At 63.9% G+C, this 57,671-nt stretch carries 50 protein-coding genes (1 of these 50 running past the window's edge); 33 read left to right on the top strand and 17 right to left on the bottom strand.

Annotated elements, in window-relative coordinates:
* On the bottom strand, window positions 1-500 hold the 5' portion of the coding sequence (locus VNK82_10275) for a Maf family protein (GenBank protein HXE91336.1). The gene continues 61 nt to the left of window position 1, outside the view; the window shows 500 of its 561 coding nt (coding positions 1-500); it begins with the start codon at window positions 498-500; the stop codon falls past the left edge of the window.
* Between the two features lie 271 nt (window positions 501-771).
* Between VNK82_10275 and VNK82_10270 the strand changes: the two genes are divergently transcribed.
* The gene (locus VNK82_10270) at window positions 772-3,981 is read left to right on the top strand and encodes a TonB-dependent receptor (protein ID HXE91335.1); all 3,210 of its coding nucleotides are present in this window, start codon (window positions 772-774) and stop codon (window positions 3,979-3,981) included.
* Between the two features lie 159 nt (window positions 3,982-4,140).
* Window positions 4,141-5,949, top strand: a complete 1,809-nt coding sequence (lepA, locus tag VNK82_10265; protein HXE91334.1) for a translation elongation factor 4 — start codon at window positions 4,141-4,143, stop codon at window positions 5,947-5,949.
* Between the two features lie 210 nt (window positions 5,950-6,159).
* Here lepA and VNK82_10260 read toward each other — a convergent pair whose 3' ends face one another.
* From VNK82_10260 to VNK82_10210, 11 genes are all read right to left on the bottom strand, one after another.
* On the bottom strand, window positions 6,160-6,891 hold the full coding sequence (locus VNK82_10260) for an energy transducer TonB (GenBank protein ID HXE91333.1): 732 nt from the start codon (window positions 6,889-6,891) through the stop codon (window positions 6,160-6,162).
* Between the two features lie 124 nt (window positions 6,892-7,015).
* Window positions 7,016-7,792, bottom strand: coding sequence for an OmpH family outer membrane protein (locus VNK82_10255; GenBank protein ID HXE91332.1), 777 nt, complete (start codon window positions 7,790-7,792; stop codon window positions 7,016-7,018).
* A gap of 219 nt (window positions 7,793-8,011) precedes the next feature.
* Window positions 8,012-10,816: an outer membrane protein assembly factor BamA gene (bamA, locus tag VNK82_10250; GenBank protein HXE91331.1), complete on the bottom strand. Its 2,805-nt coding sequence runs from the start codon at window positions 10,814-10,816 to the stop codon at window positions 8,012-8,014.
* Window positions 10,817-11,017: 201 nt separating this feature from the next.
* Window positions 11,018-11,608 carry a ribosome recycling factor gene (gene frr / locus VNK82_10245; GenBank protein ID HXE91330.1) on the bottom strand — a complete coding sequence of 197 codons (591 nt, stop codon included), beginning with the start codon at window positions 11,606-11,608 and terminating at the stop codon, window positions 11,018-11,020.
* Window positions 11,609-11,703: 95 nt separating this feature from the next.
* A complete protein-coding gene (pyrH, locus tag VNK82_10240) occupies window positions 11,704-12,417 on the bottom strand; it encodes a UMP kinase (protein ID HXE91329.1) in 714 nt (237 codons plus the stop codon).
* 64 nt (window positions 12,418-12,481) lie between these two features.
* Entirely contained in the window at window positions 12,482-13,450 is a 969-nt protein-coding gene (locus VNK82_10235) for a cytochrome P460 family protein (GenBank protein ID HXE91328.1), read from the bottom strand.
* An 84-nt stretch (window positions 13,451-13,534) separates the two neighbouring features.
* Window positions 13,535-14,194 (bottom strand): translation elongation factor Ts, encoded by a 660-nt coding sequence (tsf, locus tag VNK82_10230; GenBank protein HXE91327.1) that lies wholly within the window; start codon window positions 14,192-14,194, stop codon window positions 13,535-13,537.
* Window positions 14,195-14,288: 94 nt separating this feature from the next.
* Window positions 14,289-15,173: a 30S ribosomal protein S2 gene (gene rpsB, locus VNK82_10225; GenBank protein HXE91326.1), complete on the bottom strand. Its 885-nt coding sequence runs from the start codon at window positions 15,171-15,173 to the stop codon at window positions 14,289-14,291.
* Between the two features lie 171 nt (window positions 15,174-15,344).
* Window positions 15,345-15,740: a 30S ribosomal protein S9 gene (rpsI, locus tag VNK82_10220; GenBank protein HXE91325.1), complete on the bottom strand. Its 396-nt coding sequence runs from the start codon at window positions 15,738-15,740 to the stop codon at window positions 15,345-15,347.
* Between the two features lie 83 nt (window positions 15,741-15,823).
* Window positions 15,824-16,264, bottom strand: a complete 441-nt coding sequence (rplM, locus tag VNK82_10215; protein HXE91324.1) for a 50S ribosomal protein L13 — start codon at window positions 16,262-16,264, stop codon at window positions 15,824-15,826.
* Between the two features lie 201 nt (window positions 16,265-16,465).
* Window positions 16,466-17,575 (bottom strand): ABC transporter permease, encoded by a 1,110-nt coding sequence (locus VNK82_10210; protein HXE91323.1) that lies wholly within the window; start codon window positions 17,573-17,575, stop codon window positions 16,466-16,468.
* Between the two features lie 217 nt (window positions 17,576-17,792).
* Here VNK82_10210 and VNK82_10205 point away from each other — a divergent pair, with 217 nt between their 5' ends.
* From VNK82_10205 to VNK82_10180, 6 genes are all read left to right on the top strand, one after another.
* The gene (locus VNK82_10205; GenBank protein HXE91322.1) at window positions 17,793-18,416 is read left to right on the top strand and encodes a hypothetical protein; all 624 of its coding nucleotides are present in this window, start codon (window positions 17,793-17,795) and stop codon (window positions 18,414-18,416) included.
* Window positions 18,413-19,690: a hypothetical protein gene (locus tag VNK82_10200; GenBank protein HXE91321.1), complete on the top strand. Its 1,278-nt coding sequence runs from the start codon at window positions 18,413-18,415 to the stop codon at window positions 19,688-19,690. The genes VNK82_10205 and VNK82_10200 overlap by 4 nt, the downstream gene beginning before the upstream one ends.
* Window positions 19,687-21,072, top strand: coding sequence for an Ig domain-containing protein (locus tag VNK82_10195; GenBank protein HXE91320.1), 1,386 nt, complete (start codon window positions 19,687-19,689; stop codon window positions 21,070-21,072). Before VNK82_10200 ends, VNK82_10195 begins: the two co-directional genes overlap by 4 nt.
* Window positions 21,073-21,267: 195 nt before the next feature.
* Window positions 21,268-21,888, top strand: a complete 621-nt coding sequence (locus VNK82_10190) for a hypothetical protein (protein ID HXE91319.1) — start codon at window positions 21,268-21,270, stop codon at window positions 21,886-21,888.
* Between the two features lie 219 nt (window positions 21,889-22,107).
* Window positions 22,108-23,229 (top strand): hypothetical protein, encoded by a 1,122-nt coding sequence (locus tag VNK82_10185; protein ID HXE91318.1) that lies wholly within the window; start codon window positions 22,108-22,110, stop codon window positions 23,227-23,229.
* A 15-nt stretch (window positions 23,230-23,244) separates the two neighbouring features.
* Window positions 23,245-23,811 carry a hypothetical protein gene (locus tag VNK82_10180; protein ID HXE91317.1) on the top strand — a complete coding sequence of 189 codons (567 nt, stop codon included), beginning with the start codon at window positions 23,245-23,247 and terminating at the stop codon, window positions 23,809-23,811.
* Between the two features lie 81 nt (window positions 23,812-23,892).
* On the opposite strand, the gene VNK82_10175 is transcribed toward VNK82_10180, so the two are convergent.
* From VNK82_10175 to ruvX, 3 genes are all read right to left on the bottom strand, one after another.
* Window positions 23,893-24,786 (bottom strand): hypothetical protein, encoded by an 894-nt coding sequence (locus VNK82_10175; protein ID HXE91316.1) that lies wholly within the window; start codon window positions 24,784-24,786, stop codon window positions 23,893-23,895.
* 195 nt (window positions 24,787-24,981) lie between these two features.
* Window positions 24,982-25,962: an endolytic transglycosylase MltG gene (mltG, locus tag VNK82_10170; GenBank protein HXE91315.1), complete on the bottom strand. Its 981-nt coding sequence runs from the start codon at window positions 25,960-25,962 to the stop codon at window positions 24,982-24,984.
* Window positions 25,963-25,972: 10 nt separating this feature from the next.
* Window positions 25,973-26,428, bottom strand: coding sequence for a Holliday junction resolvase RuvX (gene ruvX / locus VNK82_10165; GenBank protein HXE91314.1), 456 nt, complete (start codon window positions 26,426-26,428; stop codon window positions 25,973-25,975).
* 51 nt (window positions 26,429-26,479) lie between these two features.
* On the opposite strand from ruvX, the gene VNK82_10160 reads away from it, so the two are divergent.
* Window positions 26,480-27,592: an AI-2E family transporter gene (locus tag VNK82_10160; GenBank protein HXE91313.1), complete on the top strand. Its 1,113-nt coding sequence runs from the start codon at window positions 26,480-26,482 to the stop codon at window positions 27,590-27,592.
* A 20-nt stretch (window positions 27,593-27,612) separates the two neighbouring features.
* Here VNK82_10160 and VNK82_10155 read toward each other — a convergent pair whose 3' ends face one another.
* On the bottom strand, window positions 27,613-28,140 hold the full coding sequence (locus VNK82_10155) for a CarD family transcriptional regulator (protein HXE91312.1): 528 nt from the start codon (window positions 28,138-28,140) through the stop codon (window positions 27,613-27,615).
* 259 nt (window positions 28,141-28,399) lie between these two features.
* Between VNK82_10155 and greA the strand changes: the two genes are divergently transcribed.
* The 7 genes from greA to VNK82_10120 all read left to right on the top strand — a co-directional run bounded on the left by greA (window position 28,400) and on the right by VNK82_10120 (window position 38,670).
* Window positions 28,400-28,873, top strand: a complete 474-nt coding sequence (gene greA / locus VNK82_10150) for a transcription elongation factor GreA (GenBank protein ID HXE91311.1) — start codon at window positions 28,400-28,402, stop codon at window positions 28,871-28,873.
* A complete protein-coding gene (locus VNK82_10145; GenBank protein HXE91310.1) occupies window positions 28,870-29,502 on the top strand; it encodes a CDP-alcohol phosphatidyltransferase family protein in 633 nt (210 codons plus the stop codon). Before greA ends, VNK82_10145 begins: the two co-directional genes overlap by 4 nt.
* Complete coding sequence (locus VNK82_10140) at window positions 29,499-31,220, top strand: DUF885 family protein (GenBank protein ID HXE91309.1); 1,722 nt, start codon at window positions 29,499-29,501, stop codon at window positions 31,218-31,220. Before VNK82_10145 ends, VNK82_10140 begins: the two co-directional genes overlap by 4 nt.
* Window positions 31,213-32,130 (top strand): isoaspartyl peptidase/L-asparaginase, encoded by a 918-nt coding sequence (locus VNK82_10135; protein ID HXE91308.1) that lies wholly within the window; start codon window positions 31,213-31,215, stop codon window positions 32,128-32,130. Before VNK82_10140 ends, VNK82_10135 begins: the two co-directional genes overlap by 8 nt.
* A gap of 149 nt (window positions 32,131-32,279) precedes the next feature.
* The gene (locus VNK82_10130; protein HXE91307.1) at window positions 32,280-36,047 is read left to right on the top strand and encodes a TonB-dependent receptor; all 3,768 of its coding nucleotides are present in this window, start codon (window positions 32,280-32,282) and stop codon (window positions 36,045-36,047) included.
* A gap of 444 nt (window positions 36,048-36,491) precedes the next feature.
* Window positions 36,492-38,186, top strand: coding sequence for a LysM peptidoglycan-binding domain-containing protein (locus VNK82_10125; protein ID HXE91306.1), 1,695 nt, complete (start codon window positions 36,492-36,494; stop codon window positions 38,184-38,186).
* 136 nt (window positions 38,187-38,322) lie between these two features.
* The gene (locus VNK82_10120) at window positions 38,323-38,670 is read left to right on the top strand and encodes a hypothetical protein (protein HXE91305.1); all 348 of its coding nucleotides are present in this window, start codon (window positions 38,323-38,325) and stop codon (window positions 38,668-38,670) included.
* Window positions 38,671-38,758: 88 nt separating this feature from the next.
* Here the strand turns inward: VNK82_10120 and VNK82_10115 are convergent, their stop codons facing one another.
* Entirely contained in the window at window positions 38,759-39,475 is a 717-nt protein-coding gene (locus VNK82_10115; protein HXE91304.1) for an XRE family transcriptional regulator, read from the bottom strand.
* A 135-nt stretch (window positions 39,476-39,610) separates the two neighbouring features.
* On the opposite strand from VNK82_10115, the gene VNK82_10110 reads away from it, so the two are divergent.
* The 17 genes from VNK82_10110 (at window position 39,611) to VNK82_10030 (ending at window position 57,621) form a co-directional block, all read left to right on the top strand.
* The gene (locus tag VNK82_10110; GenBank protein HXE91303.1) at window positions 39,611-39,832 is read left to right on the top strand and encodes a hypothetical protein; all 222 of its coding nucleotides are present in this window, start codon (window positions 39,611-39,613) and stop codon (window positions 39,830-39,832) included.
* Between the two features lie 193 nt (window positions 39,833-40,025).
* Window positions 40,026-40,202, top strand: a complete 177-nt coding sequence (locus VNK82_10105) for a hypothetical protein (protein ID HXE91302.1) — start codon at window positions 40,026-40,028, stop codon at window positions 40,200-40,202.
* A complete protein-coding gene (locus VNK82_10100) occupies window positions 40,199-40,723 on the top strand; it encodes a hypothetical protein (GenBank protein HXE91301.1) in 525 nt (174 codons plus the stop codon). Before VNK82_10105 ends, VNK82_10100 begins: the two co-directional genes overlap by 4 nt.
* A 231-nt stretch (window positions 40,724-40,954) precedes the next feature.
* Complete coding sequence (locus VNK82_10095) at window positions 40,955-41,266, top strand: hypothetical protein (GenBank protein ID HXE91300.1); 312 nt, start codon at window positions 40,955-40,957, stop codon at window positions 41,264-41,266.
* Window positions 41,267-41,323: 57 nt separating this feature from the next.
* The gene (locus tag VNK82_10090) at window positions 41,324-41,776 is read left to right on the top strand and encodes a dual specificity protein phosphatase (GenBank protein HXE91299.1); all 453 of its coding nucleotides are present in this window, start codon (window positions 41,324-41,326) and stop codon (window positions 41,774-41,776) included.
* 180 nt (window positions 41,777-41,956) lie between these two features.
* Complete coding sequence (locus VNK82_10085) at window positions 41,957-45,235, top strand: right-handed parallel beta-helix repeat-containing protein (GenBank protein HXE91298.1); 3,279 nt, start codon at window positions 41,957-41,959, stop codon at window positions 45,233-45,235.
* Window positions 45,232-46,305: a hypothetical protein gene (locus VNK82_10080; GenBank protein HXE91297.1), complete on the top strand. Its 1,074-nt coding sequence runs from the start codon at window positions 45,232-45,234 to the stop codon at window positions 46,303-46,305. Before VNK82_10085 ends, VNK82_10080 begins: the two co-directional genes overlap by 4 nt.
* Entirely contained in the window at window positions 46,302-47,537 is a 1,236-nt protein-coding gene (locus VNK82_10075) for a hypothetical protein (protein HXE91296.1), read from the top strand. The genes VNK82_10080 and VNK82_10075 overlap by 4 nt, the downstream gene beginning before the upstream one ends.
* Window positions 47,538-47,752: 215 nt before the next feature.
* Window positions 47,753-49,282 carry a hypothetical protein gene (locus VNK82_10070; protein ID HXE91295.1) on the top strand — a complete coding sequence of 510 codons (1,530 nt, stop codon included), beginning with the start codon at window positions 47,753-47,755 and terminating at the stop codon, window positions 49,280-49,282.
* A 141-nt stretch (window positions 49,283-49,423) separates the two neighbouring features.
* On the top strand, window positions 49,424-50,224 hold the full coding sequence (locus tag VNK82_10065; GenBank protein ID HXE91294.1) for a HipA family kinase: 801 nt from the start codon (window positions 49,424-49,426) through the stop codon (window positions 50,222-50,224).
* Window positions 50,225-50,413: 189 nt separating this feature from the next.
* The gene (locus tag VNK82_10060; GenBank protein HXE91293.1) at window positions 50,414-51,223 is read left to right on the top strand and encodes a DUF3037 domain-containing protein; all 810 of its coding nucleotides are present in this window, start codon (window positions 50,414-50,416) and stop codon (window positions 51,221-51,223) included.
* Entirely contained in the window at window positions 51,220-51,648 is a 429-nt protein-coding gene (locus VNK82_10055; GenBank protein HXE91292.1) for a hypothetical protein, read from the top strand. The genes VNK82_10060 and VNK82_10055 overlap by 4 nt, the downstream gene beginning before the upstream one ends.
* A 91-nt stretch (window positions 51,649-51,739) precedes the next feature.
* On the top strand, window positions 51,740-53,020 hold the full coding sequence (locus VNK82_10050) for a phage portal protein (protein HXE91291.1): 1,281 nt from the start codon (window positions 51,740-51,742) through the stop codon (window positions 53,018-53,020).
* Between the two features lie 266 nt (window positions 53,021-53,286).
* Window positions 53,287-54,033 (top strand): hypothetical protein, encoded by a 747-nt coding sequence (locus VNK82_10045; protein ID HXE91290.1) that lies wholly within the window; start codon window positions 53,287-53,289, stop codon window positions 54,031-54,033.
* Between the two features lie 451 nt (window positions 54,034-54,484).
* Window positions 54,485-55,597 carry a hypothetical protein gene (locus VNK82_10040; GenBank protein HXE91289.1) on the top strand — a complete coding sequence of 371 codons (1,113 nt, stop codon included), beginning with the start codon at window positions 54,485-54,487 and terminating at the stop codon, window positions 55,595-55,597.
* 200 nt (window positions 55,598-55,797) lie between these two features.
* Window positions 55,798-56,769: a hypothetical protein gene (locus VNK82_10035; protein HXE91288.1), complete on the top strand. Its 972-nt coding sequence runs from the start codon at window positions 55,798-55,800 to the stop codon at window positions 56,767-56,769.
* A gap of 225 nt (window positions 56,770-56,994) precedes the next feature.
* Entirely contained in the window at window positions 56,995-57,621 is a 627-nt protein-coding gene (locus VNK82_10030; protein HXE91287.1) for a hypothetical protein, read from the top strand.
* Window positions 57,622-57,671 lie beyond the last annotated feature (50 nt).

Genomic DNA, 57,671 nt, shown 5'->3' with positions numbered 1-57,671 from the left:
TTGAAGTAGCAGCCCTCGATGCGGGTGGCCCAGCGGGAGGCGAGGCCCTGGATGGCGTAGGCGCCGGCCTTGTCGAGGGGCTCGCCGGTGGCTACGTAGTCGCGGATCTCGGCCGCCGACAGCCGGGCGAAGGTGACGCGCGTGGTCCGGGCGCGGACGTCTTCCACGTCGGGTCCAAGCAGGCACACCGCGGTGATGACGCGATGGCTGCGGCCGGAGAGGCGGCGCAGCATGCGGCGGGCGTCGGCAGCGTTGCGCGGCTTTTCCAGGATTTCACCACCCACGACCACAATGGTGTCGGCGCCGAGCACGAAATCCTGCGGGTGGCGGGCAAAGACCGCGGCAGCCTTCTCGCGCGCCAGGCGCCTGGCGAAGGCGAGCGGCGACTCGCGCGCCCGGCGGCGCTCCGGGACATCAGCGCTCTTCACCGTGAAGCCAATGCCGGCGTTGCGCAGGAGTTCCTGACGGCGCGGCGAAGCGGAAGCCAGAATCAGAGGCATGCAGAAACGATTCTACCCAAGGCCTAAGCGCTGTCTGGCGCGCTGTGCGCCCTTCTGCCAACTAAGGGCGGCCACTCCATGCGACGCTTGTTGACTTAGGGGCCCAGTCCAGGTGTAACGTTTCCCGGCAAGCGGCATCTGGCAGGGGCACGGGGGTGCAGACCTGCTCCGGGGGGGGGCTGGAGGGTATCGTCTACTTCCCACAAAGGTCCGCCGAAACTCGAAGTCCACGAGAACGGAGAGGGAGATTCTCAACCCAAAGGAGATTCTCATGCGTGTCGCACTGAAATGGATGCTGGTAGTGATGGCAGTGTGCGCGGTGGGCTGGGCGCAGTTGCCGACTTCCACCTTGAACGGAACGGTGACGGATCCGCAAGGCGCGGTAGTCAGCGGAGCCAAGGTCACCCTGACGCAGACCGGGACAGGAACCACCCGGGTGCTCACCACCGGGACGGATGGCAACTACACCTTCGCCAATCTGACACCTGGCGATTACAGCATGCGGATCGAGGCCCAAGGCTTCGCCACGCAGGAGACCAAGGACCTGCACCTGGACGTGGGTATCGCCCGGACGTTCAACGTTTCCCTGAAGGTAGCGCAGGCCGGAGAAGTCATCACGGTCAGCAGCCAGGAAGCGGGCTTGGAACTCACGCAGTCGCAGGTACAGGGTCTGATCGGGTCCAACACCGTGGAGAGCATCCCGCTCAACGGGCGCAATTTTTTGGAGTTGGCGTATCTGCTGCCCGGGAACCGGCCGGCGACGAACTACGATCCCACCAAGACCAACACGCTGGAAGTTTCTTCGGCGGGGGCGTTCGGGCGCGGCGGCAATATCACGGTAGACGGAGGGGATAACAACGACGAGGTAGTGGGGGGCACGCTGGCCAACTTCCCGCAGGACGGCGTACAGGAGTTTCAGATCGCCACTAACCGATTCACGGCCGAGGTAGGCCGGTCGGGCTCGAGCATCATCAACATCATTACGAAGTCGGGAACCAACGTCTGGCACGGCTCGGGATTCTTCTTCTTCCGCCACAAGGCGCTGCAGGGGAGGGATGCGCTTTTGAGAGATCAGCCGAAGCCGCCCTTCGATCGTGAACAGTTCGGGGGATCGCTGGGTGGCCCGATCAAGCGGGACAAGGCCTTCTGGTTCGTCTCTGTGGAGGACCGGAACCAGGATGCAGCCGTGCCGGTAGGGGAGCGTGACCTTGCCAATTACGCCACCTGCAGCGTTACCCAGTCGTCCGAGTGCATCATCCGCACGGCCGCAGCTGCGCCGCTGGACGATGTGCTGCTGAACTCGAGGGCGGACTTCAAGCTGACGGACGACGACAACCTGTTCATCCGGTACGCTTTCAACCGCTCGCTGGAAGTAGCCAACGGCAGCCTGTCGTTGGGGGTCGGGTCGGCCGCCAACCGCCAGAGTTCGCTGAACCGCTTCAACTCCATCGTGACCGACTGGACGAGACAGATTGGGAACAACAAGATCAATGATCTGATGTTCCATGTGGATCTGTTCATCAACGAGATTCCATCCTTCGACGAAAACACGCCGCTCACCGACCCTGCGGGGATAGCCGCCGGGCACGAGATCCGCTTCCTGTCGGGCGGCCTGCAGGACGGGGCCAACTTCCGCATTCCGCAGCGGACGCGGATGAATCGCTATCAGATCAAGGACAATTTCTCCTGGACGGCAGGCAAGCACACGATCCGCTTCGGTGGAGAGTGGCAGAACGCGGGGTCGGATGTTGTGTTCGACCTGTTCGGCAGCGGCAGTATCTTCACGGTCGAGGACTTCGGCAGCCAAGACCGCAACAATGACGGCGTCATCAACGACCTGGACATTCCGGTCCTGCTGACCGTTCTAGGCACGGCGCCCAACCGTCCGCCGACGGCTCCCTACTATCGCAACAACTACTTCGGTTTGTACTTCCAGGATGACTGGAAGGTGGCCTCGAACCTGACATTGAATCTGGGCCTACGCTGGGATTTCGATGACGATGTACTGGGCGAAGGCCCGCTCAGCCAACCGTGCGCGGACCCGACGGTTCTGACCACCACCGCGGGCTGTGTATGGTTGAGGAGCGTGCTGGGCCCGCATAATGCTCCGAAGTTCCACAACTTCGGCCCCCGCTTCGGGTTTGCCTGGGATCCCTTCAAGAAGGGAACCACCGTGGTGCGTGGCGGCTACGGGATTTACTACGACCGCGTGGTGATCGAGGTGCCCATCCTGGAAGTGCTGGTGGACGGTCGGGTGCTGCAGATCGGCGCCTTGGGTGGATCCACCTGCAATGGCGGTGGGGACTGTTTCCAGGCCAACGCACTCTTCGACCCGGGCACGCCGACACTGGACAACCCGTTCGTGGGAACGCCGGGTTCGATCCCGCTCGGCGGTTTCAACTTTGTAGACAATAACGTGCGGCAACCGCTGGTGCACCAGTTCAGCTTCGGTGTGCAGCATCAGATCGGCCGGAACTGGGTGATCTCTGCGGATGGAGTCCATAACTTCGGGCAGCGGTTGTTGACTGGGCGCTTCCTGCGGGCCGGGACCAGCCTGATTCCCTCCATCCCGCTGATCGTCGATCCCAGTTCGGGCTTCCCCGGTCCGTGCCCGGCCTCCGGCGGAGTCGATCCGTGCGCGGTCACCGATCCGGCGACGGGCATTCAGGACAGGATCCAACTGATCGCGTCGGCGGCCAAGTCCTGGTACAGCGGTTTGCTGGCGAGCCTGCAGAAACGACCCACGGGCAGCGGGGCGTGGAAGTGGGGCTTCAACGTCAACTACACATTGTCGAAGAGCTACAACTTCGCCAACGACGATCAGATCCCCTTCAACGCCGCGGAAGACGCGGTCAACCTGAACTTCGGCACAAACAACCCGCGGATCGAGAAAGGCTATTCGCCCACGGACGAGCGTCATCGGTTCGTCTTCTACGGCATTTTCGAGATGCCCTGGCAGATCAGCTTTTCGCCGATCCTGACCATCAGCTCGAGTGTGCCCATGGATCCGTTCGTACCGGAGCTGAACTCGCGCCTGCCCATTTTGCAGCGCAACTCGCTGGGCAGGGATATCAGGACGGGGGCGGAATTGAAAGCAGCCGTTGCAAGATGGAACGCGCTAACGCCTTGCCTCGATCCAACAACTACGGCTCCCTCAGCGCGCATCTTTCCCTGCCGTGCGGGAGGATTGTTAACGGTCAACATCCCGGACAACGAAGAGTTTGGAGACGGCTTCAACTCGCTCGATTTCCGTGTGACGAAGACGTGGACCTTCGCCGAGCGCCACAACTTCCAGTTCATCACGGAGGTGTTCAACGTCTTCAACAGCACAAACATTCGGGGTTTCAACAACCGGAACTTCTCGGGCTTCAACAACGCCATCACCTCGTCCGGTTTCAACACTCCCCTGCAAACTGCCGGGCGGTTTTTCGGGTCGGGCGGGGCGCGGGCGCTGCAGTTCGCGGTGCGGTACAGCTTTTAACTGCAGTTGCCAGTGGTCAGTGGCTAGTTGTCAGTGTTCGCGGGGCCGAAGGGCCCCGCGATTCTTTCTCACTTCCTTTTTCCCGCTGCGGCTGATTGCGCGGCCGGGCGGCCGCGCCACGAGCCCCGGCTGCTACAATGGAAGCTCCCACCTGCAGCGATGGACCGCCATTACATCCGCAACTTTGCCATCATCGCCCACATCGACCACGGCAAGAGCACGCTGGCCGACCGGCTGCTGGAACTGACCGGGGCGCTTTCCGCACGGGAGATGCAGGAGCAGGTGCTGGACGCGATGGACCTGGAGCGGGAGCGCGGCATCACCATCAAGGCGCATGCCGTACGCATGATGTACACGGCGCAGGATGGGCAGACCTACCAGCTCAATCTGATCGATACGCCCGGCCACGTGGACTTCTCCTACGAAGTTTCGCGCTCGCTGGCGTCGTGTGAGGGCGCCCTGCTGGTGGTGGACGCGTCGCAGGGCGTGGAGGCCCAGACGCTGGCCAACTCCTACCTGGCCATCAATCACGGCCTGGAGATCATTCCGGTGATCAACAAGATCGACCTGGCCAGCGCCGACATCGCGCGGTGCAAGCAGCAGATCGAGCAGGCGGTGGGATTGGACACGGCCGATGCGCTGCTGGTGAGCGCCAAGACCGGGCAGGGCGTGCCGGAAGTGCTGGAGGCGATTGTGAAGCGGGTGCCTCCGCCCAAGGGCTCGCCGGCGACGCCGCTGCAGGCGCTGGTGTTCGATTCCTGGTTCGATCCGTACCGCGGGGTGTGCGTGCTGGCGCGCGTGGTACACGGCACGCTGCGGCGCGGGCAGAAGATCCGCCTGTGGTCGAACGGCAAGGTGTTCGAGGTGGAGACGCTGGGCGTGCTGACGCCGAAACCGGTGGAAGTGGAACAGCTCACGGCGGGCGAAGTGGGCTTCTTGTTCGCCAACATCAAGAACGTGGCCGACAGCAAGATCGGCGACACCATCACCGACGAGGCGCGGCCGGCGATCGAGCCGCTGCCCGGCTTCGAAGAGATCAAGCCCATGGTGTTCGCCGGGATGTACACGGTGGACGCCCATGAGCACACGCAGTTGCGCGACGCGCTGGAGAAGCTGCGGCTGAACGATTCTTCGTTCTTCTTCGAGCCGGAGAGCTCGGCGGCGCTGGGCTTCGGCTTCCGCTGCGGCTTCCTGGGGTTGTTGCACATGGAGATCATCCAGGAGCGGCTGGAGCGGGAGTTCAGTCTCGATTTGATCACCACCGCGCCCAGCGTCCGCTACAAGATCACCCGGACCGACGGCCAGGTGGTGGAGGTGGACAATCCGGCGAAGTGGCCGCCGCAGAGCGAGATCAAGAAGATCGAAGAGCCGGTGATCCTGGCCACCATCCTGACGTCGGAAGAGTACGTGGGCGGCATCCTGAAGCTGGTGGAGGAGAAACGCGGGCGGCAGAAGGCGTTCGAGTACGTGAGCGCGTCGCGCGTGATGCTGAACTACGAGCTGCCGCTGAATGAGATCGTGCTGGACTTTTACGACCGGCTGAAGTCGGTGTCGCGGGGCTACGCCTCGCTCGATTACCACCTTTCCGGAACCTGGGAGTCGCCCATGGTGAAACTGGACATTCTGGTGGCGGGCGAGCCGGTGGATGCGCTTTCCCTGATCGTTCATCGGGACTTCGCTTACGAGCGCGGACGGGCCCTGGCTTCCAAGATGCGCGAGCTGATCCCGCGGCAGATGTTCGAGGTCGCCATCCAGGCGGCGGTGGGAGGCAAGGTAATAGCCCGCGAAACCGTTCCCGCCATCCGCAAGAACGTTCTCGCCAAGTGCTACGGCGGCGACATCACCCGCAAACGCAAGCTGCTGGAGAAGCAGAAAGAAGGCAAGAAACGGATGAAGCGCATCGGGCGGGTGGACATTCCGCAGGAGGCGTTTCTGGCCGTGCTGCGGGTGGGGGAAGGCGAAAAGTAGCCTGTGGAAAATTTTGTGGATTTCGCTCGAGTCCGGCTTCTGGGGCGCGAGTCAACGCTGGCTCCAACCCGTCACGTCGCCCCTATGGCGTCGCTAAGTTATTATGCAAGAAGCAGTTAGTTAAGGAGTCAGGCGTTCCTGGCCGGTCCATCCCCTTAGACTGACGCCGCCTTCAGCACGAATCGTTTTGCACAAAGCCTGGTGCTGTCGCTAGCGATTCCGGGCCAGGATGAAGTTGACCGTGATTTGTGTTTCCACCTCCACCGGGACGCTACCCAGGAAGAACGGCCGGTAACGCCACTGCTGGACGGCGTCCACCGCCGCCTGCTGCAGCATCGGGTGGCCGCTCACGACGCGCAGGCTTTCGATGGTGCCGGTCTTGCTGATAATGGCGTGCAAGACGACCGTTCCTTCGATGCCGGCGAGCAGGGCGATCTTCGGATAAACAGGTTGCACACGATGAATGAGCTGTCCGGCAGTCACGCCTGCGGAGACGACCATGCGCTGCGGCGGCGGAGGCGGCACGGGCGGGGGAGTGGTGCGCATAAAGTCGCCGACCGATCGGGGAACTCCATCCGGCGAACACAGCAAGCATCCTCCGCCGGGCTGGGTTCCGGCGTGAGGCGGTCCCGGCGGGTCGTCCATGATGTCTTCGGCAATCGTGGGCGGTATGGGTGGAGGGGCTACGAGAGAATCCGGCGATAGGAAAGCTCGTGAGGTCCGGCCTGACTTGGGACCCGGAGGGATGCGGCTCGGCGTTCCGAGTGGCACTGGTACCGGGGCAACGACGGTGCGCAGTGCGGGCAGAGCCTCGGTGTGCAACAGGGGAATCAGGACGAAAAGCCCGAGCGCCAGCGACTGCAAGGCGACCGATGCCGCCGTGGTCCAGCCGGGGCGGGAACGCAGGCGTCCCGAGGATTCGAGCAGGCTGCTTTCAAACATGGCGCGCCTCCTGCCAGCTTGGACACCAGGCGGAGCCAGCGGCGGTGCGAGGAGGCGGCAAAACCTGGGACGAACGGAGAAGCGCGCAAACGAAAGGGCCGCTCGCAGGCGGCCCTGAACCCCTTTACTGTGGATTGCGGGTCGTGGCGCCGGTGCCGGTGCGCGGCTGCTGCGGGGCGGCCGCCGTGGTGCCGGTTCCGCCAGCGGGCCGCGCCGCAGACGGAGCCGCCGGCGGCGGAGCGGGGACGCCGGAAACGGCGTTGTAGGCGGCGATGACGTCCTGGGTGATATCCACCGTGGGCTGCCACCAGAGCAGGGGATTCTGGGCATCGCTCTCGTCGTACTTCAGGACCAGCGAGAAGTTGTTGTTGCGGGCGTAGGTCACCAGCACCTCGCCCAGCTTGCGGTAGATGCGCTCGGCGATCTCATTCTGCTGGGTCTGGAACTCGGTGCGGGCGTCCTCCAGGGAGCGCTGCAGGGTCTTCTGCTTCTGCTCGACGGTGCGGCTGAGATTGGCGCGCGCCTCGTCGTTCATCTTGTCGCTCTGGGTGGTGAGCTGCTTCTTCAGGTCCTCGAGTTCCTTGCTGAGGTTCTGCAGCTCGGCCTGCTTGGGCTCGAATTTTTTCTGCAGTGCGCCGAAGTCGCGTTGTCCCTCGTTGCAGAGGGCGATGGCGGCGTTGAAGTTAATGACGCCGACCTTGGCGGCGGCGGGCGCAGCCGACGTGGGCGTGGCGGGCGCTGGAGTGGCCTGGGTTCCCGGGGCGGGAGCCGGCCGCGCGGGCGTGGTTGCTTGCGGATTCGCGGCGCCGGCCGGACGGTTCTGCGTGGCCCCGGTCTGGGCCAGCGCGGAAATGGACAACAGGGCAACCACCAGGACAAGTGTTACAGACTGACGTGTCATCGGTTCGCTTGGACTCCTCGGAAGATGGCGCGATTCCTCAAGAACGTTGCAGGCGGCGCTGGACTCGGGTCCAGCCTTCATTCCCTACTTCCCGCGGCCAGGCGTGAACAGTCCGCTGGTGAGGATGCAAGCCATTATAGGGGCTGGTTTGGCTGGCGTCAAACGCCGGGTTCCGCCGCCTGCAGCGCGGCCGCACACGCAGGGTACAGGCGGAACCGCTCAGAAGGTCGTGCTGACGGTGAAGCGGAAGGTAGTCTTGGGCTCGGCGAACCGGAATCCCGGGGCAAAGAGGCGCAGGGTTTCCTGGTAGGTGAAGTCGCCCGCGCCGCCGGGCGGGAACATGTCGCGGCTGATGCAGTTGATGGAAGCGCCGGAGCTGGTAGTGCATGAGTCGGGTGACACCGTCGAGGCGGTCAGGCGAAGCGGATTGTAGGCGTAGTAGATGCGCATCGGGGCATTCACGACCGGCAGGACCACCTGGAATTCCACCCCGGTGGACATGCGGGGGGTGAAATTGGTTCCGTCGACGATATCCACGTGGGAGTCGAACGCCAGCGTGGAGCCGCCGGCGCACTGGAAGCTGCCCGTGAGTGAGGGGCAGCCGAAGGGGTTGGTGTTGAGATCGGTAACGGTAGAGGGATTGATCTGCAGCTGGGAGGGGCGCGCGACGAAGTTCATTCCGAAGTCGTTGAACAGCGCCACGGTCACCGGGCCGACGATGGGGATGCGGTACTCGACGTTGCTGACAAAAGTCGTGTCACCGCCGGTGAACACGATGCGGTGAATGGGAATGGGAACGATGTAGTTGCCGCGGCGCGGGTTGGTCGGGTCCAACGGAACCGGCGTGCGGTCGGGGTTCAGTAAAGGGATGTTCTCACGGCCGACCAGGAAGCCGATGGGCGTGACGGAGCGGATGTCGAAGCCGCGCAGGTCGGTGTCGCCGCCGACATAGAAGCGCTCGTAGGGTGGGGCCACCTGCCCGCCGTACCCGGTAAGAAACGAGCCCTGCAGCCGCATCCCGATCACGTTCCGCTTGTGGGGACGGAAGTACTTGTATTCGGCGATCGGGCGAATGAGCTTGACGTTGCCGCCCAGCCCCGCCACTTGTCCTCCCAGAAACAGGCTGTAGCCGCGCGAGGGACGGTAGGGGTTGTCGATGCGGTTGACGGAGAAGCTGGGGATGACCTTGCTGGTGACGATGCCCTCCAGCGCCTGGGGACCGGAAAGCCCGCGGAAGGCGATCTGCTCAAACAGGTTGCGCGAGGCATCGCTGAACACCGAAACGGAGGAGGTGTCGAAGGCGTAGGTCAGGCCGAGGCGCTTGAAAGAGCGGCGCAGCGGGTAGCTGCCGGAGACGGTGAACCCTTTGGTGTTCTGGTTGTAGTTCAGCAGGAACTGCTGGGCGCTTTCCGGGATCTCCTGGCCGGTGGCCAGGGTGAACTGGTCGGCCTGGTTGAAGCGGAACTCGCGGGCGAACACGGTAAAGCCGAACTGCAGCGGGCGGTCGAACAGGTAGGGCTCGGTGAAGCCGAACAGGATGTTGTAGCCGCGGTTGCCGGTGGAGCCTTCGACGCGCAGCGTCTCGCCCAGGCCGAGGAAATTGTTGGTCTCGTAGCTGAGCCCGATGAAGCCGCCTTCCAGGCCGCTGACGCCGCCCTGCAGGCCGATGGAGTTCTTGCCGCGCTCCTTGACCTTCAGCGTGATGTCCACGGTGCCTTCCTGCACGTTCTGGTGGACGGAGGCGTCCTGCTCGGGATCGAGCTGCTCGAAGTAGCCGAGCTGATTCAGGCGCAGCAGGCTGAGCTTCCACAGGCGGCTGTTGTAGACGTTGCCTTCCTCCAGGGCCAGTTCGCGGCGGATGACTTTGTCGCGGGTGGTGGTGTTGCCCTGGAACTCGATGCGGCGCACGTAGAAGGGCTTGCCCTCGTCGATGTCGATTTCCAGGGTGATGAGGCGCTTTTCGTCGTCGAACTTGGTGTCGGGCACGGCGGTGAAATTGACGTAGCCGAGCTCGCCGTGGAGCTCGCGCAGGGCGTCCAGGCCCTTGCGGACCAGCTCGGCGTTGAAGATGTCGCCGTCCTTCATGGCGAACGCGGCCCGCAGAACGCGCGTGTCCTGAATCGCCTTGTTGTTCTTGAAGGTGATGCCGGCCAGGTGGTAGCGCTGGCCCTCTTCAATGGGGATGGTGATGTCCACGGCCTTGCCGCCCCCTTTCATGAACAGGGGAATGCGGAAGCCGCCGGAATCGCGGGTCTCGGTCCTGGGATCGGAGACGATGGCCTTGAAGTAGCCGCGCTGCTGGTAGGCGTAACGGACGCGTTCGGCGTCCTCGGCCAGCTTGGAGGCGTCGAAGGTCTTGGAAAAGAGGTTTTCCAGGAAGATAGAGCGCGGGATGCCGATGGGCTTGAGGTTGACCATGGCGCGCTGCAGCACGCGGCTGCTGACGTTCTTGTTGCCTTCGAAGCGGATCTTGCCGACCTTGACCTTGGGTCCCTCCTTGAGGATGAAGCTGACGCCGACCGAATTGGGCGGGATGGGGCGCACCTCGGTGCGGACGGTGGCGAACTGGCGGCCATGCTCCGCCAGAAGTTCCTTCAGCGTGACCTCCGCCTTTTTCACCTTGGTGGGGTCGTACTGGCTTTCCAGCGTGAGCCCGACCTTGTTCTTGCGGAAGCGCTCCAGCACGTCGCTCTGCTGCACCGAGGAAAGTCCGACGTAGTTGATCTCGCGGATGTTGGGCTTCTCCTGGACGTAGACGTGAATGCGGTAGCCTCGGGGGCTTTCCTCGCGCTCAATGCGCAGGTCGGCAAAGAAGCCCGTGTTCCAGAGGGAGCGGAAGTCGCGCTGCAGGGCACCTTCGTCGTAGACATCGCCGGCGCGGGAGAAGATACGGGCGCGGATGGTCTCGGCCGGGATACGCCGGTTGCCGTGAATCAGGATCTCTTCAATGACCGGGCCCTGGGCCAGGGTCATGCCGGTCAGCAGCAGCACCGCTACGGCCCATCGCAGGGCCGTTCCTGCCAAAGAGCGATTACCGGCGCCTGCAGGGATCGCTCTGTTGTCAGGAATGGGAGAAATAGGTCAACCCCTGCATGGAGTTCCGAAGCCGCTCATTATACGGAATCTTGGATGCTCAGGCCAGAACCACGGGTTACGGGATGCACCGCGTTGTGAGGGACGAAACGCTTGGTCAAGGAGATCGCTCGCAGCTCGTGGTTCCCGATGCTAGCCCACCTGAAGGATCTCCTTCTCCTTGGTCTTGCTCATCTCCTCCATCTTCTTGATCTCTTCGTCGGTGAGCTTCTGGATCTCGTCGTGGGCGCGGCGCTCTTCGTCCTCGCTGATCTTCTTGTCCTTGAGCGCCTTCTTGACGAGTTCGTTGCCGTCGCGGCGGATGTTGCGCACCGCGGTGCGGTGGTCCTCCAGCACCTTGTGCAGGTGCTTCACCAGGTCCTTGCGGCGCTCCTCGGTGAGCGGCGGCACGGGAACCCGGATGAGCTTGCCGTCGCTCATGGGGTTCAGGCCGAGGTCAGCAGTGCGGATGGCCTTCTCGATGACCGCCAGCGAGGTGGGATCGAAGGGCTGTACGGTGAGAAGCTGGGCCTCCGGCGCGTGGATCTGGGCGACCTGATTCAGGGCCATCTGCGAGCCATACAACTCGACCCGCACCGGGTCGAGCATGTGCACGTTGGCGCGGCCGGTGCGAGTGGCGGCCAGTTCCCGGCGGAAGTCTTCGACGGCCTTGTCCATGCGGGTGCGCACTTGCACGAAGACGTCCTTGAGCGCCGGAACGGAGGCCATTGTGGATTGAGCCATGTTGTGCTCCGAAAGCCGCTGATTATAAATGAAAGACCAGCCACGGATTAACAACGATCCTGCGGAACCGACAAGGAAACGCTGCGCCGTACGCTCTACTGGCTGACCAGGGAGCCTACCTTTTCCCCGGAGAGAACGCGGCGGATGTTCCCGGGTCGGTTGAGGTTAAAGACGATGATAGGCAGGTTGTTGTCGCGGCACAGGGTGATGGCGGTGGAGTCCATCACTTTGAGGCCTTTCTTCAGCACGTCCAGGTACGAGATGGTGTCGAACATGCGGGCGTCCTTCACCAGGACGGGGTCGGCGTCGTAGATGCCGTCCACCTTGGTGGCCTTGAGGATGACGTCGGCCTTGATCTCCATGGCGCGCAGGGAGGCGGCGGTATCGGTGGAAAAATACGGGTTGCCGGTGCCGGCGGCGAAGATGACCAGGCGGCCTTTTTCCAGGTGGCGGATGGCGCGGCGGCGGATGAAGGGCTCGGCCACCTGGTTCATTTCGATGGCGGACATCACGCGGGTATAGACGCCGCGCTTCTCCAGAGCGTCCTGCAAAGCGAGAGCGTTGATGACGGTGGCCAGCATGCCCATGTGGTCGGCGGCCACGCGGTCCATGTCGCGGGCCTGTTCCGCCACGCCGCGGAAGAAGTTGCCGCCGCCCACCACGACGGCCAGCTCGACGTCCATGGTCTTGGCGTCCTGGAGCTCGCTGGCGATCTGTTCCACGCGCGCCGGCTCGACGCCAAACGCCTGGTTGCCGGCGAGGGCTTCACCGGAGAGCTTGAGCAGAACACGACGGAAGACGGCGGGCATCCCCAGCAGTATATCAATCCGCGCGTGACCGGAGGTCGCGAGGAAGCCGGGCTTCTTCGCGAGCTTATTTCGTCTTGTTGAGGCGGGCGATGCGCTCCTGCGCGGCGCGCACGATCTGTGCCTGCAGGTTCGCGTCCATGTCCCTGGCAGCCAGCGCCAGCGCCAGCGACTTCTGCGCGGCGGTGAGTGCCTGCTCGCGGTTGCCGCTCTGCTCGTAGGCGTCTGCCAGGCTATCAAAGGCATTGGCGGATTGCGGGAACTCGCGGGTGGCAAGAGAAAAGACGGCGATCGCATCCTGGTTGCGCCGGGCGTTCAGCAGCCGGTAACCCAGGCCGTTCAGCCCATCCTCCCGGAACACGGCCGCCTCCGGATGGCGGCGGCGATGCTCGAGGAACTGCGCCTCCGCTTTCGTCCAGCCTTGCTCGGAGATGAGATTGAACATCAGGCCGGCGGTGGGCGGGAAGTCCGCGTCGGGCTTCACCGTCCCCTTGCGAACGGCGACCTCCAGGAGCTGCGGATAGAACTGGACGAAGGTGTTCTCCACCGCGCCGTGCTCGTTGTGGCAGCGCCAGCAAGCGGCGCGGGGAAAGGGCTCGGCGGAGGGACGGTCGAGGCCGAGGTTGTAGTAGGCCCAGACGTCGGGATTGCGCGCTTCGTCCTTCACCGCTGCTTCGAGCGAGACGAAGTCGCCCTGGTAATAACCGCTCTTGTTGATGGAGCCGGTGGCGGGATGATAGATCTCGAGCGCGAACATGGTCTTGTCCGGCCACTTTCCGGTGGACAGGAACGCGCGATAGGCCGCCGGCGTGACGAAGACGTTGGTGAACATGGGATGATCGCCGTCGGCCGCCGGCCCGTAGTTCATGCCCAGCCCGGTGGAAAGGTAGACCCACTCCCGGTAGTTCGAGGGACGCACTAACTTGCCCTCGGCGGTGTACTGGGGTGCCTCGGATGCGGGGTCAGCAGCGCCTGCGTAGAGGGCGTAGGCAGAAAGACATGAAAGGACCGCCAGGAGCAGCGTCTTCGGTTTCATTGCACTCTCCCCGAGCCATTAAGACAGCGGACGATTCAAAAGGCAAGCGGTGAGGGACAAACTGCCGCACTCGGGCGGCTGGAGCTACTTCGCTCCGCTCTCAGCCGGCGGCTTGGAGACGGCGAAGGTCTGAGTGCCTTCGCCGACCTTGAAGCGGGCGAAGCGACGCACGGCGATATTCTCCCCCAGCTTGCCGATCTTCGACGCGATGAGCTGGTAGACGGTGATGCCCTGGTCCTTGATGAAGGGCTGCTCGTAGAGGCAGACCTCCTCGTAGAACTTCGCCATCTTGCCCTCGACGATCTTCTCGATGACCGGGGCGGGCTTGCCGGTGGCCTTGGCCTGTTCGCGGTAGATATCCTTCTCGCGCTCGTAGGCCTCGGGCGTCACGTCCTCCTTGCGGATGAACTTGGGATCGCTGGCGGCGATGTGCATGGCGATATCGTGCACCAGCTCCTTGAAGTCGGCGGTGGCGGCGACGAAGTCGCTCTCGCAGTTCACCTCGACCAGCACGCCGATCTTGCCGCCGGCATGGATGTAGCTCGCCACCGAGCCTTCGGTGGCGGCGCGCGTCGCTTTCTTGGCGGCGGTGGCGATGCCCTTCTTGCGCAACAGGATGACGGCCTGTTCCAGGTCGCCCTTGGCCTCGGCGAGGGCCTGCTTGCAGTCCATCATGGGAGCGCCGGTCTTCTCCCGGAGCTCCTTCACTTGTGCGGCGGAAATGTTCACGGCAGTGGAACCCATGGTAAGCACAAATCCTTTCGCTGCTTAGATGCGTGGTAGAGACGAATCGACCCGCGCCCGCGCGCGGGTCGTGTGAACTTGTCGAACCCGTCCCTCAGTGGGACTCGGCGGCGTCGGCATCGCCGGCAGTGGCAGCGGACGCCGGAGCTTTGCGCGCTCCCAGGACGTCCTCCATGCTCGGCTCTTCCTCGACCGCGGCTTCGAATACCTCGGCCCCGGCTTCGCCGTCGTAGCCTTCCGCGGCCGCTTCCCCCGCGGCCACGGCGGCGGCGTACTCGGCGGTCTGCTTGTCGGCGGCCACCTGCGCGCCCTCGATGTAGGAATCGGCAATTTTGGAAGCGAACAGCCGGATGGCACGCAGCGCGTCGTCGTTGCCGGGAATGACGTAATCCACTTCACTGGGGTCGCAATTGGTGTCCACCACGGCGACCACCGGGATGCCCAGCTTGCGCGCCTCGCGCACCGCAATCTGCTCCTTGTTGGAGTCGATGACGAAGACCATGTCGGGCAGGCGGTCCATGTTCTTGATGCCGGCCAGGTTCTGCTGCAGGTGCTTGCGCTCGCGTTCCAGCTTGATGACTTCCTTCTTGGGCAGCAGCTCGTAGCGGCCGTCGGTGGCCATCTCGTCGAGTTCCTTCAAGCGCTTGACCGACTTCTGCACCGTGACCCAGTTAGTGAGCAGTCCGCCCAGCCAGCGCTGGTTCACGTAGAACTGGCCGCAGCGAGTGGCTTCTTCGGCGATGGCGTCCTGCGCCTGGCGCTTGGTGCCGACGAAGAGCAGGGTTTTGCCGCCGGCGGCCATCTCCTGCACGAAGCGGGACGCGTCCTTGAACATCTTGAGCGTCTTCTGCAGGTCGATGATGTAGATACCGTTGCGCTCCCCGAAGATGTACTCCTTCATTTTGGGGTTCCAGCGCTTGGTCTGGTGCCCGAAGTGGACCCCCGCTTCGAGCAGTTCCTTCATGCTGATGCTCGCCAATCGACCTCCTCAGTGGTCTGCATCCTTCGCGGCGGCCGAAGCCGGTCGGTCAGGATTGATGCCCCGCCGCCTCGCGGGCGCCGGGGAAGATTGTAGAAACAGTTGCCAGTGGTCAGTTGTCAGTTGCCAGCCAACCACGAGAAACCAGAAACGAAAAACGAGAAACCGTGCCTACCGCTTCGAGTACTGGAAGCGCTTACGCGCGCCTTTTTGGCCGTACTTCTTGCGTTCCTTGATGCGGGAGTCGCGCGACAGCAGTCCTTCCGCCTTCAGCTTGGCGCGCAACTCGGCATTGAACTGGAGCAGCGCCCGGGCCACGCCCAGCCTGACCGCGCCTGCCTGCCCGTTGACGCCGCCGCCGGAAACATTGGCCACCACGTCGAACGTGGCGCCGGTCTCCGTGGTAGCCAGGGGCTGCTTGGCCTGCACGCGCTGGCCCTCGGTGACGAAATACTGCTCGAAGGGGCGGCCGTTCACCACGAATCCGCCGTTGCCGGGGCGCAGGAACACGCGAGCCACGCTCGATTTCCGCCGTCCCGTTCCGTAGTACTGAATAAGTTCTGCCATAGGATCAGCTATCAGCAATCAGCTTCAGCTTAAAGCCTTTCGCACAAAGATGTGCGGCCGCAAACGGCCGCGACTTGCAACTCCTAAGCTCTCTTAGCCTGCGCCAGGGTTTCCGGCTGCTGCGCCTGATGGGGGTGCTTGTCACCGGCGTACACGCGCAGCTTGCGAGCCATCTGACGGCCCAGCTTGGTGTGCGGCAGCATGCCGACGATGGCGTCGCGCACCACCACTTCCGGCCGGCGCGCAGCGCGCTTGCGGAAACTCTCCGCCTTGATGCCACCCGGATAGCCGGAGTAGCGGTAATAGGTCTTTTTCTCCGGCTTCATGCCGGTGACGCGCACTTTGGCGGCGTTGACCACGATGACGTGATCGCCGGTATCGAGGAACGGCGTGTACGACGGGTTGTTCTTGCCGTTGAGGATGCGGGCCACACGGCTGGCCAGGCGCCCGAGGGTCTCGCCCTCGGCGTCCACGACGTACCACTTACGCGCAATTTCCCCGGCACCGGGGAAATGGGTTGCCATACAAACTCTCCCAAGAGCTAGTGAAAAGAAGACCGCTCAAGGCGGGAACTGCCGCACTGCCAAAGGTTTAAGAATAAGGGAGGACTGAACGATTGTCAATGAACGAGGCGCTCAGTTCGACAGCCAACCGCTATCAACCAAACCCCGGCCAAGTTGCGCAATCTTGCTCGTGAGCAGGATGGCATTCCGGTTTCCCGAATCTCACTCATAGGCCAAAGCTTCGACGGGGTCCTTCTGAGCGGCCTTGATGGCGGGATAGAGCGCGCCGAGCACGGAGCCGGCCAGCGCAATGATGGTGGCGCGCAGCACCCACCCGGCGGCGATCTCCACGCGCAGGGTTGGGAAGGCCTTCAGGATACCTTCCTTGGCGGCAAAGCTGAGCAGGATGCCTACCCCGACCCCGGCCAGCGCCAGGAGCAACGTCTCGCGCACGATGACGTTGACGATGTAGCCTCTGGAGGCGCCCATCGATTTGAGGATGCCGATCTCGCGCGTGCGCTCCATCACCGCGGTGTACATGGACTGAAAGATGACGATGAATCCAATACAGACGGCCACTCCGATGACCACACGGATGAAGGTGGAGAAGCCGGGCAGGTTCTCGGGCGTCATGTACGAGAGCCATTCGCGCATGGACTGGACGCCGTAGCTCTCCATGCCGGGGATTTTCTTGATGGCGGCGGCGACGGCGGCGGCGTTCGCCGGATCGTCGAGCTTGAGATAGAAGATGGAGGCTTTGCCCTGGGAGCCGACCAGCTCCTGCACCGTCGCCATGGGCATGAACTTGCGCGCGCCCTTGCCGTGTTCGACGATGCCTGCCACGCGGAAGGGGTGATTCAGCACCTCGATGGTCTGGCCCACTTGGACATTGCGGGAGGCCGCGAAGAAATCGTCTACGATGATGTCGTCAGGACCCTCGAACGGCCCGCCGGCCATGTAGTGGAACTTCCCTCCCATAGATTCGAAGCTCGCGAGGTCGATGCCGTAGAGCACTTCAACGCTGCCTCCACCGGTGGAAATCTGCGTGACCACCGGGGCCACGGCGACGACGTGCGGCACCTTGGCGAGCACGTCGGCCACCTTGACGGAGACGGGCGCGCCGCTGATTCCGATGAGGGCGGAAGAGCCGGGCGGGCGGACCATCACATCGGCGCCGATGCCGGCCTGGCGGGTCTTGGAGTCGTTCAGGATGCCGAGCGACAACCCGACGATCACCAGGATCAGCGTCACTTCAACCGCAATGGCCACGATGCTGATGACGGACCGGATGGGCCGGTGCGCCAGGTTGGCGACAATCATCTTGTTCATCATGGGAAAGACCATTGTAGCAATGAGCCGTCCGGGCAGCCGTCAGTGGTCAGGCGTCAGCGGCCAGAGACGAGTCGGGGGGTGGCGGTAGGCCTCCCTAGACCGGGTCTAGGCCGGTCCCCGGACGCCCGCGCGGCCCGGGGTTGACTTTCGCCCGACCGGCCAAAAAACTAAAAGACTTCCCCTCGCATCCAACCCCGTTACGCGGAAGAACCGAGCTATGGCACGGAAGTTAGTCGCGAAAACTGGACGGGGAATCCTGACGGGCTGGTGGGTTCTGGTGTGCCTGGCCGGCACCGCGGCGGCGCAGCGTGGGGCCATTACACTTCCCAGAAACCTGGACGAACTGACCCGGCGATCGGCCGTGATCGTACGCGGCCGCGTGGCGAGCGCACGGGTCGAGAAGCACCCGCAGCTGACAAACCTGAACACCATTGTGGTGACCCTACACGTCACCCAGACGCTAAAGGGGAAGGCGGGGTCGAGGTACACGTTCCGGCAGTACATCTGGGACTTCCGTGATCGGCAGGATGCGGCCGGTTACCGCAAAGGCCAGGAGCTACTGCTGTTGATGAACCCGGTGAGCCAATACGGGCTGACGAGCCCAGCGGGCATGGAGCAGGGACGGTTCCGCATCTTCCGCGACCGCAGCGGCCGGGAAGTGGCGGTGAACGGTTTCGGCAACCACGGACTGTTCCGCGATCTGGAAACGCAGTTGGTGAAGAAAGGCGTGAAGCTCAGCCCACGCATGGCAAGTCTGGTGCGACAGCAGCCCCGCGGGCCCATCGCCGTCGCCGACTTGCGCGATCTGATCCTGGAGCTGCAGAGAACGCGAGGGCAATGATGGTGCAGGGCACAAGTCGATGTGGATACGCGCAGCGGGCCGTGGTCGTGCTGATGTCGCTGGGGTTGGCTCTGCCACAGCCGGTGATGGCGGGCGGTCCTATTCTGGTGGGCGGCCCCACTTTTGGTGTGGAGGGGGCGCCCTTCACATGGGACACGACAAGCGAGATCCAGTATCGGACGGATGGCGGCACGCTGGGGTCGCTTACCAACGCGCAGGCAATCGCGCGGGTGGAGAGCATGTTCAACGTCTGGGAGAATGTGGCCACGGCGAACATCGGTTACAACCGCGCGGGCGCAATCCAGGGCGTGGCCGATGGGGATGTGAGCACAGCGGCAGAGTTCGACGCCGCCGAAGGCACGTGCAATGCGAACCCGCCCACACAGAATCCCATCATCTTCGATACCGACGGGAGCGTCTTCACGGACCTGGGCTTTGACCCCGACGTGATCGGTTTTGCCGGCCCCTGCCTGGTGAACGCTGCGGGGCGCATCATCTCCGGGGAAGCCGCGCTGAACGGCAAGTGGATCGACGGCAACGCGGCCAACGGCGAGTTGACGAGCGCTGAATTCGACGCTGCCTTCATCCACGAATTCGGGCACCTTTCCGGACTGGACCACTCGCAGGTCAATCTGAATTGTCTGACAGCTTCTCCGTGTGGAGCGGCTGACTTGCAAGGTCTGCCCACGATGTTCCCCTTTCTCCTCAGCTCGGAGATGGCCACGCTAGCGACGGATGACGTCGCATGGATTTCGAGGTTGTATCCGCAGACGACCGGCGGCACGACGTTCGCAGGGACGCACGGGACGCTGACCGGAGTGGTGCGCTTCAGCGACGGCATGACCCACGCGCAAGGCGTGAACGTGATCGCGCGCCGCGTGGACACCGGGTCGAACGAAGACCGCAGGTTCGCGGTGTCGGTGGTTTCCGGGTTCAAGTTCACAGCCAATCCGGGGCAGAGCGTGACCGCGAATTACCTCGGTGGAACTGACGACAACACGGGAGGCAGCGACTTCGGATCGCGGCAGACGGGCGACATTGGGCTGTTCGAGATCCCGGTGCCGGCGGGCGACTACACCGTAGAAGTGGAGAGCATCGATCCCGGATTTGAGGGTGGCTCGAGCGTGGGCCCGTTATCACCGCCGATCCCCATGCCGGGCGCGGCACCGGCCGCGGCAGGACCTTTTGCGGTGGGAGCCGGAATGACGGTGTCTGTCGGAGATGTGGTCCTGCTCGGCACCGACCCGCGCTTTGACCAGTTCGAGGGGCCGTGAAACGCCTGACCCAAGTCGTGGCGGTCGCCGTCTTCGGCCTTGGACTGTTGCTCGCGTTGTCCGGCTGCGGCGGAGGGAGCGACTCCATTCCCACGTCTCCTCCTCAACCCACACCCATCAGCATCACGACGACCAGCCTGCCGAATGGGACGGAAGGAGCTGCATACAGCCAGACTCTGACGGTTTCGGGAGGGCAGGGCACCCGCACATGGAGCGTTTCTTCGGGAGTGCTTCCCGCTGGACTGAGCCTGAACGTCAGCACCGGCGTGATCAGCGGGACGCCGACCAATCCGAACGACGATCAGACGTTTACCGTGCGGGTGATGGACGCGACGGGATCGGACACGCAGCAACTCACGATCAACATCGACCCGGCGCCGCCACCGAACATCACAACCACCTCGCTACCGGACGCGCAGCGGGGGGTGGCGTACAGCCAAACGCTGGCGGCGACGAGCGGGGTCGCGCCCTATACCTGGGCGTTGAGTTCAGGCGTCTTGCCCACGGGATTGACGGGTCCGAGCGCGAGCACGGGCGTAATCAGCGGCACGCCGGACTGTGCCTCGACCACCCGGACCTTCACGGTGCAGGTGACCGATTCCGCGACCACGCCCAAGACCGACACGCAGTCGCTGACGATTGCGGTGAACCCGGCGGCGCCGCTGAGCATTTCGACCAGCGCGCTTCCAAGCGTCATGGTCAACACGGCGTACAGCGTGACGTTGCAGGCGACCGGCGGCGTTCCCCCGCGGACCTTCGCACTGACCGGCGGGGCGCTGCCTGCCGGGCTGTCTCTGAACGGCTCCAGCGGGCGGATCAGTGGCACACCCACCACGGTGGAAACCGCGAATTTCGACGTCACCGTGACCGACGCTTGCGGCACGACGAGTACGCGATCGCTTTCGATCACGGTCAGTGCCGTCAGCCTGGGCCGGAACAATTCTCCAGCGACGGCAACCGCACTCTCCAACGGGACCTTTGACGCGTCCATCAGTCCGTTCGGTGACCCCGCCACGGTGACCGACCCCGATGAGGACTTCTATGCGGTTTCAGTGGCCGCGGGAGGCACGTTATCGGTGAGCGTGCTGGGGCCGGGATTGCCAACGCCCAGTCCGATCGACCCGGTGATTGAAATCCTGGACAGCAACGGCTTCAGGCTGGCAACTTGCAAGGACCCGGGAGACGACGCCGATCCGACGCCGGATGCGTTCGATGATCCCTGCATCAACGACGACATCAGCCTGGGGTCCGTACTCGATTCGCAGTTGGAATTCCAGAACGGTAGCGGCAGTACGGTGACCGTCTTCATCCACGTGCTGGACTGGCGCGGCGACGCGCGCCCGGACCTGCGCTACCAGATCACCATTACAGGCGCGAACTAGCGGAGTCCCGCTGAGTCATCGGAGCCAGGCCGCAGGAGTGAAACAGCACTCCCCACGACGGCTTGGTGTACCGGACCCGTTTGTTGAGCGGCGGCCCGAGCGTGGGCGCGCTTGCAGTTGACTTTTTCCCGCCCGAACCCAAGAATACGAAGACTTTTCCTCGCGTGCGACCCCGTCGCGCGGACTAACCAGTTCATGGCACGAAGCACACTCGCGAAAGCTGGACGGGGACTCCTGAAAAGCTTGCTGGTGCTGGTGTGCCTGGCGGGCACCGCCGAGGCGCAGCGCGGCGCCATTACGATCCCCAGAAACCTGAATGAGCTGACGAAAAGGGCCGATCTGATCGTGCGGGGCACGGTGGTGCACGCGCGGGTGGAAAGACATCCCGACCAGCCGCAGATGCAGACGCTGGTGGTGACGCTGGCGGTCAAGAAGACGCTCAAGGGACAGGCGCAACAGTTCCATACCTTCCGGCAGTACATCTGGGACATACGAGACAAACTGGATGCTGCCGGGTATCGCAAAGGGGACGAGGTTCTGCTGATGCTATTCGGCCCCAACCGTTACGGGCTCTCCGGGCTGGCGGGGATGGAGCAGGGCCGGTTCCGCATCTATCGCGACCGCAGCGGCCAGGAGGTAGCCGTGAATGGCGCGGGGAATTTCATGCTGTTCCGCGGCATGCAGGAGCAGCTACGGGCGAAGCTTCCGGAACTCACGCTGCCGACGCAGAAGATGCTGGAGGAAGGCCGGGCAGCGCCGATGGCGGCGGCCGACCTGGAAGCGCTCATCGAGCAATCGGTGCATGGCAGGCGCTAGGGGATGAGAGAGCGGTTCTCCAATCGGGGTTGGTTCGGACTGGCTGCAGCCGGAATGTGGCTGCTGGTCTTCCCCATTGCAGCGACTGCGGGAGGCCCGCTGAGGGTGGGCGGGCCGACGTTCGGTGTCGCGGGCCAGCCGTTCACGTGGGATACAGCAACCGCGATCCAATACCGGACGGACAACGGGCCGTTAAGCTCCCAGCCCGGAGACGACGAAATGTCCACGCGGACGCGGGTCGCCAGCCTGTTTCAGGTGTGGCAGGACGTTGCGACTTCAAACATCGCGTATAGCCGCGCGGGTTTCATCTCGGCAGTTTCGGGTTTCGCAGGCGGCGATGTTGACACAGGCGCCGAGTTGACCGCGCTGGAGAACGCCTGCGGGAGCGGGCAAAGCACGCAGAGCTTTATTGTCTACGATGCGAACGGACGGATTTTCGATGATCTTGGGGTGGACACCGAGTCGGTGATCGGTTTTGCCGGGCCGTGTGGTATCAACTCCGCCGGACGCATCACGGGCGGCGAAGCCGTGATGAACGGCCTATTCACGGATGGAGTGACCGCACCCGGAGCGGCCATTCCCAACCCGGCGGACATATCGAACGAAAAATTCAACGCCGCCTTCATCCACGAGTTCGGGCACTTCTCAGGGCTGGACCACTCGCAGATCAATGTGAACTGTCTTGGTACCTGCGGGGCGGATGACGAGAGCGGTTTGCCAACGATGTTTCCGATTCTCGTCAGTCTTGAGATGGCGACGCTGGCGACGGACGACATCGCGTGGATATCAAGGTTGTATCCGCAGTTGAGCGGGGGTACGACCTTCGCGGGAACGCACGGGACACTGACCGGGACGGTGCGTTTCAGCGACACCATGACGCACGCGCAGGGAGTGAACGTCATCGCACGGCCGGTGGACACAGGCACAAACCAGGATCGCAAGTTCGCTGTCTCGGTGGTTTCGGGGTTCAAATTCACGGGAAACCCCGGGCAAAGCGTGACGGCGGCGCCCTATCTGAACGGAGCCTCTGACAACACGGGAGGAGACAGTTTCGGTTCGCGACAAACCGCAGACATCGGCCGGTTCGAGATTCCGGTGCCGACGGGCAGCTATACGATCGAGGTGGAGTCCATCAATGCGGGCTTCGACGGCGGTTCGAGCGTCGGCCCGCTGGACCCCCCGATTCCCATGCCGGGCACAGCGCCGGCTGCGGCTGGGCCCTTTGCCGTCGCGGCGGGCGGCACGGTCAATGCGGGCGACATCGTGCTGGTGGGCACGAACCCACGTTTGGACGCGTTCGAAGGGGGCAAGAAGCGTCGCGCGCAGACTATCAGCGAGTGAGGAGGAGGGATGGCCATGAATTCGCGTCGGCAGAGGATCCTGATACTGGCAGCTGTGGCGCTCGCGCTGTGCACGGGAGCGAGCACGCCGGCGCGGGCACAGTCGCGAAATGACAGCATCGGAACGGCGACGCCGCTCTCCAACGGGACCTTCAGTGCGTCCATCAGCCCGTTCGGCGATCCCATCGACGTGACCGATCCGGATGAGGATTTCTACTCGGTGTCCGTGGCTGCGAGCGCCACGCTGACGGTGGATGTGGTGGGGCCGGGGTTGACTCCCCCGAGTCCAATCGACCCCGTGATCGAGATCGTGAACAGTGGCGGAACGCGGCTCACTACCTGCAAGGACCCGGGTGATGACAGTCCGCCTCCGGGGCTGGGGATCACGCCGGACGGGACTCCCAGTGACTTCGATGATCCCTGCATCAATGACGACATCAGTCTGGGAGAAAACCGCAACTCGCACCTGGACTTCCAGAACACGACCGGCGGCACAATCACGGTCTTCATCCACGTGCTGGACTGGCGCGGCGATGCGCGGCCGGACTTGATCTACCAGATCACGATCAGCGGGGCGCAGTAGGGCACCGTCCCCCTGTTCTCGCCCCTGGCTGCAACCACGCATAGGGCCCCCGCTCTCGCGAGGACATACCAACCACTGCGACTACTGCGGCGGGCTCGCGGACCTAGTCTCTTCCGGCGGAGTCGGTTCGCCCAGGCGGCGAAGCTCGTAGCCCGCGGGCTGCGGGAGCACGAACTGATCGTCGCGCAGCGGCTGGTTCAGGCTGAGCTTCACCATGGTAAGCACGATGGCGTACTCCTCCTTGGGGCGCCACAAGTGGATGACGGCGGGGAAACGGCCGCCGTGGTACTCCGTGATGCGCTCGTAGTCCGCCTCGGTGGCGACGGACCCATCGGGATCGTAGATGACCTGGCGGTAGGGCAGGAGGTCGGCGCGGCTGAAGAAGATCTTGCGGGAGAGCTTCCAGTCGGAGCCGTTACGGCGGATGACGTTGACCACGTAGTTGGGCTGGTCTGCTTCTTTTTTCGTTTTCGGGTCGCGGACGATCTCAGTCGAGCCTTCCAGGACCGCAATCTCCCGCTGGGGATCGATGGCGCGCAACAAAAGCGCGTCCAGGATGTGGCGCGGGCGAAGATTCTCGATGGACTTCTTGGAGACCGGCGGGGCGTCGTTGCGCCCGGTGTAGAAACGGCTCCTGGTGGGAATCGAGAGGCGGAACTCCTCGCCGTCGGTCACCATGTCAAAGGCGGTGTTGCGCAGGATGGGGAACAGGCCGATCATGCGCAGCGTCGACGGCTGGCGCAGCAAGATGTAGCCGCGCATGTCTTGAAAATCGGTGACCTTGCCCTTCCGGGAACCGCCCACGGACGGCGCGATGTCCACGGTGGCATTCAGAGTCTGGATGCGGGCGGCTTCGGTGTTGACGGTCTCAACCAGCTCGGCGAGCGTGGCCTCGCGAAGCACGGCTGAACTCATCCGGCGCTCGACGGTGCGGCTACGAAACAGGCACCCCGGCAGGATGAGCAGCGCAAGCAAGGCCGGCAGAGCGCGGCGGAGGCGTCTGGGCGTTGGGTGGAACCGGCAAGCAACCATCGTATCGTCGGTTTCGAGGGCTCCTGGCCGCAGGGCCTAAACCCCGGCTCCTTCGGCTCTGATTCGGCGCCTCTCCAGGTGATTGACTTCCCCTGTAGACCAACCACTTTCGAGTATATAGGGCTCGGGCGGCGGGCTTCAGCGGCGGCCGAGTTCGCGGCGATAGGCGGCCACGTTGCGGCTGTGTTCGGCGGCGGTGGAGGCGAAACGGTGGCGCCCGCGAGCGTCGCTGACGAAGTACACGTAGGTGGTCGAGGCAGGCTGCATGGCGGCGCGCAGCGAGTCGCGGCCGGGATTGGCGATAGGACCGGGCGGCAGCCCCACGCGCCGATAAGTGTTGTAAGGGGTGTCGAAGGCGAGATCGGATTGGTGGATGGCGCCGCGATACCGCCCGGCCAGCAGCGCGCCATACACGACGGTGGGATCGGCGGCCAGCACCATGTTGCGCTGCAATCGATTCTGGAAAACACCGGCCACCAGCGGCCGCTCCTCCGGCACGGCGGTTTCCTTCTCGACGATAGAGGCCAGAACAACCACGCGACGAACGTCGGAGGTGAGGGCCAGTGCCGTGGCCTCCTGGCGGAAGCGGCGCACCATGGCAGCGGCGATCTCACGCGGGCCCTGCGCGCGGGTGAACTGGTAGGTGTCCGGGAAGAGGTAGCCTTCGAGCGTGGTGGCCGAGGGGTCGAGGTCGGCAATCAGGGCGACTTCGGTGCGGGCGGCCTCGAGGAACTGCTCCCGTGTGCACAGACCGGCCGCGGCCACGGTGTCTGCGATTTCGAACATGTTGTAGCCCTCAGGGACGATGACCGTGCGTACCACTACGTCGCCGCGGGCAACGCGGCCCAGGACTTCGAAGGCGTCGGCGGGGCGATCGAAGCGGTACTCGCCGGCTTTCAGCGACGGACGCCCCTTCACGGCGTGCAGCGCCAGAAAAGCGGACGCATCGCGGATGACGCCGGCCGCCTGCAATTCCGCTGCGATCTGGCGCACGGAAAGCCCGGAGCGCAGCAGGATGAGTTGTTCTCCCGGCGGCGCGAGCGGAGTATAAAGCGCGTAAGCAAGCCACGCTCCGGCCAGCAGTACCGCCAGGATGATCAGTTTGAGAGAAGTGCGCAACCTTTGAAGTTTAGCAGTTGCCAGAACGCGCAGCGGAGCGGTGGTCCAGGAACGACTGCAGGATCAACACGGCGGCCAGGCGGTCCACGGCCTGGCGGCGGCGCTGGAGGCTGACCTCGCTCTCCCACAGGACGCGGCCGCTCTCCACCGAGGTCAGCCGCTCGTCCCAAAGGTGGACAGGAAGCCCGAAGCGTGCTCGAAGGTCTTCGGCCAGCGCAGCCACTTTCTGTGCCTGAGCTCCGGGCTCACCGCTCATGCGGAGCGGGTAGCCGACAACGATTTCCGCGACTTCATACTCCTGGAGGATCCGCCGCAGGCGCCCGAAATCCGCGCGCTTGGAAGTGCGCCGCAGGGTGGCCAGCCCCTGGGCGGTGAGGCCGAGTGGGTCGGAAACCGCCAAGCCGATGGTCCGTGCGCCGACGTCGAGGGCCAGGATGCGCGGGCGGATGCCGGGATGGGTTGTCACGGGCTCATTATAGGAGCCGGCTGCGGGCCAGGTTGGGATACGATAAGCGCGATGGCGACCGACGAAATCGACCTCGAAGAGCGGGGCGAGGCAGTGCTGCCGGCAGCGCCGGCCCCTCCCCGCCGCCGGCGCGGCGACCACGTGTCATCGGCCGCGCAAACCGTGGTGGCCATCGCGGTGGTGTTGACGCTGTGCTACGTGGCCAAGCTGGTGGTCATCACCCTGATGGTCTCGATCCTGCTGGCCTTCCTGCTGCAACCCGTGGTGGAAATGCTGGAGCGTCTGCGCATGCCGCGCTCCCTGGCGTCGTTCCTGGCGGTGGTCTTTCTGCTGGGCATCGCGTATGGCGGAACGCACTTCTCCTATAACCGTGCCGTGGACTTCGTGCAACAGTGGCCCAAGTATTCGGTGCGCGTCCGGCAGGTAGTGACCAGCTTCCGGGAACGCACGCTGACCATCCAGAAAACGACCGAGCGGGTGCTGGCGCAGGAACCGGAGCGAGGCGTGGTCACGGTGCAGCAGAAAGTGGACTGGGCGGAGGTGCTCACGCGCAGCGCCGCCTCGGTGTGGGAGTTCGTGCTGATCGTCTCCTTCATCCCCTTCCTGGTGTACTTCATGCTGAGCTGGCAGGACCACGTGAAGTCGGCCACAGTGATGCTGTTCCGGCTGGAGAACCGCAACGCCGCCTACAAGACGCTGAGCCGCATCTCCGCCATGACCCGCAGCTTCATCGTCGGCAACCTTCTGATCGGCCTGTTCATGGCGGCCATCAGTGTGATCGTGTTTGCCCTCGTGGACCTCTCCTATCCTTTCATCCTGGGCTTCCTGAGCGGATTCCTCAGCCTAGTTCCTTACCTGGGAGTGGTACTCGCAGTGGTGCCTCCGCTGGTGGCCGGTCTAGGAGAACTGTCGGGAGGGAAACTGCTGGTGGTGGTGGTCACGGTCCTGATCCTTCACCTCTTCGCCATCAACGTGCTGTACCCCAAGATTTTGGGGAGACGCCTACAACTGAATCCGCTGGTGGTCACCATCGCCCTGCTGGTGTGGGGCTGGATCTGGGGCGGGATGGGACTGATACTGGCGGTGCCCATCACCGGCGCCATGAAGATCATTTTCGATCACGTGGAGACTTTACGTCCCTACGGGGCCTGGATGGGTGAATAAGAGAAGGTTTGCCGCCGGACTCAGGCCTGGAACGCTTCGCGGAAGCGCAGCTTGGTCTTGGCCAGGGCCTTGGTCAGAAGCTGTTCGACTTCGTCTTCGCTCGTATTCTTGGCCAAGGCCAGCTCGCTTACCAGCAGGAAGCGCGCCCGGTCCAGCATCTTCTTTTCGCGGAAGGAGAGGGGCTTGGTCTGGTTAAGCTGCAGCAAGCTCTTCAGCACGGCGGCCACATCCATCAGGGAGCCGGTGCGCATTTTGTCGGAGTTTTCCTTGAAGCGGCACTTCCAGTCAGCGTGGTTGTCGCACTTCACGTCGGTAAGATAATCGAGGACCTTTTGCACGTCCCCGTTCTTGATCACGCGCCGCAGGCCGACACTGGCCACGTTGTGGAAAGGAACCATGACCCGCAGGCTGCCGGCCGTGAACTTGAGGATGTAGAAGCGTTCGACCGAGGCGCCGAGGGTGCGACTCCCGATCTGCTCGATCACGCCGACTCCCTGATTGGGATACACCACTTTATCGCCGACGTGAAAGCCGCTGTCTCCGTTCATGAAGGCTCCGTCTGCAAAGTGGAGGGGGAATAGCTTGGCAAACCACTCCATTATAGCCTGAGTGTCAAGTCAGTCAACGAAACCGACGTCGCAAGTAACACAAGCATAAGCAGTTGTGATGTGCCCTTCGTGCTGCCACAAGAGCCAACGCTCGCGGCTGCGCGGCTGCAAGACCGAGGCGTGGCGAGGTTTATAATAAACGCCGAGGGCGGGCTGATTACCTTGCCCCCGAACCCAGACTAGGCCGCTCCAAACGTCCATGCCAGAGCACATCCGCAAGAAGCTCGAGGAGGAGATTCAGACGCTCGAATACGAGCTCAACACCGAGCTCCCCCGGGAGCTGAAGAAAGCGGCGGCCATGGGCGACCTCACCGAGAACGCCGAATACCACATGGCCAAGCAGCGCCAGGAGTTCGTCCGCGCCCGGCTGGGACAACTCAAGAAGCGCCTGGCAGACCTGTCGCTGGTGAACCTGAACAACATCCCCAAGGATCGCGTGGCCTTCGGCTCCAGGGTGGTGGTGTATGACCAGACGCGCAACCAGGAAATGGAGTTCCGGCTGGTGACCAGCGAGGAGGCCGACGTGGACAAAGGGCTGATCTCGACCACCTCGCCCATCGGACGAAGCCTGATGGGGAAACGGGTCGGCGACACAGCCGTGGTGGTGACGCCGGCCGGCCAGCGGGAGCTGGAGATTCTGAAGCTGACCACGATCCACGACGGGGCGTCATGACCTGGACGGCTGCGGTTGGGAATGTGTGCCGGGTGTTGCTGCAGGCCATCATCAAGAGCCTGGCGCTGACCCGGATCTCGCCCAACACCTACACGTTCCTCGGACTGCTGGTGACGGTGGTGGCCGCAGTGCTCTTCGGCTATGCCTCCGGCGAGAACCAGGCGGCCATGTTCCGCGCGGCCGGCATGGTGGTGATCCTGGCAGGTTTTCTGGACATGGTGGATGGACGCATAGCCCGCGCCAAGAACCAGGTCACTCCCTTCGGCGCGTTCTACGATTCGGTGCTGGACCGCTACGGCGACCTGGCGCTGTTCTTCGGCTTGCTGGTGTACTACGCCCGCGCCAACCGTTTCTTTTACGTCGTCCTGGTGGCGGTAGTGATGACCGGCTCGGTGATGGTCAGCTACACCCGGGCGCGGGCGGAGTCGCTGATCGGGGAGTGCAAGGTAGGTTTCCTGGAGCGGCCCGAGCGGCTGGTGCTGGTCATTCTGGGAGCCTTGTTCAACCGCATGGCGCCGGTGCTCTGGGTGATCGCCATCCTCTCCAACATCACCGTGCTGCACCGCATCCTCTACACCTACAAGAGGACGCGGCAACTCGACGCCGTGCATACCAGCGAAGCGGCATGAGTCGCCGCGTGCGCCCTCCTCGTTGGATAACCTCGATCGGGTGCTGCCTGGCCTTTCTGATGTTATTGCCGGTGGCCGCGGCGGCCCGGCCCTCCCCGGAAGCGCTGGACGAGCTGGCCGGTGAGTTCTGGGCCTGGCGTGCGCGCACGCAGCCGTTTTCCGGCGACGACATTCCCCGCATTGAGCGTCCGGCGGACTGGCTGCCGGACTGGTCGCCCGCAGGCATTGCGGCGCAGCGGCGGGAGTTGGAGGTCTTCGAGCGGCGCTGGAAGCTCATGGACGCGCGCGGCTGGCCCGTGTCCCGGCAAGTGGACTACCGGCTGATCGGGTCGGCGCTGGCTCGCGTTCGCTGGGAACTGGAGATCCTGCAGCGCTGGCGCCACAACCCGTATTTCTACATAGACCAGACACTGGGCAGCATCTTCGAACCCCTGCTTCCACCTCCGCCTTTCGATGCCCAGCGCAGCCGCACCATCGTCCGTCGTTTGCAGGCCATGCCGCAGACGCTCGAGCATGCGCGCGTGAACCTCGATCAGCCTCAGGCGCCGTTTGCGCGGCTCGCCATCTCGGCACTCACGGACGTTCGCGGACGCTTGGGCACGATGCAGCGCGGACTACAGCCGCTGCTCGATGCGTCGAGCGCCGCGCAATTGCCAGAGGCGACCGAGAAGGCGATCGTAGCGCTGGAGGCGTACCGGGCATGGCTCAAGCAGCGCCTGCCGCAGATGCCGGAGAAGACGGCGGTCGGCCGTGATGCTTACATGTTCTTCCTCAAACACGTGGCCCTGATCCCCTTCACGCCGGAACAGCTTCTGGCCATGGGCAAGCAGGAGTGGGACCGAGCCGTTTCTTTCGAGGCGTACGAGCAGCAGCGCAACCAGGGCCTGCCGCAGCTCCCGCTTTTCCCCGACCAAGAGGCTCAAATGGAACGGGAGAAGCGCGCGGAGCTGGCCGTCCGCCGCTTCCTTGAGGAGAAAGGGATCCTCAGTGTTCCCTCCTGGGTCAAGCACTACCGCAACCTGCCTTTGCCGCCATATCTTGAGCCGCTCTCGTTCCTGGGCGTAACCGCGGATCACACCTCGGCCACGCGGCTGGGTGAAGACGGCGTGAGCTATATCCGGCCGCCGTCGCCGAACCTGGGCTACTTCGGCCTTTCCACCGCCCGCGATCCGCGTCCCATCCTGGTGCATGAGGGCGTGCCGGGGCACTACTTCCAACTGGTGTTGAGCTGGGCGCAGGAGAATCCCATTCGCCGCCACTACTACGATTCCGGGCCCAATGAGGGCCTGGGTTTCTACGCCGAAGAGATGATGCTGCAGGCGGGGTACTTCGACGACAGTCCGCGGACGCGTGAGATCATCTACAACTTCATGCGGCTGCGCGCCTTGCGGGTGGAGGCGGACGTGAGGCTGGCGCTGGGCGAATTTTCCATCGGGCAGGCCGCCGAATATCTGAGGACGGCAGTGCCCATGGATGCGGAAACAGCGCATGAGGAGGCGGCTTCCTTCGCAGCAGGACCGGGACAGGCGATCACTTACCAGATCGGCAAGTTGCAGATTCTGGAGTTGCTGGCTGCGGCGCGGCGCGCCCAAGGCGTTGATTTTCGCCTGCGCGACTTCCACGACTTCCTGTGGAAGAACGGCAATGTGCCGCTCGCGCTGCAGCGCTGGGAATACCTGGGCCTCGACGACCAGGTAAAGGAGCTCGACCGTGAATAGCCGGCCGGTGGTGGTGGTCCACGGAGGCGCCTGGGCCATCCCCGATGCCATGGTCGAGGCCCATCTGGCCGGCGTCCGCCGGGCTGCGGCGGCAGGGTGGGACGTCTTGGTGGAAGGCGGTTCTGCCCTGGACGCGGTCGAGACGGCCGTAGCCCTGATGGAGGACGATGAAACCTTCGATGCCGGTCGCGGCAGCTTCCTCACCCGCGACGGCCGCGTGCAACTGGACGCCTTCCTAATGGACGGCGCCACGCTGCGCGCCGGGGGCGTGGGCTGTGTCGAGCGCCTTCGCAACCCCATTCACGCCGCCCGCAAGGTGTTGGACGAAAGCCCCCACGTGTACTTCGTCGGGGAGGGAGCGGAGCGATTCGCCGAGGAACACGGCATCGCGCTCTGTGATAACCGGGAAATGGTGGTGGAGCGCGAGGTCCGCCGGCTGGAAGAGGTGATGACGCAAGCGGCGAGTGGAGAAACCGTGGACCTGTTCGGCCCCGTTGCTTCCCATGACACGGTCGGCGCCGTTGCCTGTGACGCCCAGGGCAATCTGGCGGCCGCAACCTCCACCGGAGGAACAGTGGGCAAAGCGCCGGGTCGCGTCGGCGATTCCTCGCTCGTCGGATGCGGCTGCTATGCCGACAACCAGAGCGCCGCCGTATCCACGACGGGCTGGGGTGAAGCCATCATGAAGCTGGTGCTGGGCAAGTGGGCGGTGGATCGTGTGGAGCAAGGCATCGCGCCCGAGCGCGCCGCAGGGCTGGCCATCGAGCATCTCCGCACCCGCGTGGGCGGACACGGAGGCATCATCCTGCTCGACGCGCGGGGCAACTTCGGCCTTGCTCATAACACACCGCGGATGGCTTGGGCGATCCGCAGCGCGGTGGAAGAGAAGGCCGGGATCCAGCGTCCGTAAAGGCAACGGTTGTTCCGCGTGGTTCCTGTCGTCCCTGCCATCCCCTTGTCTCGCTTGCCTTTTCGTCTGCTTCTGATGTACAACGTGCCCGCTTCCCGTGCTGCAAAAGCCTGGGGCGTGGTTCACCGGGAAGCTGAGGGGTGAGGGCGATGAGGATTGCTGCCAGGTTTGCCTGCCTGTTTCTGCTGCTCGCGCTTGGGGCCACACAGCTCTGGGCACAAGGGGTTGCCACCGCCGACCTTTCCGGGACGGTGACTGACCCGAACGGCGCTGTGGTTGCCGGAGCTCGCGTGACGCTGCGTGACGAGGCGCGGGCCTTCGAACGCACCACCATCACAGATGACGAGGGCGCGTACCAGTTCCTGCTGGTGCCGCCCGCGAGTTACACCCTGACGGTCGAGGCCAAGGGCTTTGCCAAGCTGGTGTACACCGGCGTCGTCCTGACCATCGGACAATCCGCCGAGCGGCCGGTCTCGCTCAAGGTGGCCGGCACCGAGGCGGTTGTGGAGGTCAGCGCCGAGACCGAACTGGTGGAAACCACGCGCAGCTCGGGCTCGACCACCATTCTGCAGCAGAGCATTGAGAACCTCCCCATCAATGGGCGTAACTACATCAATTTCACCCTCACCAACTCACAGGTGAAGCGCGACACTGCGCCCAGCATCGGTGTGGCCCCGACTTCGGGGCTGAATTTCGGCGGCCAGCGTGCCCGCTCCAACCTGGTCAACGTGGATGGCGCCGACGCCGTGGACAACTCGGTCAACGGCATCCGCTCCACGGTTTCCCAGGAAGCCGTGCAGGAGTTCCAGATCATCACCAACAGCTACAACGCGGAGTATGGCCGCGCTTCCGGCGGCGTGGTGAACATCATCACCCGCTCGGGCACCAACTCGCTGCACGGCAACCTGTTCGGCTATCTGCGTCATCGCGACATCCAGGCCGACAATCCCTTCACCACCGTGGAGAACCCGGCCTTCACGCGCGTACAGGCGGGGGCGACCCTGGGCGGCCCGATCAAGAAGGACAAGACCTTTTTCTTCTTCTCCTACGAGACGACGCGCCGCCAGGAAAGCGGCTTCTCGACTATCGGTTCCAACAACTTCGGGCTGGTGGATTTTGATTCCTCGGCGCTCACCTGCCGAACGCTGGTCGGCGGGGTTCCGACCCCGGCGTTCCCGTGCCCCTTCGGCACCGTGCAACTGACTCCCGACCAGGTCATCGGCCTGCAAGCCCGGAACAGCAATCCGGCGTTCCAGACCATCCCGGCGCAGATCGCCATGTTCAACTACGTGGCGCTGGCCGCGCGAGCCGCGGGTGCCGCGATCAACGGCGCCTGGCCCACGGCTGCGCTGGGAACCGGGTGCGTGCTGCCCACGGCGGTGCCGGGCGCGTGCTTCGCCTCCACCGGCATTCCGCTCAATCCGGACTTCGTGCCGCTGCAAACGCTGGTCGGCAACTATCCCATTTCCGAGGGAACCACGGTCGTGGCCATGCGTCTGGACCACCGCTTCAACGCCAATCAGACGGCCCTGCTGCGCGTGAACGTGAGCCCCAGTTCGGTGACCGGCATCCAGGTGAACGCGCAGAACCAGAACTTCGGGCAGAACGCGTTTTCCCGGACTTCGGCGCAGGACTTTCGTGACGTCAACGTCACCGCGCAGCACACCTGGCTGATCGGCAACAACAAGGTGAACGAGTTCCGCTTCCAGTTCGCGCGCCGCGGCCTGCTCTACACCTTCTCGCGCCAGGGGGATACGCCGCCGCCCGCGCCGGGCGACTCGGGAACCAATCCCGACGGCGGCCAGGTGGCCTTCAACATCCCGGGATTCGCCTTCTTCGGTCGTGAGCCTTTCTCGTTTGCCGACCGCGTCGAGAAACGCTACCAGTTCACGGACAACTTCTCCATCCTGAAGGGCAATCACAACATCAAGTTCGGGGCCGACGTGAATCGTGTGCCCGTGGATGCCGACTTCACGGTGAACTTCGGCGGCCTGTACAACATCGGCTCCCTCAGCGCCACTTCGCTCTCGACCGCCTTCGCCGGCTTCCCCTCGTTCTCGCCCGTGCAGGCCTACGGGCTCGGCATCCCGCAGGTCTTCATTCAGCAGATAGGCGATCCCCATTATTCCGAGGCCATCACCTCGCTGGGTGTTTTCTTGCAGGATTCGTGGCGCATCAAGTCCAACTTCACCTTGAACATCGGGGTTCGCTACGACGTGGAGTGGACGCCGGAAGAAGCCGCCCTGAACTCGCTGGCGGAGGAGGCCCAGCGAGCGCTCAACATCACCCAGGGCATTCCGATGGATACCAACAACGTCGCTCCCCGCATCGGGATTGCCTGGGATCCCTGGAAGGACGGCAAGACCGTATTCCGGGCCAGCTACGGGCTGTTCTACGATCACCCGCTGGTGGGACTGGCCTTCCTTTCCCAGGTGGCAGACGGCGCCCAGGCGCCGGGCATCATCCTGTTTGGCGGCAGCCCCTGCACGGGCGCCGGCATCGCCAACCCGCTCAACCTGAACGCTACCAATGTGTGGCAGGGGACGCTGGCCTTGCCCAACTGTGTCCCTCCCGCCGTGCTCAGCGGCATCAACTACATCCAGTCGGAGGCGCGCTTCGAGGACCTGAACACCAACTCGCTCTTCTTCAACCAGAACTACCTCACGGCCGGCGTGCCGCTCGCGGTACAGCCCTTCGGGTTCCCCATCAGCAGCCGATTCAAGTACGGGTACGCCAACCAGGCGAGCGCTTCCATCGAACGCGACCTCGGCGGAGATTTCGCCCTGAGCCTGAACTACAACTTCGTGGGCGGGCGGCATCTGAACCGCTCCATCGACATCAACTTCGTGAATTCGGAAGCCTTGATCGCCAACTGGGAACGGGCCGTGGCGGCCGGCGCGGCTACGGCCGCAACCCTGCCCGTCCAGGTCAACACCTGCGGGATCGATCCACTGGGACGTCCTTTTGTTCCTGCGGCCCTGGTCAGCTTCTTCCGCTCTTCCGGGTTGAATCCCTCGCTGGCCGCATTTCCCCCTCTGGCTCCCTGCCTGCCGCTGGCCGCGCTGGTGATGGCCGAGTTCGGCCTGGGCCTGGGGGCCGACGGAGCGTCCTGCGACCCGTTGACTCCCGGAGACTGTATCCCGATTCCCTTCAACTTCATGAACTCCAACGTCTCCAGCGGCAGCTCCGTCTACCACGGCCTGACCGTCAACCTGAAGAAGCGCTTCAGCCGCAAGTACGAGTTCCTGGCGTCCTACACCTGGTCGCACGCCATCGACGATTCCACCGACCTGCAGTCGCTGCTGCAGCCGCAGGATACCCGCCGTCCGGACCTGGAGCGCTCCAACTCCACCTTCGACCAGCGTCATCGCTTCGTCTTCAGTGGCGTTTATCAGACCGGCAAGCTCTCCGGCGACGGATTCTGGTCCAAATTCTTCAGTGATTGGACCGTGGCGCCCATCCTCGAGATCAGCTCCGGGCGCCCGTTCCTGATCCTTACCGGCAGCGACCGCAACTTCGATTTCGGTTCCAACACCGACCGTCCGCTGCAGGTTGCCCCCGGTACCACCAACCTGTGCGGCGACACCGCCGTGCCGTCGCAGTTCTCCACGGCTGGAGCGTTCATCCCGGCCTGCTGGATCGACGGCAACTTCCTGGATAACGGGGCCACTCTGCCCCTGGTCGGGAACACCGGACGCAACGCCGGAACCCGTCCCTACACCGTCTTCACCGACCTCCGCCTGGCGCGCCGCTTCCACGTCTCCGAGCGCGTAAAGCTCGACTTCATCACCGACATCTTCAACCTGCCCAACCGCTTCAACGTCGCTGACGTCAACGTGCTCTTCTCCGAGGCGGGAACGCCTACCTCCGCCTTCGATCCGCGGCAGTTCCAGTTCGCGCTCAAGCTTTCCTGGTAAGGGGGTGAAGCAACGGGGTCCCGGTGGCAACGCCGGGACCCCTCTTGTTCTCATCACGAAATCGGCCGAAGGAGTCGGCCGAGGTCGCTTGGTGCCGAAACAAGGGGTGACTCCGGCAGTACACTGGCCCCTGGTTCCGTTGACCCACTTCGCAAACGCATAGTACGATTCACCAGCCTCTGAAGACGCTTGCGCAGCTCGGGCGTCTAATCCCCTGTCGGTCCAGAGGATATGGGTATTCATAGACGGTTCGTCTTCATCGCGGTCCTCCTCGCGCTCGTCCTGCTGAGCGCCGGTTGTGAAACCGCGGGCTCCGGGCGTGCCTCCGTAGCTCCTCCTCCGAGCGCACAGGCGCCCACCCTGGCTGCAGCTACACCACCGACCGTGCCAGCCACCAAACCTGTCCCCAAGGCTCAGGAGCCACCCGCACCGCGCGTCGATCCCGTGGAAAGCTTGCTGGTCCGCGTCCGCAAGGAGTACCAGGACGGCCAGGCGGAATACGCTGCCGGCCACCTGGAGACGGCCCGCGCCCACTTCGACCGCGCCTTCGACCTGCTGCTCACCGGCCCGGTCAACGCCCGCTCGGACCGCCGCCTGGAGCAGGAGTTCCAGCGCATCGTGGACGGCGTGAACCGCCTGGAGATGGAAGCCCTCAAGCAGGGCGACGGCTTCACCGAGCAGCGCTCCGAACCCGCCCCCATCGATGAAGCCAGCGAAGTCACCTTCCCGGTGGACCCCAATCTGCGCGCCCGGGCCGAGGCCGGGCTGCGCACCACCATCTCCGATATCCCGCTGGTGATGAATGATCTGGTCGCCAGCTACCTGCAGTACTTCACGAACACCAATAAGGGCCGCAATACCATGCAGTATTCCTGGGAGCGCGCGGCCCGGTACCGGGAGACCATCCTGCGCATTCTGCGGGAAGAGGGTGTGCCACAGGACCTCATCTATGTGGCGCAGGCGGAGTCCGGGTTCCATCCCCTGGCCGTCTCGCGTGCCGGCGCCCGGGGCATGTGGCAGTTTATGGCCGCCCGCGCCACCGAGTATGGCCTGAAGCGCAACTGGTGGATCGATGAACGGCAGGATCCGGAAAAGGCCACCCGCGCCGCCGCCCGCCATCTGCGTGATCTCTACGAGCAGTTCGGCGACTGGCATCTGGCCATCGCCGCCTATAACTCCGGTCCGCTCAACGTGCAGCGGGGCGTGGAACGCACCGGCTACGCCGACTTCTGGGAGCTCTACAAGCGCGACGTCCTGCCCCGCGAGACCAAGAACTACGTGCCCATCATCCTGGCGGTCATGATCATCGCCAAGAATCCTGAGGCCTACGGCTTCCAGCCCATGGAAGCCCAGCCCCTGGCGGTGGAGCGCGTGACGGTGGATTACCCTCTCGATCTCCGCTTGGCCGCCGAGGCCCTCGATGTCCCCGTCAGCATCCTGCAGGACCTCAATCCCGCCCTGCTGCGCATGACCACGCCGCGCGAGGGCGCTTTCGAATTGCGCCTGCCCTGGGGGACCAAAGAGACTTTCGAGCAGGCCATGGCGGCCATCCCGCGCGACATGCGGGTGTGGTGGCGCTACCACAAGGTGGCCCGGGGTGAATCCTTGTCCGCCATCGCCCGCAAGTACCGCACCACCACCGACGCCATCGCCAAGGTCAACAACCTCACCGGCGACTCGCTGTACGCCGATGCCAAGCTGGTCATTCCGGTCACGCCCGGCAAGCGGCTGCCCGGCGACATGGAGGGCATGGTTTATTCCAAGCGGCCGGTGCGCTACAAAGTCCGCCAGGGCGATACCCTGATGTCGATCGCCGATGACTTCGGCGTTCCTTTGGAAAAACTCCGCCAGTGGAACCGTTTGCGCGGCAACCATGTGCGCCGCGGCCAGTTCTTGCGCATCTATCGCCCGGTCGCGGTGGACTACCGTGAAACCGCGACTCTCACCACTAAGTCCCGCAAGAATGGGCAGTTAACCGGTAAGCCGGGACAGCACGTGCACACCGTCCGCTCCGGCGAGACCCTCTACAGCATCGCCTCCACCTATGGCACCACGGTGGCCGAGCTGCAGCGTGCCAATGGCCTCACCTCTTCCCGGCTCTACCCCGGCGACACGCTCATTGTCCGTACCGGGCCCTAGCTGGATTTGACACCCCTCTTTCTGTTGCTATAATCCGCGCCTGCTCCGGGCGCATCCAACCTCGGAGAGATTGCCAACCGCGTGCCCGGCAGGTCGCTTCCGGTCCGCTGCAGTTGGGCCACATTTCGGAGGAAACATGAACTTCGACGACGAAACCCTCTACGCTGGCGACAATGACGAAATGGATGACTTCGGTGAGCCCGACTACGGCGACCTCGATGAGGAGTACGAAGAGGAAGAAGAAGAAGAAATGGATGAGATGACCGGCGAAGCCGAATTGCCCGCTCCGGCGGCCGCCATTCCTCCTCCGCCCGCCGCCCCGCCGAAAAAAGCGCCGGTGAAAAAGAAGAAGCAGGCTGCCAAGAAAGCCAAAAAGAAGAAAGACAAGAAGAAGGACAAGAAGAAGAAGAAGAAAGACAAAAAGAAGAAAAAGAAAGACAAAAAGAAGAAAAAGAAAGATAAGAAGAAAAAGAAGAAGCGCTGACCGGTCCGCTGCCGGTTGCCGCCGTCAGCAACGAAGAAGCCGCGGCGCGCGCCGCGGCTTTCGGCTTTTCATCGTAGCAGGTTTCCGCTTACGCCTCGATGGACACGTGGCACACCCGGCCCACGATGTAATCCGCATGGCTCGTGCCTTCCTCGATCGGCAGCACGTCCACCGGATAGGCTGGGTTCTCCGGGCGCAGCACCAGGTGGCCGTCGGCCTGCTCCACGTACTTGATGGTGCATCCGCCTTCTTTCTTTACCGCGTACATGTTGCGCTCGTTCTTGCGGTAGGGCTTCAGCGAATTGTAGTGGCGGTCGATCAGCACCATGGCGTCCGGCAGCAGCCGCGGGTACATGCTCATCCCCTCGCGCGCGTCCACCTTCACCAGCACGAAGCGATGCCAGTCGTCCCGCGGCGATTCCATCTCCGGCCGCAGCCGCCGCAGGAAGTTCTTCTTGAACTTCAGGATTTCCTTCACGTTCTCCTGCGTGATCAGCGGCTCGCCCGCGGCCACCGTGCCCTCCACCAGCAGCACGTTCTCGAACTCGTCCTCGCTCGGCGGTACGATCGACGCCCGCTTGTTGATCTCGTCCGGATCCAGCAGGTCCAGCACCGACATGTGCTGTGCCGCCAGCACGCGGTCCATGCCGTCCAGGCTCAAAGACCGCTTCCGGTTGAGGAAGTTGGAAATGTGCGCTTGCTGGAAGCCGGTCTGCTTGGCCAGCTTCAGCCCGGTCAGCTCGCCGGCCTCGATCCGTTTCCACAGCGCCTTGCGGAGGTTTTCCTGCAGAGCCTTGAATTTCATGCGTTTTTTATATCAAATCGCTATATGGAATGCAAGTGCTTCTCCGGAAAGAAAATAAAATGCTTGACAAGGGGCGTCCCGTGGAGATATAAACATCAAGATTTGTATAACACACAGTTCGGAGAAGCAAGTCCCATGACCCCTCACCCTCCTTCGGCCCACCAGGAGCAGGCCTTCCTCGAGTTCCGCCGCAAGGTGCGCGACTCGGAGATGCTCTCCGCCTCCACCGAGCGCCTGCTCGCCGCCCTCGGCTTCACCGGCCGGCTCAGCGTCGTGGTCCAGAACGGACGCGTCCTCAAGTCCGGCTACGAGGAGGGCTACTTCACGCGAAAGAAGGACGACCGCATGATTCCTTGAACGCAATCAGTACTCAGCCGTCAGTCTTCAGCCAAAAGCCAAAAGCGAAGAGCCAAGAGCTGAAAGTTTCTGACCACTGATCACTGACCCCTGACAACTGAATAGTCCGGCAGGTCGTCGCAACATCAACGAGCCCTGCTTCCATCCCGCGCCCGCGGGTTGGAGGCAGGGCTTTTTTGCTTTGGAGGAAACGATGCCGCAAGTCGAAGAAGGGCAGAGCGTCGTGCTCGAGCCCAAGTACTGCGAAGCCTGTGGGGCCCTGTGGATGCGCCCCAGCAACGAGAGCGTTCCCTATTGCGAGCGCTGCCGGAAGCGAATGGCCGGGATCTCCAGGCGCGAGCGCGTGCCCGGCGACTGGAGGCCGCGATGAGCCGCCGCCTCATGCCCTCCCGCAGCCGTGCGCTGCGGGCACGCGTGGTCTGCCCGCCCGCCGAACTCCGTCTGTACCGCGAGCGCACGCTGGAACTGCTGCGCCGTTACTATCGGCTTTCCCTGGAGCTCGGTCGCCTTCCGTCCCTCCTCGGCCGTGAATTCTTCCGCTCCAGCGTCACCACTCTCTGCGTTCCAACCTTCGAGGACCTGGTCATCTTCGTGCATGACATGGAAGTCTGCCTGGAGCGGTTGGACAAGCTTTCCCGGCAGCTCATCGCCCGCATCGTCTTTCAGGAATATACGGGTGATGAGACCGCCGTGCTGCTCGGCTGCGACCGCCGTACGGTCACACGTCGCTATCCCGATGCCCTCGACGAACTCACGGCAATCCTCCTCGATCTGGGGTTGCTTCGGCCTCTGGCCGGGCACGTGGAGGAGGCTTCCCAGCCGCGCTCCAAAACTTGTCAAGAGCCAAAAAATGTCACTTTGACCGTAACTCCTAGCAAAGACGGTAAATAAAAATTTGCTCAATGTGTCCCAATGGTCCCCCCGAATTTGCTATTCTGAACTTAGATAGTGAGCAAAGGGAAAACGGGCGCCCTGGCCGGGGCGCCCGTTCTGCCTGGTAGCGCCGGCGTCTCGCCGGCTGGCTCGCGGGCAACCCCGCGACACATTTTCGCCGACCGCGTGCACATGCACGCTCCCGAACATCCGATGAGACACAAAAACGGAAAACACAAGAACGGAAGCATGAACGGCAAGGCTGCGGAAGCCGCGTCGTTGCCGCCGCCCGCCCCGGTCGCGCCCATCTCGCCCCAGGAGGCGCTCCAGGCCGCCCAGCAGCAGGTGTTGCGCGCCCTGCCCGGGATCATCGCCGGTCTCGCCGAGCAATCGCAGACCAGCCACCAGCACGCCCGCTTCCTGTTCGAGTTCGCCGGCCTTGCTCCTGGAGTGCTGCCGCCGGAAGCCGCCGGCCCTTCGCTGGCGGAGATCCTTCTCAACCGTCTGGAGAAGCTCACCGTCGAAGAAGTCCGGCCGCCGGCTGCGTCCGCGGACGCATAGGGTAGAATCGGTTCGCGGTTCTTCCGCGGCCCACGCCGCCGGACGCGAGCTGATCCAATGGACCTGACCTGGGTGACCGACCGCATCGCGGTCGGCGGCGCTATCTGGGACGAGCGGCGCATGATCGAGGTCGTTCGTCAGGGCGTCACCCACATCATCGACATGCAGATCGAGTTCGACGACACCCTGCTCGCCGAACCCTTCGGCGTCGACGTGCTGTGGAACCCCATGGAAGACGACTTCCAGCCCAAGCCGCCGGAAGTCTTCCAGCGCGGCGTCGAGTTTGCCCTGCGGGCCCTCGACGCGCCCGAAGCCCGCCTGCTCATCCACTGCGCTGCCGGCATCCACCGCGCTCCCATGATGGCCCTGGCGCTGCTGCGGGCCATGGGCTGGGAATTGGAGGACGCCCTCGAGCTCATCCAGGTCCGCCGCCCGGTCGTCGACTTTGCCGATGTCTACGTGGAAAGCGTCGAGAACTTCGTCCGCGATTACGCCCAAGCAGAAAAATAGCGGCATTGGGCAGTTAGCATTTGGCACGTCGCCCCGAACCGTCCGTGTCGTCCTGTTGAGAAATGCATGCTCTTTCAAGGCGGCACTGCACCGTTCTGGGGCTAAATGCTAAGTGCTGTTTGCTCACTGCCAACCGCCAAGAGCCAACAACTAACAGCCAAGAGCCAACCGCCAACCGCCATGAAGCGATTTCTCTACTGCCTCATCTCCATCGCCCTCGCCGCCGGACTCATGCCGCCGCTGCGGGCCCAGGGCCCCGCGACCACCGCCATCATCGACGTGGTCTATCGCGCGGACGGCACGCCGGCGAGCGGCACTCTTTTCATCACCTGGCCGGCCTTCGAAACGGCGCAAGGAAACGCCGTGGCCGCCGGCTCCAGGAGCGTCGCGCTCGGTCCCGGCGGCACGCTCAACGTCAGCCTGGTTCCCAACGAAGGCGCTACGCCCCCGGGCAGCTTCTACCGCGTCGTCTACCAACTGGACGATCGCTCCACCAGCGAGGAGCTCTGGAGCGTGCCCGCCCTCTCGCCCACCACCATCGCCGCGGTGCGCGCCAGCATTGTGCCCTCGGGTGTGGCCATGCAGGTGGCTTCCAGGCAGTACGTGGATAACGCCATCGCCAACATCACCACCACCAACACCAGCTTCCACAACATCCGCCTCTGCGATGCGTTCTCCGGAGCCGACGCTGGAGCCAAGATTGCGGCCTGCATCGCTGCCCTTCCTTCCTCTGGGGGCGTCGCCGACGCCCGCGGCCTCGAGGGTTCGCAGACCATCTCCTCTACCATTACCATCAATAAGCCAGTTAAGCTCCTGCTGGGGGCGGCGACCTATGAACTGGCCGTCAGCGGCAGTTCGCCCGCCATCTCCATCACCTCCAGCAACGTCACCATCGAGGGTGCGGGCGACGAGACCGTTCTGCACGTCACCACCTGGGGCTGCGCCAGCACGAAGTTCTCCTACATCAAAGCCGGGAACGAATCAGCCTCGATTGAGAACGTCCACCTTAGCGACTTCAAGTTCGCCGGGGAGAACCCTCAGGGCTCCCCGGTCACCGGATGCGACGCGCAAGGACCGACCTACGGCATCCTGTTCGGGCCGCTTGCGGCCACCGCCTCGCTCTCCAACTCCAGCGTCAGCAACGTCCTGTTCGAGAAGCTGGGCGGCGCGGGCATCAACTTCTCCGGCGGCAACGTGAACGGCGAGCCGCAGTCGCGCAACAACCAGGCCCGCAACAACCGCTTCGTCAACGGTTCCTGGGACGGCATCAACGCCTTCTCGGGCGGCGTGTCGGACGCCATTATCGCGGGCAACCACTTCTACAAGATGGGCAACTTCGGCGTGGAGTTCGCCGGGATGAACTCGCTCATCTCTGACAACACCTTCGAGGCGACCAAGAACGCGGCCATCTCTATCGAGAACAACACCGTACAGACGGGCTGGAACATCATCTCCGGCAACACCATCCGCGACGCCGGACAGTTCTCCGGGACGCAGAATAACCCCTGTATCCAGCTAGGCCAGAGCATCGGGGCGATCCGCGTCGTCGTGGCCAAGAACTCGCTCTATCGCTGCTACGGCCAGGGCATCGTGCTGGGCGGAAGTTCGACGCAGGACCTGTTCGTCCACGGGAACCTAATCGACGGCTTCGGCTTCAACGGCGTGGGCAAGACCCTGGGAGTGTCCGGCCCGTGGGCGGGCATCGCACTAGTCAACAAGACGCGCATCTACGTCACCAACAACACCGTTCGTTCGCTGACTGGCGCAAACGACCGCTCGGACTACGGCATCGTCGTGGGCGGCGGTCTGGCGGTGGACAACTGGACCGACGGCAACGTCACCATCGGGAACTTCCTGGTCGAGGCGATGGAATTGCCGACTTCCTACGGAGTGGACGGGGCAGGCACCCGTGTCGCCATCGGTAGGAACTTCGACCTCGGTTCAGGCAAGGTCATCCCGCAGTCGCGCTCGGACAACACCGAGGCCATTCCTGTGCTGGCCCTGAACTCGGCTACCCCTTCAGTTGCCGGTTCGGACGTCTGGATCACGGCGAACAACGCCCCGACCACTATCACCGACTTGCAAGGGGGCTACCTGGGCCAGGTCGTCACTATCCACGCCAGCGATTCCTTCACCACCATCGCAGACAACGCTAACATCCAGTTGCAGGGCGGGGTGAGCCGGGCGCTGAGCAACGGCGACACCATCCAATTGGTCAAGACGCACCAGGGAGTGCCGTGGAAGGAAGTGGGGCGGAGGACCAACCTGGTCACGGGCAGCGAAGTCCGCTGGTATGACCCGGACAAGAGCAATTACTTCGGCCTCCGGCAGACTGTGAACCTTACTGCCGATTACGTCCCTGGATGGAACATCACCGGCAATTGTTCCGGGAACGTCAACGGTGGTGCGCTGACCATCAATGCCAGCGACCAGATCGTCTGCTCGGATGATGATGGCGGAGCCGGGGGTGGAGGGGACGCCATCTCCGTAAACGGAAGCCCGGCCACGGACGCCAACCTGCTCGACGGCTCCATCACCGGCAACGATGTTCCGGTGAAGTGGGCGCTGAACACCGCCTCGACGCCTGATGACATCACGGGCAAGATTGTGACCACCGATATTCGCTCCGTCACCTTCGGCAACGCGTCTAGCTTCACCTGGACCTTTGATGCCGGAGCGACCGATCCCACGCTGGCCTTCGGCTCACAGAGCGTGACACTGGGCAGCGCCGATCTGCTGTTCGCAACGGACAACGCCAACGACATCGGGGCCAGCGGTGCCAACCGCCCCCGAACCGGATACTTCGGCACAAGCGTCGTCGCGCCCACGGTCAATGCCACTACCGCCCTTCAGACCGGCGGGACCACGCGCATCGACTCTTCTGGCACCGTGACCAATGTCTCGCTCGATGCCGAAGGGACGGGGAACACGGTGACGCTGCCCTCGAAGCTCTACTGGGCAGCAGGGGGATGCGATGGCACAACGGCTGGCTCAGCGCTGGACCTGCCGACCTCGGGCGCGGCAGGGAAAGCCTGCATCGGATCGGGACCGCGTTACGGCGTCCTGACCTTCGCGGACGCCGCAACCTCGACCGCTTACTGGCATTGGCAATTCCCTGCGGACTGGGCATCCGCCACCGCCGTGGATTTGAAGATAACCTACACCGGCGACACGAGTTCGACGAACAATATAGTCCTGCAACCGGCGCAAGCCTGCGTGGGCAACGACGAAGACTTGCTGAACCCGACCTTCACGACTACTACCAGCGCAACGGGAGCGGGGCCGACGACTGCGGGGCAGCGCAAGACCCTGACCTTCAGCAACATCACCACGACGGGCTGCGCGGCCAACGAGACCGTCATCTTTCGTTTGCAAAGGCTTGGCGGCGATGCCAGCGATGCCTACACGGGAGTTCTTCAGGTGTTGGCCATTGAAGGAACGGCGCGGAGGGCGATGTGAGGGCCCTGGCTGCCATCCTGACGCTTGTCATCTTGGGAACCGGCCTGCTGCTCGAAGGTCAGGTCAGCGTGGGCGGAGGCTCAGTGAGCGGCGGAGAAGCCGTGCCCAAGCGCACCTTCTATGAGAACGACTTCTCCTCCAGCCTGGGAGCGTTTAGCGCCAGTTGCAGCACGGCCTGTGACGCTAATCACAATATTGAGATCACCACGTCCTGTCCGGGGGGCGGCAACTGTCTGCGCGCCTTCACACAGAACAATGCCGGGTTCGCCCGCGCCCGGCTGCGGTATAACAATGCTTCCGTCCTGCCCCAAGGACCCACGCGCCCGGACCTGAACGGAGACCACTGGGTCTGCTTCCAAGCCTACGTCCCTCAGGCCGTCCTGGACACTCTGCGCGGACAGTCATGCTCCAACGGACAGATAAAAATCTTCCGTTCGCAGGGCAATTGTACCGGCACCGTAGAGGGCAACTGGGACGTTCTGGTGTCCGGCCCGGAAATCAACTGCGGCTCTTCGGTCGAAGGGATTCTAGAGCAACAGTGCGAATCCGGGTCCTGTGGCGACAACGATCCGGTTCTCGATCCCCTGCCTGGCGATACGTGGAAGACCTATGCAATCCACTACATTCGGCGCAATGGGACAGGCTTTGCCGAGGTTTACGTGGACGGAGTTCTGGCGACCGATGGATTGACGCATTCGTCGATGGGCGGCAACCACAGTTCAGAGCGCTGTGACTTTCTGGGAGTATCGACATGGGAGATAGGTTCTAACAAGGCCATCTCTACCATCTCCCGCTCCTCGAATGTAGTGACTGCTACGACTTCGGCAGCGCACCAGATGGGCAGCGACAGCGTAAACATCGACGTGAGTGGTGTCACCGATGCCAGCTTCAACGGCACCAACTTCGATGTGACGGCCATTCCCAGTTCGACACAGGTGCAGTGGAACCAGACCGGCAGCGACGCTTCCTCAGGCGGTGGGACCATCACCCTGCCCAATGCGGCCCTAGGCGAAGTCTTCTACAAGAACTACTGGACGGGCAATTACCGCAATCTGGAGAAGTGCAAATGAAGCGCGCCCTTCTGTTCCTGATACTGATCGTCGCCTGCCCGGCCTTCGCGGACCGCCTGTTCACCTCCGGCTTTGAGACCAATGACTTCACGACGACGGAGTGGACCGGGACTTCGACTACTGCGCCTACCTTTCAGACCACAACGGTGCATTCCGGGACCTACGCTATTCAAGCCGCCCCTTCGAGCAGTGTGCGCTGGGTGCGCAGGCAGCGGTCGGCGGCGGTGACCAGCGGCACCTTCTTCATGCGGGTGTACTTCCGCTGCTCCACCTTCCCCAACACTGTGACGGAGTTGATGAGCACGCGGCGCACGGGGGCGGGTGCGATTTCCATGTCGGTGCGCTTCGTCAATACGTCGAACGTCATCCGGCTGAGGAACAATGTCACCGCCACAGAGCAAACAGGGTCGCAGGCGCTTTCCACCAACACCTGGTATCGGCTGGAGGCCCGGCATCTGCTCGCCGACACCGGCGGAGAGATGGAAGTGCGAATCTATGAGGACGGAAACACCACGCCGCTGGAGACCCTTTCCATCACCAACGAGGACACGCTGGCTACCGACGTGCAGGACTGGGTGTTCGGCCTGGTGGACACCACGACAGCCACCTGCTTCTTCGACGATGTGGCCGTCAACGATGCCAACGGCACTTTCCAGAACTCCTGGACCGGGCCGGGCAAGCTCTTTCTCATCGAGCCTACGAGCGACGATACCGTGGCTTGGACCAAGACCGGGGCCAACTGCTCAGCGACGACGAACACCGACTGCGTGGACGACATGCCTGGAACGCCAGATGATCTCTCCGGCTACAACACCATCGGGACTTCCGGAACCGCCGACCGTTTCAACATCACGCTCGGCTCTGAGATTCCCTCCGACGCCGACATGATCCTGATGGACCTGGTGGCCCGCTTCGGCGCTTCCGGCTCCACGGGCACTCGCCTCTGCCGCGTGGACATCTGGGATGATGGCGGCACACAAAGCTCCGGGCCTGACACTGGGGTTGGCTGCGACGGCACCGCTGACACTTGGGCCATGATGACCACGGCTAGTCATCTGGTGGTGGACCTGGGAACGAAATCCAAGGCCACGGTGGCGAGCTACGACATCGGCTACACCAATCGCAGCGCACACAGCAACCGCGTCACGGGGCTGTGGGGGTATGTAGAGTGGATCGAGGCCGCCGCGCCTCCCCTTGGCCCTGCCACGCTGCCGCGCGTCGTTCGCTGGTGAAAGTGTTTTTCATTCCCAGCGCAGCGGGGAATCTCCACCCGAACAACAGTGTCCTGGCATAGGGAAGCTCCGCTTCGGGCGGCACCCCCATCGTCGCCGCTCGCGAAGGCCCGGAGGGCCGCCACAGATTAGCCCAGCCCGCAAGGGCTGGGTTGGCTTGGATAAGAGAACTCAGCCCGCGCAGCGGGCGACACCGCCAACACCGCAAGCAAGACATGACCGCAACCAAACCCTGGTATCACGAGGACCTCGACGCCCTGCTCGCCGCCGGCCGTCGTCTGGAAGAACAGCCGGCCATGCGCGCGCGCCTGATCGGACTCCTTCTTCACGTCCGCAACAAGGACGGCAGGCTGGTGCCGCTCGCCGCCAACCGCGTGCAGCAGGAGTACGAACGCGCGGCCGCTGCTCGCAACCTGGTGCTCAAGGCGCGCCAGATGGGCATCACCACCTGGATCGCTGCCCGCAACTTCCTGAGCGTCATCACCCGCCCGGGTACGGTTGCGGTCCAGGTGGCCCACGACCAGACTTCGGCCGAAGAGATCTTCCGCATCGTGCACCGCTTCCTGGCGAACCTGCCTCCGCGGTTGCGCGTGGGCGCGCTGCGCACTTCGCGCGCCAACGTCCGCCAGATCGTCTTCCCCGCGCTCGACAGCGAGTACCGCGTGGAGACCGCGGCGGACCCCAACGCCGGTCGCGGGCTCACCATCCGTCATCTCCACGGATCGGAGGTGGCCCGCTGGCCCGGCCCGGCGGCGGAAACCCTGGCTTCCCTGCGCGCCGCCGTGCCGCCCGCCGGCGAGATCGTGCTCGAATCCACGCCCGCCGGCGCCGGCTCCGTTTTCTACGACGAATGGCAGCGCGCCGAGGAAACCGGCTACGCCCGCCACTTCTTTCCCTGGTGGTGGGAGCCGGGCTATACGAAAGAAGTCATCGACCCCGGCCCGCTCACGCCCGAAGAGCAGGAACTCATCGAGCGCTTCGGTCTCCGGCCCGGCCAGATCGCTTATCGTCGCGATCTGCGCTCCAACTTCCGCGCGCTCGCGCCGCAGGAGTTCGCCGAAGACCCGCATTCCTGCTTCCTCGCTTCGCGCCAGTGCGTCTTCGATCTGGGAGTGGTCGAGCGCCGCCTGGCGGAGTGTCCTGAGCCCGCCGAATCGCGCGACAGCGGCCGCCTGCAGATTTTCTGGCCGCCGGTCTCCGGACGTCAGTACATCCTCGGCGTCGATCCGGCCGGCGGCGGCGTCGAAGGCGATTACGCCTGCGCCCAGGTCATCGAGCGGGAAAAAGCCCTGCAATGCGCCGAACTTCGCGGACACTTCCCGCCCGCCGAGCTGGCCGCGCGCGTCGCCGCCCTCGCCCGGGAATACAACCAGGCGCTGGTCGCCGTCGAGCGCAACAACCACGGCCACGCAGTGCTCGCCTATCTGCAGATGGCGGAGCGCTATCATCACCTGTACCAGAAGGGAAACAATCTGGGCTGGCTCACCTCCGCTCTCACCCGTCCGCCCATGATTGAGAATCTGGGCGCGGTGCTTGCGGTAGCGCCCGATCTGTTCTCCAGCCGGCGCCTGCTGGAGGAGTGTCGCACCTTCGTCCGCCGCCCCGAGGGTTCGGCCGGCGCCCTCTCCGGCGCGAACGACGACTGCGTCCTGGCCATGGCCATCGCCCTCGCCGTCCGCAGTGAGCTGCCCGGCCTCGATTCCCACTCCGGGAATCTCGCGCTCGCCGCCCTCCCGGAACGGTAAGAGAGGCAGCAGTTGGCAATCAGCACTTAGCATTTAGCCACTGCACCTTCGGAGATGGACTCAGCAGTGGGCCTGCGGGGCTAAGTGCTAACTGCTAAGTGCTAATTGCTTATTGCTTATCGCTTTCTTACAATCCGCCGCTTGCCTCTCCACGCCGTCCAACACGTCCGCCGGCTGCGTGGCGGCGCGCAGGCGCACCTCATGCGCGCCTCCGACGGCCACTTCTACGTAGTCAAGTTCCAGAACAACCCGCAGCATCTGCGGGTTCTGGCCAACGAATTGCTTGCTACACGGCTGGCGGAACGGCTGGGCTTGCCGGTGCCCGTGCCCGCCGTCATCGAGGTCTCGCAATGGCTCATCGCCCACACCCCGGACCTGACCGTGCAGCTCTCCGGGAAGGCGTTGCCCTGCCGACCGGGACTACAATTCGGTTCGCGTTACGCGGTGGATCCCGCGGCGGGACAGGTTTTCGACTATCTGCCGGAGGTGCTGCTGGAAAAAGTTCGCAACCTGGATGCCTTCGCTGGCGTGCTGGCGCTGGACAAGTGGACCTGCAACGCCAACGGCCGCCAGGCGGTCTATTGGCGCGCGCCGCGCCAACGCAAGTACACGGTCAGCTTCATCGACCAGGGCTACTGTTTCAACGCCGGCGAATGGAGCTTTCCGGATTCGCCCTTGCGCGGCGTCCACGCCTCGAATGCCGTGTACGCCGGCATCCGCGGCTGGGAATCGCTCGAGCCCTGGCTCTCGCGCCTAGAGGCCCTGGACTCGGCGGCTCTGGGCGAACTGGCATCCGAAATCCCGCCCGAGTGGTATGAAGGAGACTGGGAAGCGATGGAGAAGCTTGTCGCGGAACTCGTCCGGCGCCGGCCCCGCGTGCGCCAGCTCATCGCCGACTTCCGCCGCTCCTCGCGCAACCCGTTCCCGGAGTGGAAAGAATGATTCACCACGGAGACACAGAGACACGGAGATTTCAGATGATTGATCCCGTTCACATTGCGGACTTTGTCTGTGGTTGTGTCCTTCGTGTCCGCCTTCGTGTCCTTTGTGGTGAGCTTTTGTCGCTTTTCTCCGTGCCTCCGTGTCTCCGTGGTGAAATGATCTTCTATCCGTGTGCATCCGTGGAGATCCGTGGCTGAGTCCAAGCAATTCGAATTCTTCCTCCTCCGCTACGTCCCGGACGCGGTGAAGGACGAGTTCGTTAACGTCGGCGTCGTCCTGCTGGAAGCCTCCGGCGGATTCGCTGGCGTCCAGTTCGCCCGCGACTGGCGCCGCCTGCGCTGCCTCGACCCCGACGCCGACCTCGAGATGCTCGAGGCCCTCGAGACCGAGTTGCGCTCGAAGCTCTCGAACGCTGCCGACCGCGAAGCCCTGGTGGCGCGCCTGAAAGACTCGCTCTCGGGCTCCCTGCAACTCTCGCCCTCCAAGGCGCTCGAAGCCGAATCACCCGCCCAGGAGCTCGCGCGCCTGGTGGAGATGTACCTCGAGTCGCCGCGGCGCGTGGCTGCTGCCCGCGAGCCCGCCGCCCGCTCGCGCATCTTCCGGCGCATGCAGGCGGCCTTCGAGCAGGCCGGCGTCTGGCCAATGATGCGCAAGAAGATCGCCGCCGCGAAATACACTCGCCCCGGCGACCCGCTGGTCATCGACTGCGGCTACCAGCCCAACGGTGTGGTGAAGATGTTCCACGCGCTCTCGCTCCAGGCTGACCCGAACTCCGCCAAGCTCCTGGCCTTCAGCTTCCCGCAGGTTGCGGAAGGCATCGCGCGTCTGGAAAATGCACAGGCCGAGTTGACCGCCGTGGTCGAAAACGACCTCGAACGCGCCAGCGAGCCCGTCGCCTACGCGCTCGACGTCCTCGCTCAGGCCCGCATCACGGTCGCGACCACCGCCGCGCTCCCCGAGATCGCCGAGCGCGCCCGAAAGGATCTGCGCGTCGGATGACCGGCCTCGGCTTCGATCTCGTGCCCTGGATGTTCCATCTGCTGGCCGCCGCCCTGCTCGGCTTCGGCTGGTACCGCCTCCTCCGCCCTCGTAGCGCCGCCGACTCGGCGGCTGTCGTGCGGGCGTCTCGCCCGCAAAAGGCGTCTTCAGAAGCGAGGGGTTCAACCTGGCGGCGAAAGGTGCTGTTCCTCGGCTACCTCGGCGCCTCCATCAGTTTCCTAATGTACCTGGCGGAGTTCTTCGTGGAATTCCGCTACAGCAACCGCAGCCTTTACGACCGTTTTTCCGGCGCGGCTATGATTCCGCTGTTCGCCGCCCTGCTGGTCGCCATCGCAGGCAAGGGCCCCGGACGGATCCTGCTCGTCTTGGCGGCGTTGCTGGTTTTCGGCCTCTGGCTCTCCATCATGCCCTTGCGTCTGTTCTGAGCTGGCTCGTCTCCGTGCCTCCGTGTCTCCGTGGTGAAAACAGTTTTTTGATCCGCGTCCATCCGCGTCAATCCGCGGCGAAATCAAGACTATGAACATCCCATCACTCCTCCGCGGCGCTCTGCGCCGCATCGCCGGCGCTCGCGCGCCCGAAGCCCGCCGCACGCTGCCCGTGCCCTCAGTCCTTTCCGCGCACGGACCCCGCCCCGAGCGTCTTCCCAAGGCCACGCCGCACAACCTGCGCCGTTTTGCCGAGACGCCGGTGGCGCGCAAGGCCATCAACACCATCAAGGACCGCGTTGCCGGCATGCGCTGGCGCATCCAGCCGCGCAACGGCCGCTCGCTCGACGATCTTCCCGAAGGCGCCCGCCGCCTGCGCGTGCTGTCCGACAACTTCGACGCCCCCAATCCCGACGACAGTTTCCGCTCGCTCGCCGAGCAGGTCCTCGAAGACGTCATTGTCGGCGGCTTCGGCGCCATCGAAGTGCAGCGCACCGCCGATCCAGAACGCCCGCTGGTCCTATGGCCGGTCGATGGCGCCACCATCCGCCTGCGTCCCGATTGGGACGGCCGTCCCGACTCGCCGCGTTACGCGCAGGCCACCGGCCGCTTCGGCCCCGAGGCCCACATCGACCTCAACGACGACGAGCTCATCTACATCCGCCTGAACCCGCGCACGCACACGCCCTTCGGCCTTGGCCGCCTCGAGGTGGCGTTTGAAACCATCAACGCCTTTCTCGGCGCGCACCGTTACGCCGCGCGCCTGGCCTCGAACTCGGTGGTGCAGTATGCGCTCTGGTTGCAGGAGCTCACGCCCGCGCACCAGGAGCGGCTCATTCGCTGGTGGCAGGACGAGATCGAAGGCACCGGCCGCGTCCCCATTCTCTCCGTCGAGCATCGCCCGGAAGTGCTGCGCTTCGGCGCCGGTAACGACGACGACCTTCGCCTGCGCTGGCAGGAGCTCTTGCTGCGCGTCATCGCCGACGCCTTCGACCTGCCGCCGCTGCTCCTCGGCCTGGAAAACGACGTCAACCGCTCCACCGCCGCCGAACTCAACGACCTCGCTTTCCGCTGCGCCATTGTGCCCACCGCGCGCCTGTTCGCCGAGCACCTCACTCGCGACGCCATTGCCAAGAAGCTGGGCTGGGACGACCTCGAGTTCACGTTCATTGACGCCGAGGTCCGCAACGAAAGGGAAGAGGCCGAGATCCAGGAGATCCTGCTGCGCAACGGCGTGCTGACCGTCAACGAAGTCCGCCGCCTCCGCGGCCTGCCCGAACTGAGCGCCGCCGACATCAGCCGCCAGCCTTCGGTGCTCAGCCTGCAGTTGCCGCTTACGAAGAGCGGAGCCTTTGACACACGCACCGAGTGACTTTTGTAATCGGCACACTGCACCTTTGCGGGCTCCGATAACTGCAATGTTACCTTTGGCTTAGCGCTGTGCGCCGCCCAATCGGCCAGATGTACCGTTTGCTGCAAGGTTCGCCCGGTTAGTTTTTTCTTGGTCCCCAACCCACGGGATAAGATATTCTCAATATCGCTCTCCCCCGCTTGGGGGTCATGCAGCCTTTTGGGGCCAAGCAGAATCTATTCGGTTGAACCCTTGACAAACCGGACTGACCGGTCTGGCGGAACCTTATGAGTGCTGCGTGCGTTCGATTCGACCTGGAGAAGATTGTCTCTCGCGTCCCACCGATTAGCTTCGGCGCCCTACCGCAAGAGGCATTCGCGACGCGCTTAAGCTCGAACCTCGCACACGTCGTGCTGCGGCTAAGGAAGGAAATCGACGCACAGCTCACGCCGCTATTGCATGCCCGCTCTGCCGAGGAGTTCGAGGCGCTTAGGAGCGAGACGTTTGGCCATTATGCGAATCTAATGAACGCCGCAGCCAGCATCGTGATGGGAACCACCGAACGGCATGTCCACCAGGACCTTGCCCGCCAGAGCTTTGAAGGAATGCAAAGGACGTTTGGGACGGCATCAGATCAGTTCGGCACTGAGGCTGCTGCAGTGATTCATTTCACGATTGCGACGCTTGAACGAACATACCTCTTGGTCCGGCGTATGAATGCCAATGCCCAACCGTTGACGGATGCGACGCGAGAGCTACGTCGTAGAGGAGTGTTGTGTTTTGCGTGTGCTCTATTTCATCTTGATTGTCTAAGGCTCGCCCTTGAGCAAGGAACGAAACTACATCCTGCAGTTTCCGCCAAAATCCTTTATGACCTAAGGGAGCTGTCCTTGGAAGCATACGCTTCTGCGCGGCAGCGGCATGAGAGCCCGGAGCCGACGCTTGGATTTGCCGATGCTTCTTGGGACGAGGAGGATGAGGTATTGGCGGTCGCCTCAACACGCGAGATCGATTGTTTGCCCGATGAACTCTGATGCCCTCACCAAAGCGCGGGGACATCTTCTGGGTTGATGTTCACACCCGCGAGGTGCGTGGCAGCGAGCAGGACAAGCCCAGGCCGTACATCATCGTATCTATTGATGCCCTGAACTCGGTTCTGCCCATAGTCATTGGAGTTCCGCTCTCAAGTAACATTCAAAAGCAAAACGCACACCGCATTCTGGTTGGGCCATCCGACATTATCAACGAACCGGGCACTCGCGGATGTCAGCCTGGTGTCGCGTTGATTGAGCAGGTCCGGGTCCTAAGCACAGTTCGACTAGGGACCGATGTGCGCCTAGCTAGGTTGACTCCTACGGCCATGGCCAAGGTTGAGGCAGCGCTTGCATACGTGCTGGGAATTCCTCCCTAGTACATTCCACATCTAGCAGTCCCCAAGGCGGCTATCCACGGCCGCCTTTTCTTGCGTCCTCTGGGGTCTACCACATGGTTGAATCGATTCAGCTGTTGGCTGTAGGAAATGGACCGCCTGTTGGCAACCATCCCAACCGTGCTCCCTTCCGCGGCGTGCTCACGCTGCTGGACGTTCCTTCGGACCGTCCGCCTGCGGGCGCGCGCGGGCATCGCGTGGTGCTCACCCGCGCCGCCGCCGAAGCTGCGCTGTCGTCGCTCCTCGGCATGGGTCTGGGCTACCGGCCCTCGCTCGACGGCCACGACGCCCGCCGCAAGGTCGGCGTGATCACCGAGGCCTTCGTAGCGCCGGCGTCTCGCCGGCTGTCGCGGGGGCAGCCTGCTCCCGCCCAAGGCGAAGAACCTGCCGAGAGTGCCAGCGAGACGCTGGCGCTACACATCTCCGGTTACCTCTTCGCCCGCGACTTCCCCGAAGTCATCCGCGAACTCCGCGCCGCCTCGGGTTCTCTTGGCCTCTCTTACGAGATTGCGGATGCCCGCGTCGCCGACACGCGGGCCGCCGTCTGGGTCCTCACCCAGGTCACGTTCACCGGTGCGGCCATTCTGCGGCGCTCCAAGGCCGCCTACCAGAACACTTCCATCGAACTCATCACCGCAGCGTCGTCTCGCCGGCTCTCCGCCGGGGAAGAGGATCCCTCCGAGCTGGCCGACATGATTGCGACGCTGCTTCCAGGAGAAAGCGCAGACATGAACCAGCAGAACCTTCAGCAACTCATCGCCACCACCGAGCGCCTGGCCGCGGCCGCCGAGGCTCTTTCGGCCGCAGCCGGCCGTCTCGAGCAGCATCAGGACGAACTCGGCCAGCGCCAGCAGTCGCTCAACGCACAGGTGGAGCGCATCGTGGCCGCCGTCGAAGACGGCGAAGCCGCCTTCCGCCGCGTGCTCGAGCAGCGCATCGCCGACCTCGAGCGCACCAACGCCGACCTCCAGGCGCAGGCCGGACGCCTGGCCGCCACCGCCAGCCGCAAGACCCTGCCGCCCCTGGTCAGCTCGCTGCTGGCCAAGCACGGCATCGAAGCCGACTCGGCCATCGACCCCGCCGCGCTCGACAAGACGCTCGCTTCCCTCAGCCTCGAGCAGCGCATCGCCGTCAAAAGCCAGATGGCCCGCGCCGGCATCATCGAGTGATCTTGAGGATTGTCATCCTGAGCGAGGCGCCTGTGTTTCTTGCCGAGCGAAGGATCTGGGCGAGCGACCGCGCGCCCGCCGCTCTTACGGGCTGAACGCGCGACGCGAGCATCCTTATTTGCCCACGCCTCTAGCTCCTAGCTAGCAGCTAGAGGCTGGCAGCCGAAGTTCATCCCCTTTCGCGAAAGGACACTCCCAGCATGACCGCACACTTCATCGACCTGAACGCGGCCGCGGACTTCCTCGGTCCCGGCGCCATCGAGGTCAACCGCTACCAGTCCGAGATCACCGACATCGTGCGCCGCCGCGGCGCTTTCGGCCAGCGCATCAAGCAGGTGCCCGCCACCGGCCACCCCTCACGCTTCTTCGAGCAGACGGCCATCAACTCGCCCTCGGCGGCGCAGGCCTTCGTGGACCCGCGCAACATCGTGGCCACGGTCGGCTCGCCCACCCGCGTGGAGCGCAGCGTGCCCCTCAAGGCGCTGGTCTCGCAGATCGACTACTCGCTGTTCGACGTCGAGGTCGGCGCGCAGCAGCAGCAGTTCGCCTTCCTGCAGGCCAAGGACTTGGCCGACTCCATCGAGGGCCTGATGCGCACCCACGACTCCGCTCTGTGGAACGGCAACGACACCTCGCTCACCTCGCCCACTACGCTGCAGTACTTCGGCGCCACCGGACAGATTACCGCCGGCGGCAACCTGGTCACCGTCGGCCTCTCCGACAGCATCGTGGACAAGATCAAGGAGGCCGTCGCCCTCATGGTCTCCAACTCCAGCTTCGAGGTCCGGCCCACCGCCATCTATGCTAACCCCGTGCTGCTCGACTTGATCGACCGCGAGATGAAAGCGCAGTTCAACGTCGTGCTCGCGACCACGGAGATCGCCGGCGGCTTGCGCGTCAAGGCGCTCTCTACTCAGGCCGGCGACCTGCCGCTCATCCCCGAGTGGACGCTCGGTTACACCGGCACCCCGGGCAGCGGTACCGCCGTGCTCCCCGCCTACATCGTCAGCGAGGACATGATCGAGTACCACTGGCTCACCGATCCCAACCCGCGCGTGTTCCAGCTCGGCACGCCCGGCTCGCTCGCCTCGCAGTTCGTGGTGGTCAAGTTCGGCGCCATCGTGGTCAAAGGCGCCAGCTACGCCCACTACAAGGTGAACGTGACGCGGTAGCAACAAGCACTCAGCACTCAAGTTGACGATTGACTCATTGAGTCATTGATTCATTGACGTGCGGGCGTCGCGACTCCGTTCGGTCCGGCTCCCAATCGTCAATGAATCAATCGTCAATGGGTCAATCCGTCGTGATTTCTTCCTGAGACCTGAGACCTGCGACCTGACACCTGGCTACTGGGTACTGGCTACTGAGAACTGAGAACCGAGAACTGAGAACTCACCATGACGTACCTCTCTCCCTCCGAATACTCCGCCTACGGTCTCGAGCCCAAAACCCCGCCGGCCTGGGTGGCCTCGGCTTCGTCGCTCGTAGACGCCCACTGCCGCCGCGCTTCGCTCCTGGTGGCGCAGTACGTCGAGCGGCTCCGCATCCGCGCCGGGCGCAACACCATCCGCCTCTCCTACCTGCCCCTGGCGGTCGTTGAGCCTGCCACGTCGCCCCTCGTCTCGGCCCGGGCCCGTTACGCCGTGCCCCGCCGGGACGAGGGCGACCCCGCCTCGCCCAACGAGGACATCGCGCGCGTCTTCGGACTGCCCGGAACCTGGACGGCCATCGATCCGGCGGCCATCGACTTCGACGCCGACACCGGCGAGCTCACCCTGCCTTCCAACGCTCTCGGCCTCGCCTACAACGAGGTCGAGATCACTTACACCGCGGGCCTGCCGGCGATTCCCGACGCCGTCAAGTTCGCCTGCGCGCAGATCGTGCGCAACGCTCAGGCCACGCCCGCGCTCAACGTCCGCGCCGGCAACCTCGACCGCATGCACCTGGAATACTTTTCGGATACGCTCATCGACTCCGCCGTCCGCGCCTGGCTCGCCCCCTACGTTGCCCAGAAGGTGGGATGACGCCACTTCGTGGTAGCGCCAGCGTCTCGCCGGCTGGCGTGGCGGCATCC

The sequence above is a fragment of the Terriglobales bacterium genome (genome assembly GCA_035573675.1).
Lineage (GTDB): Bacteria > Acidobacteriota > Terriglobia > Terriglobales > Acidobacteriaceae > DATMAB01.
This window is presented reverse-complemented; position numbering and strand designations above follow the sequence as displayed.

Coding starts and splice junctions, on each gene's coding strand:
- VNK82_10270 (HXE91335.1), top strand. CDS start 772: ATGCGTGTCGCACTGAAATGGATGCTGGTAGTGATGGCAGTGTGCGCG.
- lepA (HXE91334.1), top strand. CDS start 4,141: ATGGACCGCCATTACATCCGCAACTTTGCCATCATCGCCCACATCGAC.
- VNK82_10260 (HXE91333.1), bottom strand. CDS start 6,891: ATGTTTGAAAGCAGCCTGCTCGAATCCTCGGGACGCCTGCGTTCCCGC.
- VNK82_10255 (HXE91332.1), bottom strand. CDS start 7,792: ATGACACGTCAGTCTGTAACACTTGTCCTGGTGGTTGCCCTGTTGTCC.
- frr (HXE91330.1), bottom strand. CDS start 11,608: ATGGCTCAATCCACAATGGCCTCCGTTCCGGCGCTCAAGGACGTCTTC.
- pyrH (HXE91329.1), bottom strand. CDS start 12,417: ATGCCCGCCGTCTTCCGTCGTGTTCTGCTCAAGCTCTCCGGTGAAGCC.
- VNK82_10235 (HXE91328.1), bottom strand. CDS start 13,450: ATGAAACCGAAGACGCTGCTCCTGGCGGTCCTTTCATGTCTTTCTGCC.
- tsf (HXE91327.1), bottom strand. CDS start 14,194: ATGGGTTCCACTGCCGTGAACATTTCCGCCGCACAAGTGAAGGAGCTC.
- rpsI (HXE91325.1), bottom strand. CDS start 15,740: ATGGCAGAACTTATTCAGTACTACGGAACGGGACGGCGGAAATCGAGC.
- rplM (HXE91324.1), bottom strand. CDS start 16,264: ATGGCAACCCATTTCCCCGGTGCCGGGGAAATTGCGCGTAAGTGGTAC.
- VNK82_10210 (HXE91323.1), bottom strand. CDS start 17,575: ATGATGAACAAGATGATTGTCGCCAACCTGGCGCACCGGCCCATCCGG.
- VNK82_10205 (HXE91322.1), top strand. CDS start 17,793: ATGGCACGGAAGTTAGTCGCGAAAACTGGACGGGGAATCCTGACGGGC.
- VNK82_10200 (HXE91321.1), top strand. CDS start 18,413: ATGATGGTGCAGGGCACAAGTCGATGTGGATACGCGCAGCGGGCCGTG.
- VNK82_10190 (HXE91319.1), top strand. CDS start 21,268: ATGGCACGAAGCACACTCGCGAAAGCTGGACGGGGACTCCTGAAAAGC.
- VNK82_10185 (HXE91318.1), top strand. CDS start 22,108: ATGTCCACGCGGACGCGGGTCGCCAGCCTGTTTCAGGTGTGGCAGGAC.
- VNK82_10180 (HXE91317.1), top strand. CDS start 23,245: ATGAATTCGCGTCGGCAGAGGATCCTGATACTGGCAGCTGTGGCGCTC.
- VNK82_10160 (HXE91313.1), top strand. CDS start 26,480: ATGGCGACCGACGAAATCGACCTCGAAGAGCGGGGCGAGGCAGTGCTG.
- VNK82_10155 (HXE91312.1), bottom strand. CDS start 28,140: ATGAACGGAGACAGCGGCTTTCACGTCGGCGATAAAGTGGTGTATCCC.
- greA (HXE91311.1), top strand. CDS start 28,400: ATGCCAGAGCACATCCGCAAGAAGCTCGAGGAGGAGATTCAGACGCTC.
- VNK82_10145 (HXE91310.1), top strand. CDS start 28,870: ATGACCTGGACGGCTGCGGTTGGGAATGTGTGCCGGGTGTTGCTGCAG.
- VNK82_10140 (HXE91309.1), top strand. CDS start 29,499: ATGAGTCGCCGCGTGCGCCCTCCTCGTTGGATAACCTCGATCGGGTGC.
- VNK82_10130 (HXE91307.1), top strand. CDS start 32,280: ATGAGGATTGCTGCCAGGTTTGCCTGCCTGTTTCTGCTGCTCGCGCTT.
- VNK82_10120 (HXE91305.1), top strand. CDS start 38,323: ATGAACTTCGACGACGAAACCCTCTACGCTGGCGACAATGACGAAATG.
- VNK82_10115 (HXE91304.1), bottom strand. CDS start 39,475: ATGAAATTCAAGGCTCTGCAGGAAAACCTCCGCAAGGCGCTGTGGAAA.
- VNK82_10110 (HXE91303.1), top strand. CDS start 39,611: ATGACCCCTCACCCTCCTTCGGCCCACCAGGAGCAGGCCTTCCTCGAG.
- VNK82_10105 (HXE91302.1), top strand. CDS start 40,026: ATGCCGCAAGTCGAAGAAGGGCAGAGCGTCGTGCTCGAGCCCAAGTAC.
- VNK82_10100 (HXE91301.1), top strand. CDS start 40,199: ATGAGCCGCCGCCTCATGCCCTCCCGCAGCCGTGCGCTGCGGGCACGC.
- VNK82_10095 (HXE91300.1), top strand. CDS start 40,955: ATGAACGGCAAGGCTGCGGAAGCCGCGTCGTTGCCGCCGCCCGCCCCG.
- VNK82_10090 (HXE91299.1), top strand. CDS start 41,324: ATGGACCTGACCTGGGTGACCGACCGCATCGCGGTCGGCGGCGCTATC.
- VNK82_10085 (HXE91298.1), top strand. CDS start 41,957: ATGAAGCGATTTCTCTACTGCCTCATCTCCATCGCCCTCGCCGCCGGA.
- VNK82_10075 (HXE91296.1), top strand. CDS start 46,302: ATGAAGCGCGCCCTTCTGTTCCTGATACTGATCGTCGCCTGCCCGGCC.
- VNK82_10070 (HXE91295.1), top strand. CDS start 47,753: ATGACCGCAACCAAACCCTGGTATCACGAGGACCTCGACGCCCTGCTC.
- VNK82_10055 (HXE91292.1), top strand. CDS start 51,220: ATGACCGGCCTCGGCTTCGATCTCGTGCCCTGGATGTTCCATCTGCTG.
- VNK82_10050 (HXE91291.1), top strand. CDS start 51,740: ATGAACATCCCATCACTCCTCCGCGGCGCTCTGCGCCGCATCGCCGGC.
- VNK82_10045 (HXE91290.1), top strand. CDS start 53,287: ATGAGTGCTGCGTGCGTTCGATTCGACCTGGAGAAGATTGTCTCTCGC.
- VNK82_10040 (HXE91289.1), top strand. CDS start 54,485: ATGGTTGAATCGATTCAGCTGTTGGCTGTAGGAAATGGACCGCCTGTT.
- VNK82_10035 (HXE91288.1), top strand. CDS start 55,798: ATGACCGCACACTTCATCGACCTGAACGCGGCCGCGGACTTCCTCGGT.
- VNK82_10030 (HXE91287.1), top strand. CDS start 56,995: ATGACGTACCTCTCTCCCTCCGAATACTCCGCCTACGGTCTCGAGCCC.